Genomic DNA, 56,617 nt, shown 5'->3' on the forward strand with positions numbered 1-56,617 from the left:
CTTCTGCGATCCGCAGTCACCTTGGCAACGCGGTAGTAACGAAAACACCAACCGGTTGCTTCGCCAATACTTCCCGAAAGGCATTGATATATCGGGCTTTAGTCAAGCCAAACTCAGCGCCGTCGCTGGTCAACTCAACGAGCGACCTCGAAAGACCTTGCAATACCAAACGCCAGCAGAGAAATTTGAAGCATGTGTTGCGGCGATCAGTTGAAACCACAGTTCAAAGGAGACATCCGTATCAAGCGCACCGAATGGCTGGTTCGAGCCCGAGGCGGTCATTAAGCCATGCTATGCAATGTCCTTCGCCAGCCTCTCAGCTTAGCAAGAACTCGAAAAGTGAACATCCGTTACGTTTTCTAGGTCTGTTGCGACTCTCGAAAGTGATTGCTACTTAGTATTAACGGGAGCGCCACTCGTGTCTCGGTTCTATGCTGAGTTAGGACTTCTTGGCGTGGCGAGCAGTTTTACGAAACGCCCGTCAATCATTAGTAGCCCAGTCAGAATAACTCCCATACCAGCAACATGCGATTGCGTCAGCGTTTCACCGAGAAATGCTATCCCTAACATCACTGCGGAAATAGGCGCGATGAATGTTACTGTGGATACTGTGGTTGCCCCTGTTTTAGGCAACAGCCAGAATATTGCGATAAAGCAAATGCTTGTCATAACAAACCCAAGGATAGCTAAGGAAACCCAAGTTTCGATTTTGGTTATGACCGGCACTCCCTCGATGGCCAGAGCGGTTGGCACAAGCAGGATAGTGGCACAGGATAGTGCCCAGGCTGTCATAACCGTCGGATCAATGCCGCGCAAACGGCGCACGTAATTCAGCGCGACTGAATAGCTGACGGGCGCAAGAAATGCGACCAGTATCGCCCAGAATTCAGACCCACTTGCCTGCAATGCAGGCCACGCCAAAATTACGATACCTGAAAATCCAATGACAACACCGACTGATTTGGCCGGGGATATCTTCTCGCCGCCAACCCAGAAATGTGAAACCAACACGACCATCACAGGTGTCATTCCGTTTACGGTGCCTGCCATGCCGCTGGAAACATATTTCTGCGCCAACGGCAACAAGGCAAATGGGGCCGCATATTGAAACAGCCCCAAGATCATCAATTGACAAAGCACTGCCCAGCTTACGAAAGGGTTCTTGCCTTTCGCAGAGACCCAAACCCAACATCCCAGGGCGCCTAGAAACACCCGCCCCATGGATATCGTCATAGGCCCTAACTCTTTCAGCAATATGGCATTAAAAAAGAACGAGCCACCAAATGCGATGCCAAGTGTGATAATCAATATCCAATAACGTGCGGGCATGGTTTCATTCCTGCTAAAATTTCTACCCAAATTAGGTCAGAACACAGGTCGAGGATCAAAACATTCCGGGTATCATTGGTATCAGTTTTGTTTCAGCAACCACTGTCTGATTGCAGTCGTGTTTCAGTTGCTGGAATCGTCAGATCAAACATCCGTCAATTTCCGTTAAACCCTTCAAAGCTTTGACGAGACAATACCAGTATTGAAGGCATTGTGGTTTTTGGATAACGACCAGGCACAGATTTAATTGGCCGCCGCAATATCCGATATTCCAGCAAACCGGGCATCGGTACATCGTGCAGAGAAAGACCGCTCCGAGCCCCAAATGGCCGATGCTGCAAAGTGTTCGAATGTCCGCTTCTCAGCTGAGCGAGAGAGCGCAAACGGCAAGGCGCACAGCCCAACAGAAGATTGGGAACAAACTTAGCTTTCGGAATTTTGGCCAGTAATTTTAGGCCTCGGACGCGGCCACGGCTGCAGTGCGGGCTGCCGCAGCGATCTCGTTCGCGATATCGGGGTTTGCAACGGCGCGTGTAAGTGTCAGCCCGCCGATCAGGGTGCTTAGCATCGCCCAGGCCCGGGCGTGCCGGGCCTCTTTTGAGCTCCCGCCCAAACCATCGGCAATCAGACTCACAATTCGGTTCATTTTCGCTTCATAAGCCGTGTGCATATCGGGATCTGCTCGTGCAACTTCGGGTGACAGTGTTGTCATCGCGCATCCGCAGGCAAGATCATTACGATGCGCCTCACCCAGATAATAATCGGCAAAGGCCTCAATCCAATTAGGTCCAAACTCTCTTTGAAAATCAGGAATGCTCTCAATCACCTCGTCCATCCCAGCCGCCAGCGCTGCTTCAAACGCACCATCCTTCGATCCGAAATGAGCATAAAATGCGCCTGAGGTGACACCGGCGGCCTTTGCAATACCGTCAACTCCGGTTCCCGCATAACCACTACTTCTGAAGCTTTGGCTTGCAGCTTCCAGAATGCGCGCCCGGGTTTGCTCTTTCTTCGTTGGTAACTGTGCCATCAACTGTCCTTTCAGATTTTTTATAGCGATCGTTATTTTTATGTTGACGATATAGTGGTCGTTATATAATAGAAATATAGGGACCGTTATATATTGAATCCCGCCACGACGCAACCGATCGAACCCGGCGCTGCGTTCACCAAGGAGAGCCAGATGACGCACCAGACAAAGCCGCAGGACCAGAAACGGATCAGCCAACGAAAAAAAATCGGGGACACAGTTGCTGCTGTGACAACGGCCAACCTCACGCTCGGCGGCAAACTGGTAATGGCCAGCACCGCACCTAAAAATGGAGAAAACCAAATGACCCCCGAGGCATTCGTTTACACCGAGCTGCAAATCTCTGTGCCGTTCGCAGACGTGCCGTGGCAGGATCTCAACGACCAGATCGACAATGAGCCGGGTTTCCTGAACAAAACGTGGTTTTCTGGGGTAGGAAATAATTCGGTCGGTGGCATCTACAGCTTCGATAGCGTTGAGGCAGCCCAGCATTACTGCACCACTTTCTTCCCCGCAGCCGCCAAAGCATTCGGCGTCGCCCAGACGACCCGCGTGTTTGACGCCGCCGTAGTTTCGGATGCAAGTCGCGACATGGGCTCGCCGCATTTCGGGGCTGCCCCAACGCAGGCCCCCGGTGCCTTTGTCTACACCGAAGTGCAAATCAACGTCCCGTTTGAAAAAGCCCCGTGGCAAGCGCGCAACCCGGTCTTGAAACAGCAAAAAGGGTTGATCTCCAAACTTTGGCTCAGCGGGTTGAACACCAATACGCTCGGCGGGGTCGATGCGTTCGATACGGTAGAAAACGCGCGTGCTTTCGCGGTTGATGACTTCCCGAACACAGCCGCGAAACTCAATGCGGCCTTCTACACGCGTGTGTTCGACGCAAGCATCGCCGAGGCCGCCAGCCGTGGCCTCCACTCTCCTTATTACACCTAACGTAACCCAAGAAGATAAAAGGAAATATCCGTGCCACTCATTCAAGTAGGCGCCCCACAGGGTGATCTGGATAAATCACAGCAAGACATGCTGATGTCGCAACTCTCGAATGCCGTCCTCAGAGCCGAAGGTGCCCCAATGGAAAGCGCAGGCGCACAGTCTTTGGTCTGGGCCCATTTCATTGAAAAGCCTCAAGGCACGTTCTATGTCGGCGGTGCGCCATTGGAAAAACCCCCATTTCGCATCGCTGTGACGACGCCGCAGGGAGCATTGAACGACGAAACTAGAACGAGTCTGGTCGCTGAAATCGGTCGTATCGTTGATGATATTGTCGGCCCCTACGAAGGCAGGCTCAACCACTGGGCCATGCTTTATGAGGTGACTGACGGCGGCTGGGCTGGGGCAGGACAGGTTTTCCGCCTTGGTGACATCCAACACGCGATGGATATCAAGGTCGCATAAGACACAAAGAAACTACAATATCGCAGTTAGAACAGGCTGTTGCCCCAGAAATTTGGGCCAACGCGCGGTTGCTTGCACCCAAACGAAACTCTTACGACTCAACCCAACTAATCCTAAGGAATATAGCATGATTAGACTATCTCTTGTCGCACTGGCACTTGCTTCCGGTATCTCCCTTTCAGGCACCTCAAGCGCGTCCGCCGATCCCGGCATCTGTTCACCTATCGGTGGCGTCGCAATCCCTAATTTCTTTGCCGAAGGCGAAGGCAACCCGATCATCATCTCTGCTACATTGATCGGCAGCGTGCAAAACGCCGCAGGCAAAATCACCGGTCAGCGCGAAACGCCCACAGGCCTCGAAATGGATATGGAACATTACTTTGGCCGTGCCGATGGTGGCGCGTTCCAAACCAAAGATCTTGGAATTTTGACAGCTGTGCCGGGCAAACCCGGACGTTTCATGATTGAGGTCACCTATGACATCCAAGAAGGTACTGGACGCGGCACGATGAAGGGTGCCAACGGTTCTTTCAACAGCTATGGTCTGGTTGACTTGCGGGACGGTAACAACCTTGAAGGACTGGTCCGCTACAGCGGCGAAGTCTGCCAATAAGCCAAGGTAACTTTCTTTAGCCGACAAGCCGCGCGTCGCGGCTTGTCGGCACCTTATCGCTCGCAAGGACAATTCAAATGACTGTACAAACCAGCCTTCCCACATGCATTCTTTACACGATGGTACGCGTGGGCGATCTTGATCGCTCTATAGCTTTTTACCAGGACGCTTTGGGTATGCGTGAGATCCGGCGCGAGACATTCCCCGAAGGTCGTTTCACACTCGCCTTTATGGGATACGGCAAAAGCCCATCGGCCCCGACGGTTGAATTGACATGGAACTGGGACGAAACCAGCTATCAGCACGGCACCGGCTACGGACATATCGCGCTTGAAGTGCCGGATATCTATGCGGCCTCTCAGCGTCTGACGGAAATGGGAGTTAAGGTAACGAGGCCAGCTGGCCCCATGAAATTCGCACCCTCTGAAACCGGAGAAAAGGAAGTCATCGCGTTTCTCGAGGATCCCGATGGATACAGCATCGAGTTGATCGAAGCGGCCAAGTAGCAGGCGAAGTTGCGGGCTTGCGTCTGGCCGCGCCTGATCTCGCCAGAGCGCTCTGCCCGCGGTCGTGTTTCGGCTGGTATCTGGCGAAAACTTGCGGCGTGATGCAATACGAAAGGTAAAACTAATGACCCCACAAAACGCACCCTCACTCCGGAGGGTCGTAGGCGGTTGCCTTTGCGGAGCAGTTTCATTCGAGGTGGTCAACGCGTTCGAGAAACTATTTCTGTGTAGCTGTGACCAGTGCCGCCAGATCACCGGTTCGGCTTTTGCATCGAACCTGTTCGTGGGCATTGAGGGGTTCGACTGGCTGGGCGGCGTGGGCGATATCGTCAATTACCAGGTGCCGGAGCGAGATATCTCCAAGTCGTTCTGCCGGGTCTGCGGGTCTGGCGTTCCTTGGGCAAATGGTAACGGCACAAAGATGATCGTTCCGGCCGGATCACTGAACAGACCCGTTAGCGTTGCCGAACGGGTCAGAATATTCGCCTCGGAGCAACCTGCGTGGGCGTCGGATCTGGAGCAAGTCGCGGCGCACGCGACATTCCCAGAACCTCTGGGATCAGAGCCTATGGGTCCAAATTCCCTGTCGACCGACAACAGCACAATAATCAAATTGGAAAAACCATGATAACCTGTCATGTAACTTACAAAATTGACCCTGCCAAAACCACGGACTTTGAGGTCTATGCAAAAGCATGGATCCCGCTCGTCGAGCGATTTGGTGGCACGCATCATGGATACTTTCTCCCACACGAAGGGCCGAATGATTTAGCGTTTGCGGCTTTTTCATTCCCGTCTCTGGCTGCTTACGAAACCTATCGGACAGAAAGCGCATCCGATTCAGACTGTAATGCGGCATACGATTTTGCCGTCTGTACCAACTGTATCCTGCGATACGATAGACATTTCCTCCGGCCTGTTCTGGACGGGGATTTATCAGGTGTTCTTGATCAGCAAGTGTAGCGCGGCTTCTACAGGCCACGGAGCGAGCTGTGGTATCTGCATCAATTGCAGTCGAGCTCACAAATCAATGCGTCAGTTTTTATGCAGGACCATTCTGCGGCGCAGCAAAGGCGCAGGAAAACAGCAAAAAATGACGCCCCCACGAATTGGCGTGCCGCTTCGATAAATCGACCTACGCAAATTTGACAACATATCAATGAGGATCCCAACATGTTGAACACCATAACCCGCTCTCAAAGGCGTTTCACCACTGCGATAATATCGGTTGTGCTGCTAAGCGCTGCCACAGTTTCCAACGCCGAAACCGCAGAGGCCAAAATTGCACGCGCCATCACCGCAGCCCCATCGGATATCACGAACGACGCCACGATTATGGACGTCGATGGAACCATTTTGCGCGCTGGAACAAATGGGTGGATTTGTTTGCCAGGTGTTGGACTGATCCCAGATGATCAGCACCCAATGTGCAATGATGCTGTTTGGATGAAGTGGATGGCGGCCGCCGCATCGGGAACTGCTTTCACAACCGACGTTATTGGTGTTGCGTACATGATGGCCGGTGATCCGATGATGAACAACGACAACCCGATGGCAACCGACCCAAACGATGACGGAGTGTGGAGGCAAGAAGGGCCTCATATCATGATACTTTTTCCTGACATGGACGTTGTTGCGGACCTTCCGCGCAACCCCTTTGTAGGTGGTCCCTATGTTACGTGGGATGAAACCCCGCTAGCTCACGTTATGCTACCGATGGCAGCGAAAGTACCGCCCAAGTAGTTCTTTGTGGACATGATTCCATCTGATGCTTGCGCCACCTGAACCGTGGCCAACGGGGGCACCGGGACCCAAGAATACGAAACGGATTGAATCATGGGTCCCAAAGGATGCGAAGGAGCAATTCTTGAAAAGGCTTGAAGAGCTGAGGTTGGGTTAAGGGTAGTGGGGTGCCTTTTGACGTAAGGCTGCTTGTTGTCGCAAAGCGGACTGCCGCCGTGATCAGGTTTGATGACTGCAGTCCGCAGGACCGTTCCATGCGAGGGAATTCAGAAAACTCTAGGCCGTCGTGACGTTGTGTCTGATACTTCCTGGCGTTTCGTTGGCTTGCTCACAGAGCCAATTGACGATTAGTTTCAGGGCAGTTCGTGGTGGATGATACTTTTCAGGGTAAACTACAAAATATGGCCAATCAGAAAGCTGTCTGTTTGAGAAAGGTGTGATCAAAGTGCCTCGTGCGATTTCCTCGTTGATCAAAACGCTTCTACCAAGCATGAACCCTTCACCATTGATCGCGGCCTGAATTGTTAGGTTGCTGTCTGTAAACAATTGACTTGGCTCTAGGTTACCAGTCGGCTGGACGTTCTCGCGGTACATCCACGTACCCCAATCCAGATTAGTCTTTTCTGTCCCGACAGTGTGATCTGCAAGAAGCGTCCGATTCCCTATGTCCTCCAAGGCGACGGCGTGTTTTTTCCAATAATCAGGGCTGCAAGCTGGAGCCACATATTCGTCGAATAGCTTTGTTGCATGGCATCCGGGGTACAAACCCGTTCCCGATCTTATTGCAAGTGTCAGTTCGCGCGGATTGAAGTCTGCCTGATCAAAAGAGGCCTCAACCATCACTCGATAGCGCGGATGCAAGGCGCGGAACTGCGGCAGTCGGTGTATCAGCCATCGGGACGCCAAAGACGGTAATACACTTAGCCTGATTTCCTCATCATTTCTGATCTCATGTATCTGCGATACATCCTCCTCAAGGTTATCAAAAGTATCTTTTATCTGCTTGGAAAACTGGTGGCCATTCTGGCTTAAACTGGTTTTGTTAGAAGACCGATCCAGCAACCGTACACCCAACCAGTTTTCTAGGTTAGAGATTTGCTGGCTGACGGCAGATGGACTTACACAGAGCTCTGAAGCTGCCTTTGACAGACTACCATTCCGCGCCACAGCATCAAAAACCCGTAGTGAATTCAAAGGTGGCAGTTTTCTCATTTATGAATCTCCTAAACCAAAAAGATAATTGTTGAATTCGCGATGCATCACAATGTCAGTAACAGCAGGGCGGGGGGTGGTTCACCAACCGTGCCGATGTTGGTCTGCTGATATCGCAGACCTTAACGAGTCATTATTTGGCGACGATTGCAGTGTCGTCATAGGCCCCACCCAATACTTCCCTACCGATAAACCAATCACTTTGTATAACCTATACCATTAGAAATTCTAACCCCTCAGTTAGTTTTTCAAATGAACAGAATTTCCGGGTTTGCGCTAGACAAACTTAAACGTCGCGTTGGTTGTGGCCATATATTGGAAAGCAAGAAATGAAAGCTGTTGGTGTCCTTGAAAATCTTCCCACAAGCGATGAAGCTAGCTTCGTTGATTTTGAACTGGCAACCCCTGTTGCCAAAGGCAAAGATCTACTTGTGCGTATTAACGGAATTTCCCTTAACCCTGTGGATTTCAAAGAAAGGCACGATATTGTCGGCAGGTTGGCCGACCCGCTTATCTTGGGGTGGGATGCCTGTGGCGAGGTTTTGGCCGTCGGTGATGACGTCAAAACATACAAAGTAGGCGACATGGTCATGTATGCTGGTGAGATTAATCGTCCAGGTTGCTACGCGGAACTGCAGCTCGTTGACGAGCGTATTGTCGGTCCAAAACCTGAGAGCCTGACACCAGAGGAGGCCGCCTGCATTCCGCTAACCACACTTGCGGCATGGGAGGCGCTGTTTGACCGTCTGGAGATTGACCGCATAACAGACGAGAATACCGCACTTCTGATAATTGGCGGTGCTGGAGGGCTTGGGTCAATGGCCATTCAATTTGCTCGCCAGCTCTCCAAGTGCAAAATCATTGCGACAGCATCGCGCAAAGAGAGCAAAGATTGGTGCCTCAAAATGGGCGCGCATCACGTCATCGACCATTCAAAAAACATAAAGAACCAACTGGTCGACTTGGGCCATGATACTGTTCCTTTGATTTTGAACCTCAGCAACAACATTCCGTATTGGGAAGTCATGGCTGATATAGTCTCTCCCGAAGGTGCAATTTGTTTGGTCGCCAGCACCAAGGCGAAACTGGATCTTGACCTGTTCATGGGAAAAAGTGTGCGCATTAATTACGAGCTGATGTTTACCCGTTCGCTGTATTCAACAGACAAAATGCCTATCCAGGCTGACGTCTTGCGACAGGTCGCTGGCATGATTGATGCCGGAACGATCCTGCACTCTAGAACCGAAGATATGGGCGAAATTTCAGCTGCAAACATCAGAAAGGCTCACGCTCGCGTTGAGACAGGACGGATGATCGGGAAAGCAACGCTGTCGGGTGTTAACACCCAAACGGGGCCATAGATTTTGGAAAGGATCATTACGAATACTATTGCTGATCTCAGCGGCCCCTGCTCAAAGAAGGCACAATGTCAGTGCGCGTTCGCACCGAGCCGCGTAGCTGCCTGCGGTGCTCAACGTCGAAGAAGTCACGGGTCTTCTGGCGGTCACCCCCAGTCCGGGGCCCAGAAATCACGCGGCGCTCTGCATTTCGTATGGCGTGGGGCTAGTAGATGTCGCCCAACGCCCCCTGATTAAGAATACCTGATAAATCCCCGTCCAAAACAGGCCGGAGGAAATGTCTATCGTATCGCAGGATACAGTTGGTATAGACGGCAAAATCATATGCCGCAGGCCACCGAGCTTTGGGATCACATTTCGCTTCGTTTCCGACCAACTCTTTTCAGCTAATTGGGGAGGCAACGCAAAAAAGCGAGCGCCGGACCATATCCTGCTGAGCAGCTGTTTTAGTTTGCTCACTCCATCTTTCCTAAAAGATTAAAGTGTTGCATTGGCCAGTTGAAACCGCAACCCGAAGCGCTCCCACCCTTGGTTTCCACCCACGAGTGCTGACCTCAGACACCAAATTCCCCAAAGTAATATGGGAATTGAATCAGCGGTAGCGCCTTCGATCGACAAGAACTTTTCAACAAAATTCGCCAATGCTCAAAAATTGACTGTTTCAACAGTATCCGCCCAAATTTGCCGAATGCTCCGATGCATCCAATGTCCGTCCTGCTCAGAACCTACGGAACAGCTGCACCACTTTGTTCAAAGGCACTCTTGATCAGACCGCTGCCGAAACGCGAGAGATTTTCCTGCCATGCGTCAGTTCACTGACGGACCGCACCAACGCAGCGGCATCAATACGGAAATGACGGTAAAGGTCCGCGATTGTCCCGGTTTGCCCAAAATGCTCAACCCCATGTGGGACGGTTTGATGTCCTTGAACTGCACCAAGCCATGACAACGTGGCTGGATGACCGTCGATTACTGTCACGAGAACACAGTTGCGTGGCAGGTCGCTTAGCAGTTTTTCGATATGTGACTGAGCCCCATCTGTGCCATTGGATCTTGCGCGTTGCGCCGCTGTCCAGCCTGCATTCAGGCGATCTGCGGATGTAACGGCCAGAACCCCAACATCACGTCGTCCTTCGGCGATCATCCCAGCAGCTTTGATTGCCTCCGGCGCAACCGCACCCTGATAGGCGATCACGACTTCACAGGACGGGCCCGGTTTGCGTAGCCAGTAGGCCCCATCAATTGCACCTTGGCGAAAATCATCATCCACTCGCTTACCCGGCTGTTCAATCGGATTGGTGGTCAGGCGCAAATAGACAGAACCACCCGTTTCATCCCGCAACCATGTACGTTCGTCCGGATCACCTTCACCGTCTTTTTGCAGATAGGCAAAGGCCCATTCCATGATGGTGGCCAGTTCGTCTACAAAGGCTGGCTCAAATGCCGCCAAGCCGTCCTGCGACATGCCGATAAGCGGTGACGCGATGGATTGGTGGGCGCCGCCTTCAGGCGCGAGCGTAACACCAGACGGAGTACCAACGATCATGAACCGCGCATCCTGGTAGCAGGCATAGTTCAGCGCATCGAGGCCGCGAGAAACGAAAGGATCGTAAACCGTCCCAATCGGGATCAGGCGTTTGCCAAACACCGAATGCGACAGGCCCGCAGCGGCCAGCAACAAGAACAAGTTCATCTCGGCAATGCCAAGTTCTATGTGCTGGCCGTCTGGTGTGAATTCCCATTTCGCGGTGGAGGGGATATTCTCGGCCTTGAAGGTATCGACCTGATGCGACCGTGCGAACAGCTTGCGGCGATTGACCCATGGCCCGAGGTTTGTGGTTCCCGTCACATCGGGTGAAGTTGTCACAATCCGTTCGGCCAACAGGCTGTCGCCTTTGGACAGGTCATCAAGGATTTTACCAAATGCCATCTGGGTCGAGATTTCGCGATCCGATGAGATTCCAATTGAAGGCACATCGATGATATCGTCTCGATACCGGCGGCGGCCTTTTGCAAAGAATGGTGTTTGGGCCAATCGATCTTCAAAGGCCTTCGGATTTGAAATGGTGGCGAATTTTTCCCATTCCTCCCCGTCTGCCACGCCCATGAACTTCTGCCACTCGGCCATCTGTGTCTTGTTCATAAGGCCGCCGTGGTTGTCTTTATGACCAGCGATAGGCGTGCCCCAGCCTTTGATCGTATAGGCGAGGAAGCACACAGGTCGATCATGGTCAATGGCCGCAAAAATATCTGCCATGGTCGACACGCAGTTACCGCCAAGGTTTTCCATCAATGCAGCCAGTTCTTCATCACTGCGCCGCTCAAAAAGCGCGGTTACGTCGCCCTGATCGCCCAATGCATCCAGCAACCTTTCCCGCCAAATAGCGCCGCCCATATAGGTCAGGGCCGAGTAAAGCTGGTTCGGGCACTCATCGATCCACTGGCGTAATTTCTCTCCGCCCGGTTCCTCAAAAGCTGCGCGTTGCAGGTGACCATATTTGACGCGCACGACATCCCAGCCGAAGGCATCAAATATCTGTTCAACTCGCTGGAACAACCCTTCACGCACAACCCCGTCCAAAGATTGGCGGTTGTAATCGATGATCCACCAACAGTTGCGCAGATCGTTTTTCCAACCTTCCTGCAGAGCCTCATAAATGTTGCCCTCATCCAGTTCAGCGTCACCAACCAACGCGATCATACGGCCAAGTTTCTGGTCCCTGCCCCATGATTTAGCCTGAATGTAGTCTTGGATAATGGATGCAAATGACGTGACGGCGACACCAAGGCCGACGGATCCGGTTGAGAAATCCACGTCATCAATGTCTTTGGTGCGACTTGGATAACTCTGCACACCGCCGTAGCCGCGGAAATTTTTCATTTTTTCGCGAGTCTGATTGCCCATCAAATATTGGATTGCGTGGAACACAGGTGATGCGTGTGGCTTTACCGCCACCCGATCCTCTGGCCGCAGTGCCGAGAAATAGAGTGCTGTCATAATTGACACCATCGAAGCAGAACTTGCCTGATGCCCACCGACCTTAATTCCGTCGACCTTGGGGCGAATATGGTTGGCGTTGTGGATCATCCAGTGAGACAACCACAAAAGCCGCTGTTCGATAGTCTTAAGGTGTTGCTGTTGGGTGGTTTTATCTTCGGCACTCATTGTCGGTCCTTTGGGTTTTCTCCACCGTGTCTCAACAACGTCTGGTGAAATTCGCGCAGAGACTAGTCGATTTACCTTGCAGCTTCCCGGCTTTATCGCGTTCTATTTCGGAAATTCAAACCATTATCCGCCACGAAAGTTAAATTTAATGTCCGATTCCGCTACAGTTGACGCATTTGATGTTCAAATACTCAGAGCACTCTGCGCTGACGGGCGCATTTCCGTGCAGGATCTGAGTGACCGCATTGGCCTGAGCACCACACCGACCTCGCGCCGCATCCGAAGGCTGGAAGAAAGTGGGATCATCACCGGATACTCCTCATTGATTGATGAAGACGCGCTTGGGTTTAGCGTATCCGTGTTTGTCTCAGTTCAGCTCGACAAACAGGTCGATGATGCGCTGGCAAGTTTTGAGGCCGCCGTGCAGAAGTTTCCTGAAGTGGTGGATTGTTGGCTGATGACCGGCAATCGCGACTACCTGATGCGCATTGCCACGACCGGCCTGAAAGAGTTCGAGCAATTCCTGGTCGGGCGGTTGACCAAAGTGCCGGGCGTGGCTTCCATCGAATCCTCTATTCCGCTGCGGCGTGTAAAATCAGGAGGCGCGCGTATTCCTTGACACCCGCTTTCGAGCAGCTCGGTCTCGCGTTTATTTGTCGCGGCGGTGTCAGATGAATTCGATCCAGTCTCAGTTTCGCCGCCAAATGGCGGAAACCATGCTGAACAAAGCGGATACTACTCTATCATAGCAACAGCGCGGTTCAGTTCAAAGTTCTCGCACGAATTAAGACGGCGCTCGTGTTAGAGATAAGCTGACCTGAATTCTTCAGAACAAAGGCGTCACGGGGCCGATTGCTTCGCGGCCGTAAGCATAGAATTCCGTGGAGATGCCAATTGGGCAAGATGATAAGAACCTGTCAGGCACGTGTCGCTGACCGGTGCAATCTTTCAGTCAAACAGCACACAGGCCGCACACGCCACTTCTGAACACAAAAACGGGTCAAATTGCCCCTACGTAATAAGCACGTCGGCGATGTTTTGGTGGTGGGCGAGAACAAGTCTTCTGGAACGAAGATATGCAGACCCGCATGGAAGAGATTGACCAATGATGATGTCTCTTTTCACGCTGGTGGCGGTTAATAGATATCAGCGATGGAGAAATGCGTGCCGCTTACAGACACCAAAGTAGGGTTTATCGGCCTTGGGCTCATGGGTAGCCCGATGGCTGCCAACCTTCTCGCAGCAAATGCCACCCTGACGATTTACAATCGAACGGCCTCAAAATGTGCTGGATTGGCCGAAAAGGGCGCCTCGGTTGCTGCCACACCGAAGGAAATTGCACAATGCACAGGCACGGGTTTCATAATTCTTTGTGTGAGCGATACACCGTCCCTCAAGGCGGCAATTTGCGACACAAACGGCGTGCTGCCAGGGCTGGTTCACGGCGCAACTGTAATCGACATGGGTTCTTCGTCCGTCACCGCAACCCGGCAATTGGCAAATATTGTTGAGGAAGCGGGCGGACGATACGTTGATGCGCCGGTGTCGGGCGGCGAGGCTGGAGCAAAGGCTGGCTCCTTGTCCATTATGGCGGGTGGTAAACCTACGGATATCGAACGCGTAAAATCGGTGTTTGACGTTTTGGGCGACTCGCTTACCCACATTGGCCCTGTCGGTACAGGCCAGGCCGCGAAGGTTGCCAACCAAGCTATCGTCGGGGCGACGGTCGGAATAATCGCAGAATCTCTTTCCCTTGCGAAGGCTGCAGGGGCCGACTTGGACCGGGTCCGCGAGGCTTTGATGGGCGGCTTTGCGGCAAGCCGCATCCTGGAACTACATGGGCAAAGAATGATTGATGGCGCCTTCACCCCTGGTGCCCGCGCGACAACCCAGAAAAAGGACATGCGCCAAGCCATTGAACTGGCCGAGGAGGTCGACCTTTCGTTACCACTTATGCGCCAAAGCCGTGATCTCTGGATCAAAATGGTCGATGAAGGTCTGGGCGATCTGGATCAATCCGGCTACTTCCAATTCGTGGAATCGGACCAGGAACCCAAAACTTGAACAGACAAATTATGCCCTTTTCAAATTTCTCAGATGAGCACTAAGGACAAAAAATGGCTCTAAACTTCGCGGCGAATCTTAGCTTTATGTTTACCGAGCTGCCTTTTCCAAAGCGGTTTATGTCCGCGGCAAAAGCGGGCTTTAGGGGCGTGGAGTTTCTGTTTCCTTATCAATATTCTCCGAGCGAAATCTCTGAGTTTGTACAGCGCGCTGGAGTAACCCTTGCCCTCCACAACCTCCCACCCGGAGACTGGCGCGCTGGCGACCGTGGCCTCGCTGCGATCGCCGGGCGGCAGGGCGAATTCAGAGAAACCGTCGAAACCGCATTGATCTATGCACAGGCGACCGGCCTGAAACAAATGCACGTCATGGCCGGATGCGTCGGCGAAGCCGAGCTCTCTGATGCTGGGGATGTTTATCTGGAGAACCTTAGTCATGCTGCGAGTCGCTTTGCTGACGCCGGGATTACTGCCTTAATTGAACCGATCAACACAAATGATATGCCCAGGTATTTCCTGAGCAATACCGATGCCGCCCGACGCGTTATTGAACAGGTTGGCGCCCGCAATCTGCGCCTTCAGTTTGATTGTTACCACGCGCAGATTACGAACGGCGATGCGCTTGGCGCGCTTAAAGAGAGCTTTACTGACATCGCTCACATTCAGATTGCAAGCGTCCCGGATCGGCGTGAACCGGATCACGGCGACTGCGACTACACAATCATTTTTTCTAACTTGGAAAGGCTTGGATACGACGGCTGGATCGGTTGTGAATACCACCCCCGGGGCGCTACTGAGGACGGTTTGAACTGGCGTCCTCAGTAGGGACATCGCCCGTTGTTTCCGTGGTGCGTGCTGATCTTCAACAAGAAGGAAATCGAATAAACCGAGCCCTTCGCTTTAAACTTGTACGATGCATAGCTCGACCAATCGCCACAGATTTGGGTTAACATGATTTATTTTGAATACGATCAAACATTGTTAAATCGAATGGCGAAAGAAAAACCGCTTGGGGTACTCGTGGCTATAATTTGCGTAATACTCAGTACGATCGCGATTTGGATATATTTCTCAAAACAAGAACTCCCAAATGATGCCCAAGTTTCCTTTCCTACGACTAGTCAGCCAGACCAATAATTTTGGTCGGCCCTACCTAAGTGACCCAGTTTGAATGCTGGTGCATGATTGGCCTGGATGGTTCCAAGTAATACTTGTTATCTCATCCCATATTCGCGATTCTTTGTGTATTCGGTTCTTGTTTTAAAAAAGGTGGATGTGCGAATGGGTAATGATGCAAGCCGGTTTGTCGGTGATATTCCCAAACATTATGACTCAGGGCTCGGCCCTAACATCTTCGAGTATTTTGCTGCGCAAGTTGCCAAACGAAGCGCGGCGTTTTCTCCGCAAATGGTGCTCGAGATAGCAGCTGGTACAGGATTTGTGAGCAGATTTTTACGCGACGCCTTGCCAGATGATGTTCCGCTGCTCGTGACTGATCTGAATGCACCCATGCTAGAAATTGCAGCGAAGAAATTTCATGCAGACGAAAAGGTTATGTTCAAGCCAGTCGATGCAATGTCGTTGCCATTCGAAGATGATCAGATAAATCAGATCGTTTGTCAGTTCGGAGTGATGTTCTTTCCGGACATTGTCGCATCGTACCGCGAAGTCGCGCGCGTGCTCAGGCCAGGGGGGCAATATATCTTTTCTGCCTGGTGCAAAAACGCTGACAATCCATTCTCTGAAGTGGCACACGAGGCTATCGCCGAGTTTTTCCCTGAAAACCCTCCCGGATTTTACAAGATTCCATTCTTTTACAATGATCCGGATGTTGTGCTGAGCGACCTTGCCGAGGCGGGGCTTACAAACGCTTCACACGAAGAAATGAATCACGAGAGAGAAGTCACCGACCTAGAAGCCTTCGCGCGCGGACTTGTTCTCGGAAATCCAGTGTTTGATGAAATCAAAGACAGGGGTGGCGTGGACCCCATTGATGTGGTGCAACGCGTTCTTACCCGTCTAAGAGAGCGGTTTGGAGCGGAACCCGCGAAAATGCCCTTGAGAATAGGTGTTTACACCGCGCATAAATGACTATCAGTCCGCGCATCAAAAGGCCGTCCGGCACTAGAGATCGTTCGCCAAACCTTAGAGGAGCCGTGTATTATCAAGGCACGCTCTGCCCCGGAAAACGAGATGGCAAATTGTAGAAATCGCTTTCTCTAAGCAATTTGCAAAGGCTGTCAAAACAGTGATCCAAATGTTGATTGCACCAACATCTCCAAGCATTCAAACAAGGTGTCTCGTTCATTTTAAAGCGAACGAACTGCCATGTCATTTTCAAATAGACGGCACCGGCCCGGAGTTCGTCCAGCATTTGCTGCAACCGCTTCAACTTCGTTTTTTCGCGTTTGGCGCTGTCTATCCTGCCAACATAATCATTGCGTTGGTACCAAGGGCGTCGATCGTAAAAGTCCCACAGCACTTCCACCTTGAGAGCCAGCGCTATGTAGTCGGGCATGGGGTTCGCGGATCGTTTCACAATCGTGGCCTTTTGGGGCGTTGAGTTTCAGTTCGGAGCTCGAAGCAATAACCGTTCAGGATGTCCTCGCGACCCCAACGACGTAGTTCTTGCCGTAAGCTTTCGCGCATTTAGGGCAGGTCGTGTAGAAGAAATATACTTCGTCACTTTCGAATCCGGCTTCTTTTGTTATCTGCTGCATTTCCTGATGCCAGTTTTGCGTTTTTATATGGGCCCTCAAAGACCTTCGTCACGAAGTTTCCAGTTATCGTCGTCGCTTCTTCTTCTGGCACAGGCGCAGATATCGCGAAGAGGTGTTCAGCCTTCCACGGGAAATATCCCGGCTAAGGACAATGTAGTTGTCTGTGTCATATGCACCTGCGGATTCAATATTCTTTTGAACCCGTTCAAACACTTTGCCCATATTGACCGCGATGTGCAAAACCGAGTTCGTCATCGCACGCACGAAGCTCTTGTCCTCGAAATGCAGCTCGGCCCCGTCTCAACCGTCCGGATTGAATAAGGGGCAACAGCCGGTTGTATTGACCGTGTCGTCGAAGCGGGGAAGTGCATTGGATTCCATTTTGACCTCGCTCATTCTGACAAAAGGACCTTATGCAGATTCCCCAGATTAAACCTTGAGCGTGATCAACGAACGCGACGAAACCCGGCTGATTAACTGCTAATTGAGATGTGGCGTGAAGAGGGTTCTCGGGAATGGCCCAAGGTCTGCGTCGATCCGTTGAAACCGCCGGACGAAGCGAACTTTTTTATCTCAATTTGGTTACTTTGGGGTTGCAGCTTCGATGATGGGTAAGTCGAAGTAGGGCAAACCGTCGTCCAGTATTTCAATTTCGATTTCTTGCCGGAAGCGCGTGGCCGACAACTGATCGCGCAAGCATCCCTCAGCGATTTGCTCGTCGATGTTCATGTCGAGATCGAAGTCGTCGCTTACCGCCCGCTCTCTTAGCAACGACAACACCCATAAAAGTGATGCAAAGCGGCTACACCTATCAGGCTTGACCACCGTGGAACCGCTCATAAAGGAACGTATCTTCCCAGCGGTTGTGCAACCAATACCATTGCTCTGGTTTCTCTATAATACGCGCGCTTATTCTGTCGTTTACTTCGCGCGTCATAGTCAGGGCATCCGACGGTGGAATTGGTTCTTCGAATTCAACGTGAATATTTTTCCCATTTTCATCTCGCGTTCCGAAAGCAGGAACCAAAGGCAGGTCATAGCGCAAGGCCATTACCGCAGCTGCAGTAGGTGTCAATGCGTCAATGCCCAGAAACGGGATCAGATGACCTTGCTGATACTTCTGGTCGACAAGCAGTGCAAAAAAACCCCCGTTGCGCAGATGCTTAACCATCCTCATGTTTCCTGCCGCACTTTTAGCGACGATTGGTTCACCACCCTTTTTAATTCCGGCAAGAAAATGCGGTTCGTACCATGGATTGCTGTTTTCACGATAAACAGCCCCCGTTTCCATTCCGGCGGATTTCAAAAAATGACGAACTGCTTCCCATTGACCAAAGTGGCCTGAAACGATGATCGCGCCTTTTCCGGATTCTTTCGCTTTTTGCAATACATCCAAACCCGGGCCAGTCGCATCAAACAGATCCAGACGTTTGCTGTAACTAGCGCTAAAAAGTATTTCGGAAAGCGTACGTCCAGTATTTTCCCCTATCTTTTTACAAAGAACCCGAACTTCGTTTTCGGGCATGTCCGGAAAAACGCGTTTCAAGCCATTCCAAACCCGTCGACGCGAACCAGGTATTATCGGAATCAGAAACCCGCAAACACCTGCGAAAAATGCACTGCGCAAACGAAACGACATCAACCTTCCCAGTTTAAGGCCGATCCAGATCGGGATGTACTGCAAAAACTTTGCAAAGGTTTTCTTATGAATCGGTTGCATCACCGTTCTCTAAGTGGATTGCCAAAAAACAACAATAGCTTGAATGCTTTTGCTTTTCCAAACAAACAAACTTCAAAGTCATGAGCAAAACAAAGGCTGGAGGCACCAGTGATTTTGCTTTAGCAGTTTCAGAGGATTAAAGGCGATTGGGGTTCAGCGAATGGCGGCATATAAAACCTTCATAGTGCATCTTCAACGCGCGACAGGGCGCAAGGCGCAGGTGCAGGATCTGGTTTCAAAAGCGCCTTATGACGCTCAGATAATAGATGCTGTGGATGGCGCAAAATTACCCCAAACAGTTCTTACAAATTATTATTCAGGTAAGACACTGTTCAAGCCGGCCTATCCTTTTAAACTTAACGTTGGCGAAATTGGCTGTTTTCTGAGCCACCGAAAGGTCTGGAACGCCATTGTTGAGCAAAATTTAGATGCAGGGCTTATCTTTGAAGATGACGTTCAGATCTTACCGGGCCAGTTTGGTCCGGCTGTCGCAATTGCGGAACGCAACATCGAAAAACTGGGCTACATTCAGTTTCAGGTACGCATCGTGCCAGACCAGAATCAAGTCTTGGCGGAAACTCTAAATGCTAAGATCGTCCAGCCCATTGTAACGCCGCTACGCACGTCTGCCCAGTTTGTAAGCCGCGCTGCGGCTGAAAGACTATTAAACCTGACACAAAAAATAGACCGGCCTATAGATGGTTTTTTGCAATTACATTGGGAAACAGGCGTTCATTTAAGCTGCGTTGTACCTTCAGGTGTATCCGATCGTACAGCAGAGACAGGCGGAAGCACGCTTTCAGCCAAGCAGCCGCTGATCAAAAAACTTGCGCGGGAACTAAAACGCAATCGTTACAAAACGCAGATACGAAAGTACTCTGCTCGCTCGACCGATGTTATAGGTTGAAATGCGTAACACTAACTCATTGGATTTCTGGCGCGTATTAGTTAGTGAGTAACTAAATTTGTAAGGAAAAGAATTAATGTCTGGAACTTGGCGTTCGCTGACGAGCGACGAACTGACCGGCGGTACAAATCACGAAACTGCGCCCTTTGGTACATTTGCACCGAACTATCTGCAACGAATCTTGATTGGCATTGGTAAGAAAACGATCTTAAAACGAGGCCTTTTTCGCGGTAAATACACGCAAATTATATTGGCGCTTTCCAAAGGACCTCTAGATATTTTTTTCCGGGATTGTGCGTACCGCATTTGGGGTGAAAACAATCTGATTGAATATGGGCTGTTACTAAACCCTGACTATAACAGAGCGGATTTGGATTTTCTGCTGACAGATGCCTCGCCTGACGCGAACTTTATCGATTTGGGCTCTAATATTGGCTTGTACTCGCAACCGATGGCAAAAACTGCTCCGATCGGCAAAACAATATCCATTGATGCCAATCCGTTAATGGCTAAAAGGTTGGCATTTAACGCAAACGCGACAGGCCTAAACAATTTGAAAATAGTTTCAGCGGCAGTTAGCGACGCGGATGGGCAGGGTTCGCTAATTATTCGCAAAGACGATGTGGCAATTGTTGCGGTGGAAGAAACCTCAGGAGGCGAAATTCCAATCCGCACCTTGGGTGCAATCTTAAATGAACAGAAAATAAAAACCATTTACGGTCTAAAAATTGATATAGAAGGCCACGAAGACAAGGCCCTCGCGCCATTCTTGATGAATGCACCGAAAGCACAATTGCCGAAAAAGATCGTGATCGAACATCCCGAACCAGATTCTGATTATCCAGAGTGTACTAAAGTGTTCGCCAAGTTGAGTTATGTTCTCGTGGGGCGAAGCAGAAATAACTCTTTTTATGAATTAATGCCATGACTCAAATTGATGATGCGCCTGCGATAGCTGTCGTGCCCTATGGTAAATGGCCGACATCTAATCTTGCGAACCTTTCTCTGGACGTCCTGGCCTGGCCCATCGGCAGACCGAAGAGGTTGCTGAGCGGTCGCGTCAGAAATTTACGCCGTGATGATCATCTTTTGACTTTTCCGAGAAAACCGGTGTTCTTGTTCCCCCGATTTGGTGTGAAAGCAAAAATTTCAGTTATGATTGTTGAGCCTGACGCCGTACACCAACGATACGTAAATTGGGCTAAATGGCTTCACTGGCGATTCTACAAAGTTCTGACAAAAAATGCGTCACTACTTAAAAAAATAGAAAACGGTGAATTTTACTATTTAGGTTCGACATTTATAAATGAAGAATCCCAGATTGACCTTACAAAATCAAAGATGGCATCACTAATCGCTTCTGCAAGGCGCGATCTGGAGGGTCATAAACTTCGGCATCAAACGGTAGACCACATCCGATCTGAAGGCCTTGATGTTGATATTATGGGGCGGGGCTACAGACCTTTTAAAGAAAAGGCAGATGGATTGGCGCCTTACCGCTACTCAGTGGTAATTGAAAATGTACGTGAACAGAGTTATTTCACAGAGAAACTTGTAGACGCTTGCCTGTGTAAAACAGTGCCAATTTACTGGGGTGCACCAAACATCAGCGATTATTTCGACGTGCGTGGTATGATAATATGCAACAACGCTGCTGAAATTAATACAGCTTTGAAAAACATGAGCGTTTCGGACTACGAAGCACGGTTAAAATGGATCGAAAAGAACGAACAAGCTGCTCGACATCACGCGAACAACATTGAACGGGCTGCCTTGCTAATCCGGAAAACAATCGACAAAAAACAGGAAAGACTATGAACGCAAAAAAGGCATTGATTACGGGTGTAACGGGTCAGGATGGTGCCTATCTTGCCGAATTCCTGCTTGAAAAGGGTTACGAAGTCCACGGCATCAAGCGGCGGACATCGTTATTCAACACTGACCGCATCGACCACCTGTTTGAAGGTCCTGAAGGTAAGGAAGGGCGCTTTGTTCTGCATCATGGCGACATGACAGACAGCACCAGCCTCACCCATATCCTGCAAAAGGTGAAACCAGACGAAGTCTACAACCTGGCTGCACAAAGCCACGTTGCGGTTTCGTTTGAAGAACCGGAATACACAGCAAACTCTGATGCGCTTGGTGCGCTTCGTATGCTGGAAGCTATCCGTATTCTGGAACTTGGTGAAAAGACGCGATATTATCAGGCCTCAACATCCGAGCTTTACGGCTTGGTTCAGGAAACCCCGCAAACTGAAAAAACGCCATTTTACCCCCGCAGCCCCTATGCGGTTGCCAAGCTTTACGCCTTTTGGATTACAGTCAACTATCGTGAGGCTTACGGGTTGTACGCCTGTAACGGCACCCTGTTTAACCACGAAAGCCCAAAACGTGGCGAAACCTTCGTAACCCGGAAAATCACAATGGCACTCGCCCGGATCAAACTGGGCATGCAAAAAACGCTGAAGCTTGGCAATTTAGATGCGAAACGCGACTGGGGTCATGCGCGCGACTATGTCGAAGTGATGTGGCTGATGCTCCAGCAAGAGGTGCCAGAAGACTTTGTCATCGCAACAGGCGTGCAATATTCAGTCCGCGATTTTGTTCTGGCGGCAGCCAAAGAACTGGACATGGAGATCACATTTGAGGGTGAAGGAACGGACGAAGTCGGGCGTGACGCCAACGGCAAGGTGATTGTCGCGATTGATCCGCGCTACTTCCGCCCTACCGAGGTTGAGACCCTGTTGGGCGATGCAACGAAGGCCAAGGAAAAACTGGGCTGGGTACCGCAAACGTCCTTTGACGAACTCGTTGCTGAAATGGTCGCCGAAGATTTCAAGGCCGAGAAACGCAAAGCCCAAGCCTGATGAAAATTCTCATTACAGGTGGCAGTGGAATGGTCGGGAAAAACCTGATCGAACACGCTGCAGCGAAGCAACACGAACTGGTCGTCCCGTCCCGCGAAGAGTTGGATCTGTTGTCTTATGAAAAAACGTCGGATTTGGTCAAAGCCCACACACCCGACCTGATTATTCATTGTGCGGGGCAAGTCGGCGGCATTCATGCCAACATCGCTGATCCAGCTGGGTTTCTTGTCAACAACCTTGATATGGGCCGCAATATTGTTCTTTCAGCGCAGGCAGCCGGCGTTTCAAAGCTGCTAAATCTTGGCAGTTCCTGTATGTACCCCCGCCTTGCAGAAAACCCGCTTCGCGAAGAACAGGTTTTGACCGGAGAGCTGGAGCCGACCAATGAAGGCTATGCCTTGGCAAAAATCACCGTCGCCAGGCTATGTAGCTATCTTTCAGCGACAAAACCAAATCTCCATTATAAAACACTGATGCCCTGCAACCTTTTTGGCAAGCACGATAAGTTCGACCCCAAGGTGTCGCATCTACTGCCCGCAATTGTGAAAAAGATGCATGACGCCAAAACACAAGGTTTGGACAGCGTCGAAATCTGGGGCGACGGAACGGTACGACGAGAGTTTATGTTCGCGTCCGATATGGCGGATGGCACATGGTACATGGTAGATCGATTCGAAAGACTACCCGACATGATGAACCTTGGCGTCGGCCATGATTATTCGATCAACGAGTATTATGAGGCGGCAGCAAAGGTGATTGGCTGGAAAGGTAAATTTACCCATGACCTCAGCAAACCCGTTGGTATGAAACAAAAATTGTTGTCCGTCAGCCGCCAGACAGAGTTGGGTTGGGCCCCGAAAACATCGCTTGAAGAAGGCATCCAGCAGACATACCAGTTTTTTCTGGATAGCCAGAGCTAAGGAGTTCATCCCAATGACAGATCCCGTATTTACACTTGCGACAAGTTCCTGGGATGAAAACGAAATTGAGGCGATAAACCGGGTCGTTGCCTCTGGCTTTTTTTCTATGGGGAAGGAAGTCGCAACATTTGAAAAACAGTTCGCGACATTTGCCGACACGCCCTATGCGGTGATGGTCAATTCCGGCTCTTCTGCCAATCTGTTGATGGTTGCCGCGTTGCGATACCATTCCAAAGCAAATCTTCAGCCCGGGGATGAAGTGATCGTGCCTGCTGTGTCGTGGAGCACGACCTATTCGCCACTTTATCAATACGGTTTGAAACTGAAGTTCGTGGATATTGACCTTGAAACTCTAAACTTCGACCTTGATGCACTGGAAAAGGCCATTGGCCCGAAAACCCGACTGATCATGGCGGTAAATCTGCTGGGTAACCCAAATGATTATAACAAGATCAATGCGATGATTGCGGGGCGCGACATCTATTTGATCGAAGACAATTGTGAATCTTTAGGGGCCACTCTGGGTGGCCAGCAAACGGGTACTTTTGGCATTGCCGGAAGTTACAGTTGCTTTTTCTCGCACCATATTTCCACCATGGAAGGGGGTATGGTCACAACAAATGACGAAGAACTATACCATATCATGCTATCTGTTCGCGCCCACGGTTGGACGCGTAATTTGCCTGAAACCAATCTGGTGACAGGGCAGAAAAGCACGGATGCGTTTGAAGAATCTTTCCGTTTCGTCCTTCCGGGTTACAACCTGCGACCTCTGGAAATGAGCGGTGCCATTGGGCAAGAACAACTTTTAAAATTGCCGATGATTGTGGGAAATCGGCGCAAGAATGCCGTTCTTTTCAAGGACCTCACCAAAGAATTCGGTGACGTGATTTCGCAAAAAGAAATTGGTGAAAGCAGTTGGTTCGGATTTTCGATGGTGGTAAATCCGGAATGCAACATTGACCGTTCCGTTCTACTAAACAGTTTGCAAAAATCAGGTGTCGAATGCAGGCCGATCGTTGCTGGCAACTTTGCAAAGAACAAAGTTGTTGAAAAGTACTTTGACTATGAGATTTCAGGAAACCTGAAAAACGCTGAATACATCGATGGCGCTGGATTATTCATTGGAAACCACCACTACCCGCTGGAAAAGGAAATGGAAGCTCTGCGTACCGCATTAAAGGGTGCTTTCTGCTAAAGACGTATCCAGCTTTCGGGTGCAATGTCCGGATTCTGCATCTTTTGTTTTCCGAACCAGTCTTTCGGCGCAACCACAATTTTATCAGGGTTCCGGTTTAACCAGCTGCCCCACCAGGAAAACGTTGAATTCGCAACAATGTTGTGTTTACAACAACTTATGAGACGCATGTCTTCGTAATGTTTTGCGCTCTCGTTATGATCTGAAAAATGCGTTTTGACTCCAAACCTCATATTTTGCTTCGCCCAAACCGGATCATCCGAAAACACAAAAACTTCAGGTTCCGAAGCGGTTTTCTCTGCTATGATTTCAAGTGCGCGATCATAGTAATTCTTGTCACACACCGCATACGTGCTTCCTGCGGCTGCGTAGTCGCCTCTGCGAACGTGCAACGAAACTGAATTGCAGGCGTCAATTTGCTGTAGCCATCGTTCGTTTTCTTTGGTGGGTGCCGTTTTTATCGCCAGTTCGCGATGCAGGACCTCTGCGTAGTCAGTAAAATATTTCTCAGACTGAAAATACCCATGCAGGTATGTGTTAGCGGACAGTTGGTTGATGTTTTCGTTAAACCCTAAATGCTTCTCGCGAATAAATTCCGGGTTCTTGCTTAGATAGCGCCAAAAATAGTAACGCAAAGTGTCAGAGCGCGCAGGTGGCAGGTTGCTGTCATCACCGATCGTTGCATTGACGTTAAAATGTGACAAAGCATATTTCCAGTGCCCGCCTTTTTCATCCGTCTCGCGCGTATCAAGTAAAAGCCCACATTTGTTACGCTCTGCAACGGCCCTGCCCACCGCATATTGAAACAACTGGTTGCCAAGGCCACCAAACAAACGCGCGATGACGACATCCATCTTTCTCTCCAAAACACCATAAATACCTAAGTATTCTTATGCACTCGCGTTAACATGTGTGGGCAAGCTCTCAAAGCATTTAACGACTTTGCATAACTAAGTACTTAAAATAACTCGGGTTCAGCATTCCGCTGATAGATATGAAAGTAAAAGGCAGCAATCGCTCCAAAAGATGTAGAAAAATGTCAATACTACGGCAAGTTTGAACTTTCTCCTAAAACCTACCACAATCAGTCTTTAGTCTTGGGTCGTCAGCTTGCTTTTTGGGACAAGATAAACGAAGGAAAAGCTGAATACTCGCGATACGGTCACAAACTGTAAAAAAAACCGATACTGAAAGCGTAAGAGTTATGAGAATTTCCCTAAAACATTGGCTTAGACGAAAACGCTCGCCGTGGCTCAAGATTTTTTACGACTCTTTCAAGCGTTACAAGACAGATCGGCGTGAGGCGATCCGGCAAGATTTTGATGGGTTGGGTGAAAAATCTGTTGTGCTGGATTTCGGGGGATTCGAAGGGAACTGGGCACACGACATTCATGAACGCTATAAATGCTCTGTACATGTGTTTGAACCTCACCCCAGATTTGCAGAAGAATTGCGCAACCGGTTTTCAGGTAATGACAAAATATTCATCCACGAATTTGCACTTGGTTCAGAAGAAGGTGTTTTGAAACTTTCTGACGACGGAGACGCTTCTTCAGCGCTACATGAAAACAAGAACGCGGTGGAAGGAAAGATTCAGCCTGTTTCTGTATTTTTCAACGAACACCCAGACACCGACTTTTCTCTGGCAAAGATCAACATTGAAGGTGGTGAATACGATCTATTACCGGCATTGCTCGACACCGGGTTTATTAACAAAATAGGTATTTTGCAGGTGCAGTTTCATCTCTACTCTGAAAGTTTGATTGCAGTTCGCACTGGCATTGTAAGCAGAATTGAAGAAAATTTCCGCTCTGATTGGAGCTATCCGTTTGTTTGGGAGCAGTGGACAAAAAAATGATCACACCAGTTATTCTTTGCGGTGGTTCGGGAACGCGTCTTTGGCCTTTGTCGCGAAAGAGCTATCCAAAGCAGTTTTCAAAACTAATTGGCGACCAGAGCCTGTTTCAGATGTCAGCATCGCGCGTAAAGGGCGACGGATATACTGCTCCTTTGGTTCTGACCAATTCTGATTTCAGGTTTATTGTCGCGGAACAGCTTACAGAAATCGGGATCGACCCAGGTGCTGTTCTGATCGAACCCGAAGGGCGCAACACTGCCCCGGCGATTCTGGCGGCCGCTCTCTATTTGCTTGAAAAAGACAAAGACGCAATGATACTGGTCTTGCCGTCAGACCACAATGTACCGGATGCTGACCATTTTTCTAAAACGGTCCAAACGGGTAAAGATGCGGCACTTGCAGGCAATCTGGTAGCTTTTGGCATCGGTCCAACACGACCGGAATCCGGATACGGTTACTTAGAACTGGAAAGCCCTTCAGCGAATGGCGAAGCCGTAAAACTGCGCCGTTTTGTGGAGAAACCAGATGTAGCCACAGCACAAAAGATGTTGGATGCTGGGAATTTCCTCTGGAATGCGGGAATATTTTTGTTCAAAGCCCAGACAATTGTAGACGCCTTCAAAGAAAATAAATCAGATCTGATGACACCGGTCAAACGCGCGATTGACGAAGCTGAGACTGATTTGGGTTTTTTGCGTCTCGCGCCCGAGCCCTGGTCAGAAGCTGAGGATATATCGATTGACTATGCGGTCATGGAAAAAGCTAAAAATCTGTCGGCTGTGCCATTTAGTGGAGGCTGGTCCGATCTTGGAGACTGGGACAGTGTCTGGCGCGAAACGAAAGGCGATGATGATGGTCTTGTAACCTCTGGCGCCGCAATCGGAATAGATTGCAAGAACACGCTTTTGCGTTCGGAAGCCAAGGGTACGGAAATAGTCGGGATTGGCTTAGAAAACATTGTCGCGATTGCAATGCCAGATGCAGTACTGGTCGCAGACAAGTCCCGCGCGCAAGACGTCAAACTCGCAGTAGACGCGCTAAAACAGAAGAAATCCAACCAGGCCGTTCAATTCCCCCGCGATCATCGCCCTTGGGGAAGTTTCGAGAGTCTATACATGGGCTCCCGGTTTCAGGTGAAACGCATTGTTGTAAAGCCCGGCGGAATTCTTAGCCTTCAAAGCCATGTGCATCGTTCCGAACATTGGGTTGTCGTCGAAGGAACTGCAAAAGTCACGATCGGTGACGTAGTTAAGCTCGTAAGTGACAACGAGTCAGTTTACATTCCTTTGGGGGAAAAACACCGAATGGAGAACCCGGGCAAAGTACCCATGGTACTGATTGAAGTTCAAACAGGCAGCTATCTGGGTGAAGATGACATTGTGCGCTATGAAGATGTATACGCCCGCGATTGAGGCCCATCTTTCATGCCCCCACCTGAGCTTTATGTAACAAATTTCAACAAGAATTTCACTGGAGTCTCTGCGACTACGGCAGGGGTGGTTGCTGTTCAGCAAGACCAGTTTGATATGCGCCTTGTTGGGCAACCGCTTCCGCATTGTCCGGTACCAATTTCAAAGCAGCTCGCATATAAACTTAGTCGTAAAAAACCGCCCGACCGGCCATTTTCCATTTGGCATGTACGGCGCAATCCCGAAATGCGGGCAGCCTTGTGGGCGCGCGATGTTTTGCGGCTGCCTATAAAAATTGTTTTCACCTCGGCGGCGCAAAGGTTACATTCGGCATATCCACGCTGGCTGATCTCCAATATGGACGCGGTGATTGCAACAACGCCCGAAGCCGCCAGTTTTGTTTCGAATGTGCATGCGGTCGTGTCACATGGTGTTGACACCAATCAGTTCAGACCTGCGCAAAACCGCTCTAGCGCCTGGCGGATGCTAGGGTACGGTGGCACGTTTGGCCTTGCCGCAGTAGGGCGAATCAGACCCGAAAAAGGGACCGATATTTTTGTAGAGGCAATGCTGGAGGTTTTGCCAAAGCACCCTGACCTTGTCGCCCTGATCGTTGGCAAGACCGCAAAGGAACATTTGAGTTTCAAGCGAAAACTTGAATCTCGCATCGAAAGCGCTGGCCTTTCAAACCGATTAGTTTTTACGGGCGAAGTGAAGCCTGACAAGATGCCCGCACTGATGCGTGCGCTTACACTACTCGTCGCGCTGCCTCGGTATGAAGGTTACGGAATGACACCTTTGGAAGCTTTGGCAAGCGGAGCGCCTTTTATCGGCACAGAAACAGGGTACTTTCAGGAATTTTCGAATGACGGCCAACTGGGAACCGTGGTTGGGACAGAAAACTCTGCCAAAGCTGCGGCGGCGGTTGAGGCATGGTTTGCAAATCCCGGGCGTCTGTCTAAAGCGTCAGAAATTGCACCGGGCTTTGTCAAACAGCAGCACAGCATTGAAAGGGAAGTCGCAGGAATCAACGCAGTTTACGAAGGGCTTTGGGCGCAATAAACTGATGAAACTAAACGTTATAAAAGCTACTCCAAGTACCATTTGAGGCTTTGAAAGGTCTCGCTTCACTTGTTTAACGCAACTAATCTATAATGATATCTTAATAGCGAAGGACAGCAGCGTGTTTAAATACCGCATTATTCTTGTGCTGGCATGGCTGGTTCTTCCGTTTGTTTTTGTCCACCGGTTTTTTTCCGGAAGAGACACTGCAGCAACATTCCTTGCCCGCCTTGGATATAGCAAAGAGAAATGTACAAATCCCAGATTGATTTGGCTACATGCAGCGAGTCTGGGCGAGTTTAATACGCTGGAACTTTTGCTGCCCGTATTTAGCAGGAAGTTTCAAAACTATGATTTTCTCGTGACGGTTTCGAACCGGCTCACATTCGAAAAAGTAAAGCGTTTGCGTTTACGCTCGCCTTCCCTGCACGCCGATATAGCTCCATTAGATTTCAACTGTGTGTTGAACAGGTTTTTCAAACGCTGGAAGCCAACATGCCTGATCACGATTGAAAACGAAGTTTATCCAAACCGAAACCTAAAATGTTCAGAAGAAAACATACCGATTGTCTTCGTCAATGCCCGGATGTCTGCGAAAAGTTTTAGCTCTTGGCAAAAAGACGAGACCTTTGCCAGAAAAGTTTTCCAATGTATCGATTTCTGTTTTCCTCAGGATCAAAGCTCCGCTGTTCGTTTTTCTGAGCTGGGTGTAGCACCTGACCGGATAAAGTTGTTAGGAAATCTCAAACGATTTCAAGAGTCTACTGAAATCACGCATCCAGACGTCGACAAGCTTCGGTCTGTTTTTGATCCACTTTTTACACTGTGTGCAGCGTCTACCCACAAGGGAGAAGACCAGATTATCCTTGATGCCTTCAGGACGGCCCGCAAAACCCAACCCAATCTGAAACTTATTCTGGTTCCACGCCACCCACGACGGTCGCATGAGATAAGAGGTTTGGTTGATCAGGCAGGGTTCTCCTGTGCAGTCCGTTCGCAAGATACGCTTCCAAAAGCATCAGATGATATCTATCTCGCTGATACTATGGGGGAAATGCCACTATGGTATTCTTCTGCCGCAACGACATTTGTTGCAGGTTCTCTGGTTCCCGTTGGTGGGCACACGCCGTTTGAGCCAGCCGTATATGGATCTGCTATTATCCACGGATCGCAATATTCAAACTTCAAAGCAATTTACGAGCAACTCGTTTGTAACAACGGCTCAATACAGGCTGACACCGCCGATGAAATTGCAACTGCCTGGATAAAACTTCTTGATGAAAACTCACGAAACACTCAGATAGCGGCGAGTAAAAAATCCCTTTTCAAAAACGGTGCAAAAGGCAAAATGTTGGACGAAATCACTTTTAAAGTCGCTTCACTGCTTTAAAAACCACCCTGAAAATAGGCAACAGATTCGCTTGATAAGAAAAAAGGCTGTTCATTCACCCTTTTCGGACAACTTTTGCTTTGCTATGCTTCCACAAAATGAACAATAAGTTGCGAAATCAGCATACGACAGGCAAGCGCGGCGGCTCTAAAGTGACGATAGTGAATACAAAACAACAGCCGATACAGCTGAACGCGTCGCAAAAACACGGCGTACGAACCCAATTCGGAGCACTTTGCTATCGTGTAAATAACGATAAGGTTCAGGTCTTGCTGGTTACCAGCCGCGGTGCCGGACGCTGGATCATCCCAAAGGGATGGCCCATGGATCAGCAAACACCGGCGAGCGCTGCGGCACAGGAAGCCTTTGAGGAGGCGGGTGTTGAAGGCAAAATCGAAAATATCTGCCTTGGTATCTTTTCATATGTGAAAAGCAGGAATGTAGAAGACGAACTTCCCTGCGTCGTCGCAGTCTTTCCGATGAAGGTGAAACGGCTGCTAAGAAAATTTCCCGAGGCGAAAGAAAGAAACCGCCGGTGGTTCAGTGTCAAAAAAGCAGCTTCCATGGTCAGCGAACCCGAACTTGCGCAGATCATTCGCGCATTTGAACCTGCGTTGCTTCCGCGCTAAGTGCCTATCTCGTCATTGTTAAAACAATAACAAACGACTATCTTTGCAGCGATGCTAAGGAAGGCTCAATGATCCGGTATACTCTCAAATGCGCCAATGATCACCAGTTTGAAAGCTGGTTTCAGTCGGCTGACGCTTTTGACAAGGTCAAGGCTGCCAATTTGGTGGCCTGCCCGGATTGTGGTGATACCGCTGTTACAAAGGCAATAATGGCCCCGAAAGTACGCACAGCGCGCGGTGCAGCGCAAACTCCCGTCGAGGAAATTAAGAAACCCCTTTCCACACCGACGACCGAGCAGGAAACAATACTTGCAAAGCTGAAGTCGGAAATTGAAGCCAATTCAGATTACGTCGGTATGAATTTTGCCAAGGAAGCACGGGCAATTCACGATGGTGATGCGCCGGCACGCGCAATTTATGGCGAAGCAAAGCTTGAAGAGGCCAAATCGCTTATAGAGGATGGGGTGCCAGTAGCCCCCCTACCCTTCACACCGAACAGAAAAACAAACTAAGGGGTTAGCCAATGACTGTACTTATTACCGGGGCAAACCGGGGAATTGGCCGTGCTCTCTTTGAACTTTATAAGACTCATGGCACTGAAGTTATTGGAACCACAAGAGGCGCAATTCCTGACGAGAGTTGGGTTACCCTAGATGTGGCAGATCCCGTTTCGCAACAAGACGTGGCGCGAAGGCTTGAGAATAAACCTGTTGAACTGCTGGTTTGCAACGCTGGGGTATATCTCGATAAAGGCCATAGCCTTGCAGACGGTTATGACGCCGAAACATGGGCCGAAAGCTTTGCGGTAAACGTGACGGGTGTTTTTCTTACCGTGCAGGCAATGCTTGCAAATCTGCAGCTTGCAAACACTCCGCGAATTGCGATTATTTCGTCTCAGATGGGCTCTGACACAAGAGCCCCTGGCGGCTCATACGCTTATCGAGCATCAAAAGCTGCTGCGCTGAATCTAGGCCGGAACTTAGCGGCAGATCTAAAAGGACTTGGGATCGCGGTCGGTATCTATCATCCTGGCTGGGTTCAAACCGATATGGGCGGTGCAAGTGCTGAAATTACTGAAACCGAATCTGTCTCAGGTTTGAAAAGCCGGTTTGCAGAGCTTTCGCTTGAAACCACTGGGTCCTTTCTGACCTGGGACGGCCGGACACATCCCTTTTAAGGTTCGCAGAGACAACGCACCGCACTTGCTCTTGGAGCGTATCCCCCCTAAGAAAACCTCGGTTTATAGAAAGCTAGGGCTAAGGGATATTCCATGCCGCTTTTGGTAGTTAAATTCGGGGGTACCTCTGTTGGCTCTCTGGACAAAATCCGCCGCGCTGCAAAACGCGTCGGCGTTGAAGTCGCACGGGGCTATGACGTCATAGTCATCGTTTCAGCGATGTCCGGAAAGACCAACGAACTGGTCAACTGGGTTGGCGAAACGTCACCGTTGTTCGATGCGCGCGAATATGACGCCGTGGTCAGTTCTGGCGAGAACGTAACCGCTGGTTTAATGGCGCTTACACTTCAGGAAATGGATGTCCCGGCGCGAAGCTGGCAGGGCTGGCAAGTGCCGGTGATGACAACCTCTGCCCATTCCGCAGCACGGATAGAGGATATTCCAACAGAAAACCTGAATGCCAAGTTTGACGAAGGCATGCGCGTTGCTGTGGTTGCTGGTTTTCAGGGGATCAGCCCGGAAGGGCGCATCACCACACTTGGCCGGGGCGGATCGGATACGACAGCCGTCGCCTTCGCCGCTGCCTTTGGCGCTGAACGCTGCGACATCTACACCGATGTTGACGGCGTCTATACGACCGATCCGCGGATCAGCGAAAAAGCCCGCAAACTCGACAAGATCGCATTCGAAGAGATGCTGGAGCTCGCTTCATTGGGCGCCAAGGTTCTTCAGACGCGTTCGGTAGAACTTGCAATGCGCTACAAGGTTAAGCTGCGCGTCCTGTCCAGTTTTGATGAACAAACAGAAACATCCGGCACATATGTCTGTGACGAGGAGGAAATTATGGAATCAAATGCAGTTTCCGGCGTCGCCTATTCGCGTGATGAAGCGAAAATGACCCTGATCTCGGTCGCTGACCGGCCCGGTATTGCGGCTGCCATCTTTGGACCGCTGGCGGATGCTGGCGTTAACGTTGACATGATCGTGCAAAACATATCCGAAGAAGGTCGTACCGATATGACCTTCTCTTGCCCGACAGATCAGGTTTTGCGTGCCGAGAAAGCCCTGCAGGGGGCCAAGGCGGAAGGCAGCATAAATTACCACGATCTTGTTGCTGATCAGGATGTTGCCAAAGTGTCGGTTGTAGGTATCGGAATGCGCTCGCACGCTGGTGTTGCCGCGCAAATGTTTCATGCGCTTCATGCTGAAGGAATAAACATTAAGGTCATCACAACCTCTGAAATCAAGATTTCCGTACTAATAGATCGGAAATATATGGAACTTGCCGTCCAAGCCCTGCATGATGCTTTTGAACTGGAAAAAAGCGCTTAAAGGGGCCCATGGCCGAACAAACAGAAAGTGAAAGCCGCAAACTTCTCAGACGTTTGCGCGATACATTGGCGGAAGACAGTGCTGGTCAGACCCGTCTGGACCGGATCATGCATCTGACTGCGGATTCGATGCAGACGGAAGTTTGCTCAATATATCTGTTCCGTGACGCTGAGACGCTGGAACTTTGTGCGACAGAAGGTTTGAACCCTGAATCTGTTCACCAGACTCGGCTTAAACTTGGAGAAGGTCTGGTTGGGCGCGTCGCGAAATTCACAAAATTGATCAACACGGCGAACGCCCCTCAGGAAAAGGGCTTTCGTTTTATGCCCGAAACTGGCGAAGAAATTTATTCTTCTTTTCTGGGTGTACCCGTCCAGCGGCTGGGCGAACGCCTTGGCGTATTGGTCGTACAATCCAAAGAAGCCCGACAGTTTTCTGAAGACGAAGTCTACGCGCTGGAAGTGGTCGCAATGGTTCTGGCTGAAATGACCGAACTTGGTGCTTTCATTGGCGAAGGCGCAGCATTGTCCGCGCGGCATCAGCAACCCGTCATGCTCAAAGGTGGGGTTGGACAGGAAGGAACGGCTGAAGGTCATGTATTTCTGCACGAACCCCGCGTCGTCGTAACAAACCCTATCGCTGACGATCCACATGCCGAATTGCAACGCCTGCAGGAAGCAATTGATCAGTTGCGCGTTTCCGTGGATCAAATGCTGACGAGTGCAGGGACAGGTGACAAAGAGCAGATGCAGGTGCTTGAAGCCTACAGGATGTTTGCCAATTCCAAAGGCTGGATGCGCCGCATGGAGGAGGATATCGCGCGCGGCCTATCTGCAGAGGCCGCGGTTGAAAAAGAACAATCAACGGCCCGCGCGCGCCTGTCTCAGGTTCCTGACGCTTACCTGCGTGACCGGTTGCATGACCTTGACGATCTGTCGAACCGTCTGTTGCGCATCCTGACCGGGCAAGGCAAGGACACTGGTGCCGAAATGCCGGATAACCCAATTCTGGTTGCGCGCAACATCGGCCCCGGAGAGCTTTTGGAATATGGTCGATCGCTGAAAGGTATCATTCTTGAAGAGGGGTCCGTTGGCTCGCACGCCACGATCGTTGCGCGCGCGCTTGCTATTCCACTAATTATTCACGCAGAACGTATCACCAACGAAGCGCTGAATGGCGACCACGTGATGGTTGATGGCGAACAAGGTATTGTGCATCTGAGGCCTGACGATACTGTCGTCAGCGCGTTTCGTGACAAGATGGCAATGCAAGCTCAGGCACAGGAACGCTATACCTCTATCCGGGACAAACCAGCCGAAACTCTTTGTGGAACAAATATCAGCCTGACAATGAATGCTGGCCTGATGGCGGATTTGCCGTCACTGGACAATTCAGGTGCAGATGGCGTCGGGTTATTCCGTACCGAACTCCAATTTCTTGTCCGAAACAAGGTGCCGCGCCGTGGGGAACTTGCTGCACTTTACGGGCGCGTCATGGATGCAGCGCACGGCAAGCGCGTTATTTTTCGCACGCTTGACATAGGGTCTGACAAGGTACTGCCCTATATGAAACCGCAGGACGAGCCAAACCCCGCGCTTGGCTGGCGCGCCATCCGGGTCGGGCTTGATAAACCCGGTGTGATGCGGATGCAGCTTCAGGCGCTTCTGCGCGCCGCAAATGGCCGCCCAATGTATATTATGTTTCCAATGGTTGCGCAGTTTGAAGAGTTTAAAGAAGCTCGGTCCTTTGTGTACAAAGAAGTGGAGAGAGAGCGCCAGCTTGGGCACGTCTTGCCAGAATCTTTGGAAGTGGGAGCGATGCTTGAGACACCTTCGCTTGCCTTTGCGCCGCGCCAATTCTTCGAAATGGCAGACTTTATTTCCATCGGGGGCAATGATCTTAAACAGTTTTTCTTTGCCGCTGACCGCGAAAATGAACGCGTGCGAAGACGCTATGACACATTGAACGTTAGTTTCCTGACGTTTCTTGAGCAAATCGTTCAACGCTGCAACGAGACAGACACACCTCTCTCATTTTGCGGAGAGGATGCAGGACGGCCTGTTGAAGCCCTGTGTTTTGCAGCGATAGGCCTTCGCGCGCTTTCGATGCGACCGGCTTCAATTGGGCCAGTAAAATCAATTCTGCGTCGTTCAAACCTTGCTGAAGTTAAAGAAGTGATCGAAACCGCACGTGCACGTGGCGATCAATCCGTCCGCCCGGCGATCTTGGATTGGTTGACAAAAGAGAGCTGAGGGCGTCGCGCACAATGCAGATACGATCTGCAGGCTGGTGAACCTCGTATTCTACTCGGCGTCCGCTTTCTGGACCATCCCTGTAACACCTACCCAGCTTCCCTCAACCAACTCTTGCCCTAGAACCCGCTCTGGATTGGTGGGCGGCGGCATCTCAACACCTTCGAGTTTGTTAAACCCGAAACGGCCGTAATAGGACGCATCCCCCACAAGCATAACGCGTTTCCAATCATTTTCGCGTGCAGTTTCAAGGCTTTCCTGAATGAGATATCCCCCAAGTCCTTCGCCCTGTCGGGTCGGGTGGACAGCGACAGGCCCTAGCAGCAAGGCGGGGCGTTTCCCGATACGAACTGGCCAAAACCGAATTGCCCCTGCCAGAATTCCATCTTCGTCCCGAGCAACAAGAGATAGCTCACGCACCGCCGAAATCCCGTCACGTAAACGATAGGACGAAAGCGCCTCACGCCCCGGTGCAAAGCAAAGGTCATAGATCGCTTCTACTTCCCACCAATCCGTTGCTGTTTCTTCAGTTAGCCGATACACCGCTAGCGCTTTCCTAAAGTCACCAAACTTTTCTCTGGAAACGCCCCTAACACGACGTTACCAGTTGGGCAAACATTGGGAGCAAAGATGTTCTACAGACCTGAAGATGGCCACAACCTTCCCCACAATCCATTTAACGCCATTGTTACCCCAAGACCCATTGGCTGGATATCAACACGGGACAGTGCCGGGGTCGATAACCTTGCGCCTTATTCCTTTTTCAACGCGGTCGCCTATGACCCGCCGCAAGTCATGTTCGCGTCTTCCAGCGCAAAGGCGGATCGTGGAGATACGAAAGACAGTGTTGCAAATATCCGGGATACCGGGGTTTTCTGCGTGAACATCGTTGAATATGCGGCGCGCGATGCAATGAACATAAGCTCAGGGGAACATCCCGCTGGCAAAGACGAGTTTCTGCTTGCCGGAGTCGAAAAATCCGAATGCGAGACAATTAAATGCAGCCGCGTTGCGAATGCGCCCGCAAATCTGGAGTGCAAACTGACCCAGATTGTAAGATTGCCCGGTGCCGCAAATATCGTTGTGTTCGGAGAGGTCACAGGCATTCATATGCGTGACGATTGCATGAAGGATGGCCGGTTTGACATCACCAGCTTTCACCCTCTCGCACGTCTTGGTTATCGTGACTATGCACGCGTTACAGAGCTCTTTAGCCTTAACAGGCCGGACGACTGAGGATTCTTCATGGCAAAGACAATAATTGGCATAATTGGCGGCTCGGGCATCTATGATATAGATGGCCTCAAAGACGCTGAGTGGCAGGCAGTAGAAAGCCCCTGGGGCACCCCTTCAGACGAAATTTTGACGGGTTCTCTTGATGGGGTGGAAATGGCTTTTTTACCGCGGCATGGCCGGGGTCATGTCCACAGCCCGACAACAGTGCCGTACCGCGCCAACATTGATGCGCTGAAGCGTATTGGCGTCACAGACGTGATTTCTGTTTCTGCCTGCGGATCTTTCCGCGAAGAAATGGCGCCTGGTGATTTTGTCGTCATTGACCAGTTTATCGACCGCACCTTTGGCCGTGAGAAAAGCTTTTTTGGAACCGGGTTTGTAGCACACGTAAGTGTTGCGCACCCAACCTGTCCGCGCCTGTCAGACGCCTGTGAAACTGCTGCAAAAGACGCGGGTATCAATGTACACCGGGGCGGCACTTATCTGGCGATGGAAGGGCCACAGTTTTCAACGCTTGCTGAATCCAAGGTGTACCGGGAAAGCTGGGGGTGTGATGTGATTGGGATGACCAATATGCCCGAAGCAAAACTCGCCCGCGAGGCAGAACTTTGCTATGCCTCAGTCGCAATGGTTACAGACTACGATAGCTGGCACCCGGATCACGGCGAAGTGGACGTAAGTGAGATTATCAAAACACTTATGGGTAACGCCGATAAAGGCCGGGAAATGGTTCGTCGTCTACCCGCGCTTTTGGGCGCTCAACGGCCCCCCTGCCCGCATGGCTGTGATCGGGCGCTTGAATATGCCATCCTGACCCATCCCGATGCGCGCGATCCGGCGCTGGTTGCCAAACTGGATGCCGTTGCTGCTCGGGTTCTCGTTTAGCTCATGCTTGGTTGGTTAGATCAGATGACTCAACCTGACAGACGCTACAAGTTTGGCCGTCACCTGGAAGCGCTGACAGACGAGGTGTTTCACGTTTTTCGCTGGACGTTGATGGTTGGCTTTGCCCGGTTTCTTGCGACAGAGTTTCCTTCGCCCCTGCTAGATTTGCTTTACTGGGCGCTTACGATGCTGCTGTTCGGATACTTGTCCTCTCGCTTCCTTCTCCGTCCGGAGTTGCGAATTTTCTAAACACGGGATCAGCTTTGGAAGCGGCTTTTGCAAAGCTTTGTGAACTTTTTGCTGTGTATCGTGATATTTATGCTTGTCCTTTGGACAGTTCAGGAATTAAGCGCAACTATCGCCCAATACCGCACAATTGTTAACTAGGGATCAGGATGAACAACAACAAAACTGTCAAAGACTACATCCGCACGATTGTCGACTTTCCTCATGAAGGGATCATGTTCCGCGATGTCACAACGCTTTTCGCTGACCCGCGCGGGTTTCGCATGGCAATTGACCAGATGTTGCACCCCTACGCGGGAATGCGGATCGACAAGGTTGTTGGTCTTGAAGCACGTGGTTTTATCTTGGGTGGTGCGATTGCCCACCAGCTTTCAGTAGGTTTCGTCCCTATCCGCAAGAAAGGTAAACTGCCGGGAACCACGATTTCAGAGGAATATAAGCTGGAATATGGCGAAGCGATTGTCGAAATTCATGATGACGCACTGTTGCCCGGCGAAACGGTTTTGGTTGTGGATGATCTGCTTGCAACTGGCGGTACAGCGGAAGCCGGTATCAAACTGATCGAGCGTCTTGGCGCAGAGATTGTTGGTTGCGCCTTTATAATTGATTTGCCAGATCTGGGTGGCCGCAAAAAGCTTGAAGCAATGGGAATGGACGTCTATGCCCTTTGTGAATTCTCGGGGCTGTAAACCGTAAATTAACTAAACCCACCTAAAGCTGATCTTGCCTGACAGTAACAGGCGCTGCTTGTACACACGTAAGACATTGATCGCCCTGTTGGTTTCGCCATCAGGGCGATCATTTTTATTGCTAATCGTTCTTCGAAAAAATCACACCGGGATTCATTATTCCATGGGGATCAAGCGATGTTTTAATCATGCGCATCAGTGCAATTTTCGCAGGTGACCCATAGCGCAACAGATCGTCCGTTTTTAGGCGCCCAATCCCGTGCTCTGCACTAAATGAACCCTCGAATTCGTGCACAAGATCATGCACCAACCCTTTGATTTCGTCCCGACGCTCAGAGTACGCTTCTTTCTTCTGCCCCTCTGGCGGAAACACATTGTAGTGCAGGTTTCCGTCGCCAAGATGTCCGAAACTGTTGATGCGGAACTTGCCCAAGGCAGAGACAGCCTGCCCCGCCACCTCCAAAAACTCGGATATCGCGCCAAGCGGCAGTGAAATATCATGGCTGGATATTGCGCCCACCCGTGAATTTGCCTGCGGAATATGTTCACGTACAGACCAGAATTCCTGCCTTTGTGTCTCTGATTGCGCGACAAGCCCGTCGGTGACAAGACCAGCATCCAGACCCTGTTCAAAGATATTTTCAAGAGTTCCGGCCGCGCCCATAGCGGCTGGCAAACCCAGGTCAACAAGAACCGACCATTCTGGCATCTGGTCAAATGGAACACGAACATCCGGCATATGTTTCGCCAAAAAATCGAGTCCCGTGCGATGGATCAATTCAAATGCGCTGACGCCACCACCCGAAATATCCTGCGCGATTGCGAGCAGTTTCAGTGCATCGGACGGGTTGGTGACGACAAAAAGTGCAGTTCCCTGCTCTGCAGGCCTTGGAAAAAGTTTCAATGTCGCAGCGGTGATAACGCCTAACGTGCCCTCAGCCCCGATCAGCAAATTCCGAACGTCATAACCAGTGTTATCCTTGCGAAGCCGCGTGAGCCCATTCCAGATATCACCATCTGGAAGAACCGCTTCAAGCCCTAGGCATAAATCCCGCATATTTCCGTAGCGCAGCACATTTACACCCCCCGCATTCGTCGCGAGATTACCACCAATACGGCAACTTCCTTCTGACGCCAGTGAAAGAGGGAACAGACGCCCAGCCTCTTCGGCGGCTGCCTGCACGTTTTGCAAAATCGCACCCGCTTCGGCGATAAGCACGTTCTCTTCCGGATACACCGCACGGATTTGCGTCATACGCTCGAGCGACAAAATAACGGGTGCCGGACCTTCGGGCAGGACCTGCCCCCCGACCAGCCCTGTGCCGCCGCCATAGGGTACAATCCCGACCTTCGCAGCCGCACAGGCCCGGATGATTATCGAAACCTGTTCCACATCACGTGGCGCAATCAGTAAGCCCCCTTGACCTGAAAACCTTCCTCGGGGTTCTTCCAGATAAGCGGGGGTCAGCGGGCGGAACGATGACTCGGGGAGCTGAGCGCGAAGCAATGTTTCAAAGGCGTCATTTGCGGGGGTCAGCATCCTACACTCCTGCCTCTCAAAGCTTACATCCGATGCTGGACCCCTTATCCAGCTTCGGTCTTGCCACGCCGGTCAATACGCAGGTTCGCATAGAGAACATGCGTTCGCCAGCGCCCATTGATCTGTAAATAACTTTGCGCAACGCCTTCATATTTGAAACCGGTCTTTTCCAGAACACCACGCGACGCGATGTTTTCAGGCAAACATGCAGCTTCCACTCGGCTAAGGTCAAGTTCGTGAAAGGCGTAAAACGTAACAGCCTCTATCGCTTCGCGCATGAAACCCTGACGCGCCCATGGGGCGCCAATCCAATACCCAAGCGTTGCCGCCTGCGCAGGGCCCCGTCGAATGGTGTCTAAGGTGACAGCGCCGATCAATCTGTTCTCTGCGCGGTGAATAAGAAACAACGGAACCGCCGAGCCGTTCGCGATTGATCTTTGCGCCCAGTAGACCCGATTGGTAAACCCCTTGCGGCTTAGGTGGTCAGTGGACCACGTCGGCTCCCACGGCTTTAAAAACTCAGCACTTTCACGACGCAAGGAAGCCCAACTGCGATGGTCGCTATGAACGGGCGGACGCAATGTCATCCGTTCCGTCTCGATACGAACCTTGCGCCGCAATCCAAGCATCAGGCAGCAAGCCTGTTCTGTAGTTCTTCAAGCGTTGGTGCATGATCAACCGGGCCATAAAGGGCAAGGGTCGGTTTGATGCCGGTCGCCAGTGCGCCAGCAAACTCCCGAACCGCGCGCGTCGTAACTGCATCTACCTTTTCAACCGTTTCCGAAACAAGCGGCACCCGGCCCCAGATAGCGACCATCCGCGCAAGGCGCTCTGCACGCGATGACGGGCTTTCCAGCCCCATCAGCAGCCCTGCTTTCATCTGTGCACGGGCGCGGGCGACTTCTGCTTCGGACATATCATCCGCAGAGCGTTTCAGTTCGTCCATGGTCAATCCGGACAGTTCACCGATCTGCTCAGCACTCGTGCCCGCATAGATGGTCATCAGGCCCGAGTCAGCGTAGGCACCAGCCTGTGCGAAGATCGTGTAGCAAAGCCCGCGCTTCTCGCGGATCTCCTGAAACAGACGTGATGACATCCCACCACCGAGCGCAGCCGCATAAATTTGCGCAGTATAAATATCGTCGTCCCTGTAGCCCGGGCTTTCAAGCGCCATCGCCATGTGAACTTGCTCAAGGTCTTTTACGACACGCTTTTCGCCACCCGTGTAAAGTGCGGGTTGCGATTTAGGTGACTGACTGCCCTGAAGGTGGCCAAACAATGCCTCAGCCCGTCTAACAAGGTCTGCATGGTCCACTGCCCCTGCTGCCGCCAGAATCATCTGATCGGGCCCGTATTGTTCCCCTACAAACCCGGAAAGATCGTTACGCGAAAAAGCACTGACCCGTTCTGCGGGGCCAAGAATTGTCCGTCCCAGAGGCTGGTCTGGATAGGCCTCTTCCTGCAGCCAGTCAAAGACCACGTCATCGGGCGTATCAAGCGCCTGGCCGATTTCCTGAAGGATCACGCCGCGCTCGACCTCTATTTCGTCATGGTCGTAGACGGGGTTGAGCAAAATATCCGAGATCACATCGAGCGCCAAAGGCACATCTGACTTCAGTATCCGCGCATAATAGGCCGTCATCTCGCGGCTGGTGTAAGCGTTTATATATCCGCCAACATCTTCGATGGCCTCGGCAATCTGTAGTGCGCTTCGGGTTTTGGTGCCTTTAAAGGCCATATGTTCCAGAAAATGCGCAATGCCGTTTTGTTCGGGCCGCTCATCACGGCCACCCGCCATGACCCAGATACCGAGAGAAGCCGATTGAAGCCCCGGCATGTTCTCTGTGACAATGCGGAAACCATTAGACAGTGTATGAAGTTCTACGCTCAAAGGGCCAAACGCTCCCATATCAAAGTTTCTAACGCACCAAGGTCATTCGCAACCTCGGTCACGCGTTCATCTCGTTCAAATAGATCAGCCATTCGCGGCGGAAGCGAAATATCCTGTCCGCACGCCGCTTTCACTGCGGCTGGGAATTTTGCCGGGTGCGCCGTTGCAAGCGTTATCATTGGCGTCACACCCAAATGGTCAGCAGCGACTTTCACACCAACCGCAGAATGGGGGCAAAGTACTTCGCCAGTGTGTTTAAAGGCGGATTTTATCATTGCCGAGGTTTCCTCTTCGGAGACCCGACCAGAAACAAAAAGTCCGCGCAGTCGCTCCAATGCACCTTGAGAAACATTGAAGCTACCACCAGATTTCAATTCATCCATCAACTGTGCAACTGCCGAGCCTTCGCAATCATATATATCAAACAGTGCGCGCTCAAAATTCGAGCTCACCTGAATATCCATTGAAGGGCTAATTGACGGTGTAACACCCATAGTGGTGTAAGCCCCGCTGGTCAGTGTGCGGTGCAGAATGTCGTTCTGATTGGTCGCAATCACCAGCTTGTCGATAGGCAGGCCCATCTTCTTGGCAATGTAGCCTGCAAAAATATCGCCAAAGTTGCCGGTTGGGACAGTGAAGCTGACTTTGCGATGCGGCGCACCCAAAGACACGGCCGAGCTAAAATAGTAAACCACCTGCGCCAGTACACGACCCCAGTTGATCGAATTCACGCCGGCAAGGCGTACGCCATCACGAAACTCAAAATCATTGAACATGTCTTTGAGACGCGCCTGACAGTCGTCAAAATCGCCGTGGACCGCAAGGGCATGAACGTTGCCTTCTACCGGAGTTGTCATCTGACGCCGTTGTACTTCGCTGACGCGGCCATGGGGGAACATGACAAATACATCAACCGCCTCAAGACCACGAAACGCTTCTATCGCTGCAGAACCGGTATCGCCCGATGTCGCCCCGACGATCGTGATACGTTCTCCCCGACGCGCCAAAGCCTTTTGAAACATCTGGCCAATAAGCTGCATTGCGAAATCTTTGAACGCCAGTGTCGGGCCGTGAAACAGTTCAAGCAGGAAATGGTTTGGCGCGAGCTGCACCAGCGGTGCACGAGCGTCATGCCCAAAACCTGCATAGGCTTTCTCAATAATCTCGCCAAATTCTGAATCCGAAAAGGTATCACCGATAAACGGACGCATGACGCGATAGGCGACCTCTTCATACGACAATCCGGCAAGCGCCGCGATTTCGCTCTTGGGCATCGTCGGTACGGATTCGGGCACATATAGCCCGCCGTCACGCGCCAGCCCTGTCAACATCGCTTCTTCAAAACTTAAGCTCGGGGCGCTGCCCCGGGTCGAGATATATCGCATCCTGAATGGTGCCTTTACTTCGTTCGTTGCCTGATACGCCACAGAATGGCGCCTGTCATCCCCAACCACACAAAAGCCAGTGAAAACCATGTGATCGCGTAGCCTAAGTGATCATTTGGTATGCCTGAAATGTCGACAGGCAAGGGCGTCACGGATGGGTCCGATTCCGACGTTTCACGTACCACAAGAAAAATTGGCTCCGTTCTCAGGGCTTGAGCCATAGAGTCGACATCGCGCGCAAACCAAATGTTTTCTGCTAAGTCAGGCGCAGGGGTGTATCCGTCTACCTCATCCGGCCAATGTAAATTTCCCTTTACCTCAACGTCCAGTGCCTGACGTGGGGCGTCTTTTTGTTCGACGCCGACAAAACCTCTGTCCAGTAGTATGCGCCGCCCATCCGTCTCAAACGCTGAAACGATGCGATAGCCTGCGCCAACTTGTTTCAGGCTGACCAAAATATGCAGCTCGTCCTGCGCAATAGTTCCAGTTGCCCGAACCGGCAGGTACTTGTCACGCTCCGGATCTGGCTCGGACGGTATGGCAATCGGGGTGTCTTTGATTCGGGTTATAATCTCGTTCAGAATTCCGTTTTTCCAGGCCAAACGCTGCACCTGCCAGGTTCCAAGCCCCAACAAAATCGCCACGCCAATCACTCCAAAAAGAAAAGGCAGAATCATTGGTCTGGACAAACGGAAGCTCCCAAATTGAAAAACGCGGAACCGATGGCTCCGCGTTTTGCATTATCTGTTTTAGTGCAGGTTTTTCAACCTCTGACCTTGCTCAGGCGCCCCAGATATAAACGGCAGCGAACAGAAACAGCCAGACCACATCAACGAAGTGCCAGTACCAGGCTGCAGCCTCGAACCCTACGTGATGATCCGGTGTAAAGTGACCTTTCAATGCGCGCATCAAGCAGACGAACAAGAAGACGGTACCAAGCAAAACGTGAAATCCATGAAAGCCAGTCGCCATGTAGAAGGTCGATGGGTAGATACCATCGGTGAACCCAAATGCCGCATGGCTGTACTCGTAGGCCTGAAAGAACGTGAACAATGCCCCAAGAATAATCGCCAGGATAAGGCCATTGATCAGGTCTTTGCGGTTGTTTTCATGAGCCAGTGCGTGGTGTGCCCATGTGCAAGCCGCACCGGAACACAGCAGGATCAGCGTGTTGATCAATGGCAGGTGAAACGGGTCAAACGTCTCAATCCCGGCAGGTGGCCAAATTCCATCAATAGCTGGCGAACCTTCGGTCATCGGGTACATTGCATGTTTAAAGAACGTCCAGAACCATGCCGAGAAGAACATGACTTCTGACATGATGAACATGATGAACCCAAGACGCAGGCCGATCCGCACTACAGGTGTGTGATCACCGGTCTGGCCTTCGGTGACCATTTTGGACCACCATGCGAACATGACATAAAGCACTAGCGCAAGGCCGATAAAGAAGAGATAGGGAATGCCTTCTGCCATCCACATAACTGCGCCAAAGAGCATGACAAACGCGCCAAGTGCCCCAAGCAGTGGCTCAATCGCCGGTGGTAGAATGTGATAGTCGTGGTTTTTTTCGTGTGCCATGCGTGTTCCCTCGTTGGAGGCTTAGTTAACAGGGGCCGAAGCCGCAGTCGAGAGGCTTGCCGTCTCTTCGGGTAATTCGGTTTCGTAGAATGTGTAAGACAGCGTGATGTGCTGCACATATTTTGCTTCGCGGTCGTCTACCATTTCTGGATCAACGTAAAAACTTACGGGCATCATGACCCGTTCGCCGGGCTGTAAAACCTGCAATTCAAAGCAAAAACAGTCGATCTTGGTGAAAAAAGAACCTGCGGCGTAGGGTGCAACATTGTACGACGCCGTACCGGCGATAACACGGTTCGTGGGATTATACGCTTCGTAAAAGGCCAACCCAGTTTCGCCGATTTTCAATTCCATTTCGCGCGCAACAGGTTTGAATTCCCACGCCATATTCCGGTCGACGGAGGCATCAAACCGGATAGAGATTGTTCGATCGAGAATCGTGTCTGATGAGGTCGTCGCAGTATTTGTCGTGCCGCCGTAACCCGTTACTTTGCAAAACCAGTTGTAAAGCGGGACCGACGCCCAGGCGAGCGCACCCATGACAAGAACGACTCCGACCAACAACGAAACGGTTTTCTGAATGCTTGTCAGTTTACTCATTCGCTTGCCCCAGATGTTGCAGCCCCTAGCCCGGTGTTCTGCTCATAGGCAGAAGGCACATCAATAACCTTGACTTTAACCACCGTCAGACCAAAGACAATTGCGACAAATCCGGCAAGTGCCAGCCCGACGCCCATATTGCGACCCATCCGGCGTTTGTGCAATTCGTGCTCGCGTCCAATCGCCATCACCAACCCCCTAAACCAAAGGGTTTCAAAGCGCCTTCAACCAAAAGCGCTCCGAAATGCAGGAACAAATAGAGAAGCGAAAGTTTGAAAAACGCTTTTTCGACGCGGTATTGATCAGCCTCGGCGGCGGTTTCGTCACGACGCCAGATACCATATGCACCTTTGATGAAAAGCAGGTTCAGGACAATAGCCGTCGCCATGTAAATCGGACCACCGATAGATGTAAATCCGGCGCCCAGCGCAACAGGCGCAAGAAGCAGCGTGTAAACGAGGATATGCGTGCGCGTCACTTTGCGACCATGCGTGACAGTCAACATTGGGACACCTGCCTTCGAATAGTCGCCCTTCATGAACAGCGCCAACGCCCAGAAATGAGGTGGCGTCCACATGAAAGTAATCGCAAACATCAGGACGCTTTCAATTGAAACACCGCCCGTGGCAACGGCCCACCCGATCATCGGAGGGAAAGCCCCGGCAGCGCCGCCGATAACAATGTTCTGCGGCGTCCAGCGCTTCAGCCACATGGTATAAATCACCACGTAGAAAAATATTGTGAAAGCCAACAAGGCCCCCGCCACAATGTTCGAGGCAAGCGCCAGCATCACAACAGACATAGCAGAAAGTGTGATCCCTATTGCGAACGCATCACCTTCGGTCACTTTGCCGGAAGGTATGGGGCGTGACTGCGTGCGTTTCATCACGCGATCAATGTCAGCATCCCACCACATGTTCAGAGCGCCGGATGCGCCCCCGCCAATTGCGATAAACAGGATAGAAGCAAAACCAACCATCGGATGCACGGATACCGGCGCAACCAGCAGACCGACAAAAGCAGTAAAAACAACCAAAGACATCACGCGCGGTTTCAGCAACGCGAAATAATCGCCAAACCCGGCTTCCACCGGGTCAGAGCCTGCCTGCATGTTGATGCTTGTATCGCTCATGGCGTTCCTCTTCCTAGAGGCGGGGCGTTGTTATACGCCCCGTCTGATAGGTGTCAGTCGTTCGATGCAACGTTGACGTTCTGTGGCACGCCCGCGAATTCGCTTTTTGCGCGCTGTAGCCAGGCATCATAGGCAGCCTGGCTTACCACTTTAACTGTGATCGGCATGTAAGAGTGGTCTTTTCCGCACAATTCAGAACACTGGCCAAAGTAGATACCCTCGCGCTCTGCAGCAAACCAAAGTTCTGCCAAACGGCCCGGAACGCCGTCTTGTTTCACACCAAAGGCAGGCATAGCCCAGCTGTGGATCACGTCCGCTCCGGTGACCTGCATCACGATCGTTTTTCCGATCGGCACAACCACCGCGTTGTCAGTTGCAAGAAGCCACTCATCGCGCGAGTATCCGTCACGTTCCAGACGCGCTTCCATTGCAGCGTTCAGCACGTAAGGCTCCACATCGCCGTCTTCGTCACCCAATGTTGCAGGGTGGCCAAGCAGATAACTGTCAAAGCCAAACCCTTCGTCGACATATTCGTAACCCCAGTACCACTGATAGCCGGTGACCTTGATGGTGATGTCAGCTTCTGGAATTTCCTGCTGCTTGAACAATACAGGAAGCGAAAACGCCCCAATGAAAACCAGAATCACAATTGGAATCAGTGTCCACGCAACTTCCAGAGGGGAGTTATGGGTAAACCGCGCTGGGGTGCCGTTCATACGGGCGTTGTAACGAACGATAATGTACGCCAGCAAAGCTGTGACAAAAACAACAATCGCAGTGATGATCACGAGGACCATACCATCGAGCCATTGTTGATCGCGGGCCAGTTCAGTCGCCGCAGGTTGAAACCCAAGAGCACCGTCAATTGGTGCCCCAACGATTTCCAGCCCATCGATTCCATCTTGGGCAAACGCTGCAAAGCTGGTGAAAACTGCGAGTGTGGCGGCCATAAGGCCAGAAAAATAGCTCAGAAGTCGCATATCTGTATCCTGTTCGCGTCCCGACGGAACAACCCGCCCGGAGGCCCGGCTCAAATATAAGCCGGATTCCCATTGTGTCCGGTGCGCTTGAAACCATATTAAGCGAGATGGAACAAGCAAATCATGCGCGGCAAACAGCCGCTTTTGCGTTTTTGCAACGAATTCAGCCGGAGTGCCCGTATGTCTTATACCCCCTTTCGCCCTTTTGACACCTCTTTGGATCAATCAGTGGCACTGGCTTTACTTCGCCAAGCAACCGGAGGGGCGGATGATGGTGAACTGTTTCTGGAACGCCGCCGCTCCGAAGCACTGGTATTTGACGATGGGCGCGTAAAAAACGCAAGCTACGATGCGTCAGAAGGGTTTGGTTTGCGTGCGGTTTGTGGTGAAACTGCCGGATACGCTCATTCGACCGATATCAGCGAAGCGGCGCTTAAACGCGCTGTCGAAACGGCCCGGCTCGCGGTTGGTACAGGCGGCGGAGCGCTCGCAGATGCGCCAGCTCTCACAAACAAGCGGCTCTATACCGATCTAGACCCGATTGAACAGGCGGAATTTACAGTAAAACTGGATGTGCTGCGTGAGATTGATGAGTTCACACGTGCGCTCGACCCGCGCGTTGTACAAGTCTCGGCAACGATTGCGGCGTCTTTGCAGGAAGTAGAGATTTTACGCCCTGAGGGCGCTTTGCTTCGGGACGTACGCCCAATGGCCAGGCTGAACATCTCGGTCATTGTGGAAGAAAACGGGCGACGCGAATCTGGGTCCACCGGCGGCGGCGGGCGTACCGGCCTTTCAGACCTCATGGTTCGCGACAACTGGCAGACCACCGCTCGTGAAGCGTTGCGTATCGCAGCGGTGAACCTGTCTGCCGTCCCTGCCCCGGCTGGTGTCATGGATGTCGTGCTCGGTGCGGGCTGGCCGGGCATATTGTTGCACGAGGCGGTCGGGCACGGCCTTGAAGGGGATTTCAATCGCAAGGGAACATCAGCCTTCGCCGGCCTGATGGGACAGCAAGTTGCCGCCAAGGGCGTGACAGTGCTGGATGATGGAACGATTCCCGACAGGCGTGGATCCATCACCTTTGACGACGAAGGCACCCCCAGCGGCAAAAATACCCTAATTGAAGACGGGGTCTTGGTCGGCTTCATGCAAGACCGTCAGAACGCCCGGCTAATGGGCGTTAAGGCAACGGGCAACGGAAGGCGCGAATCTTACGCGCATGCCCCAATGCCACGCATGACGAATACCTACATGCTGGGTGGCGATGCAAATCCCACCGACATTTTGGCCGATCTGAAAGATGGCATTTATGCTGTTGGTTTTGGTGGAGGCCAGGTCGATATCACGAATGGCAAGTTTGTGTTTTCCTGCACAGAAGCCTACCGCGTTCAGAACGGAAGAGTTGGCGCACCTGTGAAAGGTGCAACACTGATAGGCGACGGTGCCACAGCGATGAAACAAATTCGCGCCATCGGCAACGACATGGCGCTTGATCCCGGCATAGGAAACTGTGGGAAAGCGGGGCAATGGGTGCCAGTCGGGGTTGGCCAACCAACCTTGATGATTGGCGGTCTAACTGTTGGTGGTTCTGCGGCCTGATCAGCCACCCGCATCGCTGTAACAGAGTCTCGCGGTATTGGTGGCTAAACTGATCATTCCTGATGTTTACGCGGTGTTAACCGAGCGTGCGCATAGTGAGTCCACTAGCAGACGGAGTCACGATGGCAGAGGATCTTTTTTCTTCTAACCACACCCTACATCCCCCTCAGACGGACGAAGATTTGTTATCGTGGCTTCGCCTTATCCGTTCGCGTCGGGTAGGTGTAACCACTTTCTTCAAGCTGCTGCGGGAACATAAAACAGCCGATGATGCGCTTGTCGCATTGCCCGAAGTTGCCCGCAGTGCAGGCGTTAAAGACTACGAGGTTTGCCCGGAAAACGTGGCGATAGCAGAGATGTCACTGGCACAAAAACTGGGCGTCCGGATGATCTGTTACGGCACGCCGGATTATCCGGCCGCGCTTATGGATATTACGGATGTGCCACCAATTGTTTGGGTGCGGGGCGACACGACGCTGTTAAGCAGCCCTATGATCGCCCTTGTTGGTGCAAGAAATGCCTCTAGCCTCGGGACGCGCATGGCCCGAAAACTGGCCGAAGAACTAGGAGAAGCCGGGTTTGTTGTGGTTTCAGGCCTCGCCCGGGGTATTGACACGGCCTCTCATCTCGCGGCCCTGCCAAGCGGAACCGTTGCTGTGTTCGGCGGTGGCGTCGATGTAATTTACCCACAGGAAAACGCAGCATTAGCCGACGAGATTTTCAAAACAGGACTTTGCCTGTCCGAGCAACCCATGGGGATGCGGCCACAGGCGCGGCATTTTCCTACGCGCAATCGCATTATTTCTGGTCTGTCCCACGCAGTTGTCGTGGTTGAGGCAGCTCTCAAGTCCGGCAGCCTGATTACGGCGCGCAACGCATTGGACCAAGGTCGTGAAGTTCTCGCAGTTCCCGGACATCCGATTGACGCACGCGCGTCTGGTTGCAACGCGCTCATCCGCGAAGGCGCAACACTCGTCCGCTCAGCGGAAGATGTGATAGAAGCGATTTCCCAGTCGCACACTGTAAACAACCAACCGCCGGAACCTCAGCCAGTGGCAAAAAAGAAACTGCCAAAGCGCAGTCTCAGGGAAATTTCGAAGCTACACACAGAAATTTTATCGCGGCTCGGCCCGAGCCCGATTGCCGAAGATCAGCTCATCCGAGACCTCGCTTTACCTGCAAAAGCTATTAATCCAGAGATAACAACACTGGAGCTGGAAGGCCGCATCGAACGTCGTGCCGGAGGGTTATTATCCATCGTTCGATAATCAGCTCGCTAGATACCATTGACATTCAACAGCAACACACCACATCTTGCGCCGCCATAAGCTCACCCTCGAGTCGCGTTGATTTCTGAGTGGATTGTTGAGAGGAATTTCATGCCCGTCGTTGTTGTTGAATCCCCGGCGAAAGCCAAAACTATCAATAAATATCTGGGCGATGATTACACCGTTCTGGCATCTTACGGTCACGTGCGTGACTTGCCGCCAAAGGATGGGTCCGTCGATACCGACAACGGATTTGAAATGATCTGGGAGATCGGCGCAGATTCCCGCAAACACGTGAAAGCCATCGCTGATGCGCTGAAAGATGACAACGATCTGATCCTCGCAACCGACCCTGATCGCGAAGGCGAGGCGATCAGCTGGCATTTGCAGGAAGCCCTGACAAAACGCAAAGCAATAAAGAAAACCACGCCTGTGAAACGAGTGGTTTTCAACGCCATTACAAAATCAGCCGTAACAGAGGCTATGGCGCACCCACGTGAGATCGACGCCCCCTTGGTCGAGGCCTATCTTGCACGGCGCGCGCTTGACTATCTTGTTGGTTTCAACCTATCACCGGTGTTGTGGCGCAAATTGCCCGGTTCCAAGTCAGCCGGACGTGTTCAATCTGTCTGCCTGCGCTTGATCGTTGAGCGTGAGATGGAAATCGAGGTCTTTAACGCCCGCGAATACTGGTCTGTAAAAGCACAGCTTTCCACGCCGCGCGGTCAGGATTACGAAGTCCGGCTAACCGTTCTGGGAGGCCAGAAACTCGATAAGCATGACATCGCAACCTCCGAAGCCGCCGAGCTTGCCGTACATGCCGTCCAGTCACGCGATTTGACGGTTAAATCGGTTGAGGCAAAGCCCGCCAGCCGCAACCCGTCACCTCCTTTCATGACCTCGACCCTGCAACAGGAAGCAAGCCGCAAATTTGGCTTTGGCGCGCGTCAAACCATGTCCACTGCGCAACGCCTGTATGAAGCCGGGTACATTACTTATATGCGGACCGATGGAATCGATATGGCCCCGGAAGCCGCGTCCGCCGCCCGCGATGAAATCAAAAGCCGTTATGGCGACAGCTACGTTCCTGCGAATCCGCGCATGTACAAGAACAAAGCCAAAAACGCGCAGGAAGCGCATGAATGTATCCGCCCGACAGATATGTCTGTTGATGCTGCAAAACTCGCCCGTCTGGAAGCGGATCAACGCAAGCTTTATGATTTGATCTGGAAGCGCACACTTGCGAGCCAGATGGAATCAGCCCGGATGGAACGCACCACGGTGGATGTCGCCAGTGCGGACGGCCAGGTTGAATTGCGGGCAACTGGTCAGGTCGTGATGTTCGATGGCTTTATGAAAGTCTATGAAGAAGGTCGTGATGACACTGTCGTAGATGATGACGACAAGCGCCTGCCCCAAATCATGCAGGGCGAAGCCGCTGACAAAAAATCTGTCACACCTGAACAACACTTCACCCAGCCCCCACCCCGATACACCGAAGCAACACTGGTTAAACGGATGGAAGAGCTTGGTATCGGGCGGCCGTCAACCTACGCGTCGGTCGTGACGACGATTCAGGACCGTGAATATGTTCGAAAAGAAAAAAATCGCCTGATTCCAGAAGACAAAGGCCGATTGGTCACTGTCTTTCTTACAAACTACTTCAGAAAATATGTTGGATACGATTTCACCGCAGACCTTGAAGAACAGCTAGACGATGTTTCTGCGGGGAATGCTGACTATAAAGAAGTGCTTGCTCGGTTTTGGCGCGATTTTTCAGCCGCTATTGCAGAAACATCCGAACTTCGCATCACGGATGTTCTGGAAAAAATCAATGAGGTGTTAGAGCCGCACCTGTTCCCCCCAACCGAAGGCGGCGGTGACCCACGTCTTTGTCCAAACTGCGGGATTGGCCGCTTATCGATGCGGACGGCGCGTTCCGGTGGTGCATTTATCGGCTGCTCAAATTATCCAGAGTGCCGTTTTACCCGCCCCTTCGGCCCCCCCGGCATTGAAGGCAGCGAAGTTGGACCAGATGGCAAATACCTGGGCGAAGATGCAGGCGATAAGATCACATTGCGAAAAGGGCGATTTGGCCCCTATGTTCAACGCGGCGACGCGACAGATGAGGTGCCAAAGCCACCACGTTCATCGCTTCCAAAAGGCTGGACGCAGGAAGACATCGATCTTGAGAAAGCATTGCAGTTGCTAAGCCTGCCGCGCGAACTTGGTCCGCACCCGGATGACAGCGAAATGGTTGAGGCCGGACTTGGCCGCTATGGCCCCTTTGTCAAACACGGCAAGGTTTATGCGAACTTACCAAACATCGACGAGGTTTTCGAAATAGGTATGAACCGGGCTGTTGAGGTATTGGCGCAGAAAGTTGCAAAAGGCGGCGCACGCAAAGCGGCGAAACCCCTTGTTGAACTTGGAGAACACCCCGAAGGCGGACCAGTTAATGTCATGGAGGGCCGCTATGGCCCTTATGTAAAATGGCAGAAAGTCAACGCAACATTGCCCAAAGATGTGGAACCCACATCAGTAACAATGGAGCTTGCACTGCAACTGATCACCGAAAAAGCGGGTAAAAAGCCAACACGTAAAAAGGCTGCTCCGAAGAAAAAACCAGCGGCAAAGAAGGCGCCCGCTAAAAAGGCTGCTGCAAAATAAACCCGGACGGATAGCAGCAACTATTTAGAGCGCAGCAAACTGACGCTGCGGTGCGGCAATTCATTGACTCTCGCTCACGCTGTCGCCACAAATCCATCCAACGCAAAATTTGCAAAGGAGACAAAGATGAAAAAAGTCTACGGCTCGGCGGCCGAAGCACTTGGAGGTATCCTTCACGATGGCATGTTTATTGCAGCTGGTGGTTTTGGCCTCTGCGGCATTCCGGAACTTTTGCTTGAAGCGATCAAGGAAGCCGGCACCAAGGATCTGACCTTTGCTTCTAACAACGCAGGTGTTGACGATTTTGGGATTGGCATTTTGCTGCAAACCAAACAGGTCAGGAAAATGATCTCCTCCTACGTTGGTGAAAATGCAGAGTTCATGCGTCAATATCTGTCCGGTGAACTTGAGCTGGAGTTCAACCCACAAGGCACACTCGCTGAACGGATGCGTGCCGGTGGCGCCGGTATCCCGGGATTCTACACAAAAACGGGCGTTGGAACAGTTATTGCTGACGGCAAAGAGCACAAGGATTTCAACGGTGAAACCTACATTTTAGAACGCGGCATCTTTGCTGATCTTTCGATTGTGAAGGCCTGGAAGGCGGATGCGACCGGTAACCTTGTGTTTCGCAAGACAGCACGCAACTTCAACCCACCCGCCGCAACCTGTGGCAAAATCTGCGTGGCAGAGGTCGAAGAGATTGTGCCAACCGGCTCACTCGACCCGGACAGCATTCACCTGCCCGGAATTTACGTGCACCGCCTGATTCAGGGTGAGCATGAGAAACGTATCGAACAACGCACCATCAGCGCAGCTTAAGGGGAGGACAGACCATGTGGGATCGAAATCAAATGGCCGCCCGTGCGGCGCAAGAGCTTCAGGATGGTTGGTATGTGAACCTTGGCATCGGTATTCCGACGCTGGTTTCAAACTATATTCCAAAAGGTGTAACAGTAACGCTGCAATCAGAAAACGGAATGTTGGGCATGGGCCCGTTTCCGACCGAAGAAAACATTGACGCTGATCTGATCAATGCCGGAAAACAAACTATTACCGAACTTCCGCAAACCTCGTATTTTGACTCGGCGCAAAGCTTTGGCATGATCCGCGGCGGGAAAATCGCGATGGCCATTCTGGGTGCGATGGAGGTTGCCGAAAACGGCGATCTTGCGAACTGGATGATCCCGGGCAAGCTGGTCAAGGGAATGGGTGGTGCAATGGATCTGGTGGCTGGTGTCGGTCGTGTTGTCGTTGTGATGGATCACACCTCAAAACACGGCGAGTCCAAGCTGCTTAAGGAATGCACGCTTCCGCTGACCGGCCAAGGCGTTGTTGATCGGATCATAACTAACCTGGGTGTTTTTGATGTTGTCGAAGGTGGACTGAAGTTGGTTGAGCTTGCAGACGGCGTCAGCGAGGAAGAAGCGCGCGCAGCAACAGAAGCGACGCTCGTGAACTGATTTAGTGATATCATCGCGAATACTTGAACCGGGGGCCAATCGCTCCCGGTTTTTTATTCAGTGCATTAATAATGCCCGAACCTTCATTCGATCTGCACTTTAAACGCCTGCACCTGTTGTTTTTTAAGGTTCTGGTCCATATTCTCGCCCCAATCAGCTACATAATCTCGCCCTATTGTGTCGCTAGTTCGCAGGCAATGACATTGAGCAACGCAAATACAGGCCCTTCCCTACCGCGTGCCGCACGGCTATGGCGCGATACTCTGCTGTTTGGCAGATTACTTGCGTTGGTTCTGACCGGCCTTGTCGCGCTTGCAACGACAACTGAATGGGAAGAGATCAAAGCGCAGATTTTGCGCCTGTCTTTCATACTGTTTCTGGCGCTGTTCGGATTATCGGTTATCAACTATCTGTTGCGTGGTTTGCGTTGGGCTTCTCATTTTTCCACTGGCGGAACGCCATTCATTAAAGGTTAAGTATGCTCTGGAAAACAACTGAATACGCTGGCTGGGGCCGGGTCCACACTGCAACTGGCCAGGTTGCACGACCGGAGCGCGTCTCCAATCTAGTTGCTGCGTTAAAGGAGACGCCCGCACCTGCAATAGGCATGTGCAGGTCTTATGGCGACGCTTCTTTGAATGATGGTGGGGCCGCAATAGATATGACCCGGTTGGACCGTATCATCGGCTTTGATCCTGATTCAGGCACTCTAGAGGTCGAAGGGGGATGCCAGATTGGTGAACTTGCACGCCTCTTTGCACCACGTGGCTGGCTGCCTGCCGTTATGCCAGGCACTGGATTTGCCACCGTTGCTGGTTGTATCGCAAATGACGTGCACGGTAAAAACCATCATGGCAACGGTTCATTCGGGCAACATGTGATTAGTCTTGTTCTGATGACACCTTCTGGCAAGAAAGTCATTGGGCCGAAGAAATCTGCAAAGCTGTTTCAGGCCACAGTCGGTGGTCTTGGACAAACCGGCATTATTGTATCGGTCAAGTTACAGATGCTGCCCTGCAAGGGTGATGTCATGATGGTGACAGAGCGTCGTGCGGAATCTTACGAGGACTTCCTGACGCTTCTCGACAATTCAACAGCGACATATTCAGTCGGCTGGATTGATGCAACGGCCAAAGGGAATAACCTTGGGCGTGGTATACTTGAAGAGGCTGAAACAGGCTCTGGCCTGATGCCCGCACAAAAGAAGCCCAAGTCCGTTCCATTCAATGCACCTGCTTTCGCGCTTTCAAAACCAATCGTAAAGGCATTTAACGCAGCCTACTATCGGCGTGTTCCTGAAAGCGGGCGCACTTCGGTCAAGCCGATAAACGACTTCTTCTTTCCGTTGGATGCAATTCATGACTGGAACAAGCTTTACGGAAAACGCGGCTTTCATCAGTTCCAATGTGTCGTTCCGATTGAGAAGGCAGCTGCCCTGCGAGAGATGCTTGAGCTGATCGCACGGTCCGGGCTTGCGTCACCCCTGGCTGTTTTAAAACGTATGGGCGCTGGCCGGGCTGGCAATATGTCCTTCCCGATGGAAGGGTATACGCTGGCCGTCGACTTTCCGAACCGTCCACAAGCCGAAAT

At 51.5% G+C, this 56,617-nt stretch carries 58 protein-coding genes and 1 pseudogene (1 of these 59 cut by a window edge); 39 read left to right on the forward strand and 20 right to left on the reverse strand.

Translation table 11 applies throughout. The features are described from left to right. Positions 1 to 214 (forward strand): IS30 family transposase (locus J4E70_RS16960; RefSeq protein WP_213890844.1); only part of this gene is annotated, 214 nt, incomplete at its 5' end. 215 nt (positions 215 to 429) lie between these two features. Here J4E70_RS16960 and J4E70_RS16965 read toward each other — a convergent pair. After that, positions 430 to 1,329, reverse strand: a complete 900-nt coding sequence (locus J4E70_RS16965; protein ID WP_213890845.1) for a DMT family transporter — start codon at positions 1,327 to 1,329, stop codon at positions 430 to 432. Positions 1,330 to 1,780: 451 nt separating this feature from the next. Continuing rightward, positions 1,781 to 2,359, reverse strand: coding sequence for a TetR/AcrR family transcriptional regulator (locus tag J4E70_RS16970; protein ID WP_213890846.1), 579 nt, complete (start codon positions 2,357 to 2,359; stop codon positions 1,781 to 1,783). 153 nt (positions 2,360 to 2,512) lie between these two features. Here J4E70_RS16970 and J4E70_RS16975 point away from each other — a divergent pair, with 153 nt between their 5' ends. The 7 genes from J4E70_RS16975 (at position 2,513) to J4E70_RS17005 (ending at position 6,619) form a co-directional block, all read left to right on the forward strand. Next, positions 2,513 to 3,295, forward strand: a complete 783-nt coding sequence (locus J4E70_RS16975; protein WP_213890847.1) for a YdhR family protein — start codon at positions 2,513 to 2,515, stop codon at positions 3,293 to 3,295. A 30-nt stretch (positions 3,296 to 3,325) separates the two neighbouring features. Continuing rightward, positions 3,326 to 3,757, forward strand: coding sequence for a tautomerase family protein (locus J4E70_RS16980; protein ID WP_213890848.1), 432 nt, complete (start codon positions 3,326 to 3,328; stop codon positions 3,755 to 3,757). A 127-nt stretch (positions 3,758 to 3,884) separates the two neighbouring features. Beyond that, a complete protein-coding gene (locus J4E70_RS16985; RefSeq protein WP_213890849.1) occupies positions 3,885 to 4,370 on the forward strand; it encodes a hypothetical protein in 486 nt (161 codons plus the stop codon). A gap of 77 nt (positions 4,371 to 4,447) precedes the next feature. Continuing rightward, the gene (gene gloA, locus J4E70_RS16990; protein WP_213890850.1) at positions 4,448 to 4,876 is read left to right on the forward strand and encodes a lactoylglutathione lyase; all 429 of its coding nucleotides are present in this window, start codon (positions 4,448 to 4,450) and stop codon (positions 4,874 to 4,876) included. Between the two features lie 124 nt (positions 4,877 to 5,000). Then, a complete protein-coding gene (locus tag J4E70_RS16995) occupies positions 5,001 to 5,504 on the forward strand; it encodes a GFA family protein (RefSeq protein ID WP_213890851.1) in 504 nt (167 codons plus the stop codon). Next, positions 5,501 to 5,839, forward strand: coding sequence for an NIPSNAP family protein (locus J4E70_RS17000; RefSeq protein ID WP_213890852.1), 339 nt, complete (start codon positions 5,501 to 5,503; stop codon positions 5,837 to 5,839). Before J4E70_RS16995 ends, J4E70_RS17000 begins: the two co-directional genes overlap by 4 nt. Before the next feature lie 210 nt (positions 5,840 to 6,049). Continuing rightward, the gene (locus tag J4E70_RS17005) at positions 6,050 to 6,619 is read left to right on the forward strand and encodes a hypothetical protein (protein ID WP_213890853.1); all 570 of its coding nucleotides are present in this window, start codon (positions 6,050 to 6,052) and stop codon (positions 6,617 to 6,619) included. A 276-nt stretch (positions 6,620 to 6,895) separates the two neighbouring features. Here J4E70_RS17005 and J4E70_RS17010 read toward each other — a convergent pair whose 3' ends face one another. Then, positions 6,896 to 7,831 (reverse strand): LysR substrate-binding domain-containing protein, encoded by a 936-nt coding sequence (locus J4E70_RS17010; protein ID WP_213890854.1) that lies wholly within the window; start codon positions 7,829 to 7,831, stop codon positions 6,896 to 6,898. A 329-nt stretch (positions 7,832 to 8,160) separates the two neighbouring features. Here J4E70_RS17010 and J4E70_RS17015 point away from each other — a divergent pair, with 329 nt between their 5' ends. Continuing rightward, positions 8,161 to 9,192, forward strand: coding sequence for a zinc-binding alcohol dehydrogenase family protein (locus J4E70_RS17015; protein WP_213890855.1), 1,032 nt, complete (start codon positions 8,161 to 8,163; stop codon positions 9,190 to 9,192). 763 nt (positions 9,193 to 9,955) lie between these two features. Here J4E70_RS17015 and J4E70_RS17020 read toward each other — a convergent pair. Beyond that, positions 9,956 to 12,355, reverse strand: a complete 2,400-nt coding sequence (locus J4E70_RS17020) for a 1-deoxy-D-xylulose-5-phosphate synthase N-terminal domain-containing protein (protein WP_213890856.1) — start codon at positions 12,353 to 12,355, stop codon at positions 9,956 to 9,958. 148 nt (positions 12,356 to 12,503) lie between these two features. On the opposite strand from J4E70_RS17020, the gene J4E70_RS17025 reads away from it, so the two are divergent. The 4 genes from J4E70_RS17025 (at position 12,504) to J4E70_RS17040 (ending at position 16,509) form a co-directional block, all read left to right on the forward strand. Further along, the gene (locus J4E70_RS17025; RefSeq protein ID WP_213890857.1) at positions 12,504 to 12,974 is read left to right on the forward strand and encodes an Lrp/AsnC family transcriptional regulator; all 471 of its coding nucleotides are present in this window, start codon (positions 12,504 to 12,506) and stop codon (positions 12,972 to 12,974) included. Between the two features lie 545 nt (positions 12,975 to 13,519). Next, a complete protein-coding gene (locus tag J4E70_RS17030; protein ID WP_213890858.1) occupies positions 13,520 to 14,419 on the forward strand; it encodes an NAD(P)-dependent oxidoreductase in 900 nt (299 codons plus the stop codon). Between the two features lie 53 nt (positions 14,420 to 14,472). Continuing rightward, on the forward strand, positions 14,473 to 15,243 hold the full coding sequence (gene otnI / locus J4E70_RS17035) for a 2-oxo-tetronate isomerase (RefSeq protein ID WP_213890859.1): 771 nt from the start codon (positions 14,473 to 14,475) through the stop codon (positions 15,241 to 15,243). A 456-nt stretch (positions 15,244 to 15,699) separates the two neighbouring features. Then, positions 15,700 to 16,509, forward strand: coding sequence for a class I SAM-dependent methyltransferase (locus J4E70_RS17040; RefSeq protein WP_213890860.1), 810 nt, complete (start codon positions 15,700 to 15,702; stop codon positions 16,507 to 16,509). Positions 16,510 to 16,582: 73 nt separating this feature from the next. Here the strand turns inward: J4E70_RS17040 and J4E70_RS17045 are convergent, their stop codons facing one another. The 4 genes and pseudogenes from J4E70_RS17045 to J4E70_RS17055 all read right to left on the reverse strand — a co-directional run bounded on the left by J4E70_RS17045 (position 16,583) and on the right by J4E70_RS17055 (position 18,858). Then, complete coding sequence (locus J4E70_RS17045) at positions 16,583 to 16,936, reverse strand: YdeI/OmpD-associated family protein (protein WP_213890861.1); 354 nt, start codon at positions 16,934 to 16,936, stop codon at positions 16,583 to 16,585. A 76-nt stretch (positions 16,937 to 17,012) separates the two neighbouring features. Then, a pseudogene (locus J4E70_RS19730) lies at positions 17,013 to 17,426 on the reverse strand (hydrolase). Between the two features lie 294 nt (positions 17,427 to 17,720). Further along, a complete protein-coding gene (locus J4E70_RS17050; protein ID WP_213890862.1) occupies positions 17,721 to 17,978 on the reverse strand; it encodes a hypothetical protein in 258 nt (85 codons plus the stop codon). Further along, complete coding sequence (locus J4E70_RS17055) at positions 17,950 to 18,858, reverse strand: lysophospholipid acyltransferase family protein (protein WP_213890863.1); 909 nt, start codon at positions 18,856 to 18,858, stop codon at positions 17,950 to 17,952. Before J4E70_RS17055 ends, J4E70_RS17050 begins: the two co-directional genes overlap by 29 nt. A 160-nt stretch (positions 18,859 to 19,018) precedes the next feature. Here J4E70_RS17055 and J4E70_RS17060 point away from each other — a divergent pair, with 160 nt between their 5' ends. The 6 genes from J4E70_RS17060 to J4E70_RS17085 all read left to right on the forward strand — a co-directional run bounded on the left by J4E70_RS17060 (position 19,019) and on the right by J4E70_RS17085 (position 24,750). After that, the gene (locus J4E70_RS17060) at positions 19,019 to 19,765 is read left to right on the forward strand and encodes a glycosyltransferase family 25 protein (RefSeq protein WP_213890864.1); all 747 of its coding nucleotides are present in this window, start codon (positions 19,019 to 19,021) and stop codon (positions 19,763 to 19,765) included. Positions 19,766 to 19,841: 76 nt separating this feature from the next. Beyond that, positions 19,842 to 20,693 carry an FkbM family methyltransferase gene (locus tag J4E70_RS17065; RefSeq protein WP_213890865.1) on the forward strand — a complete coding sequence of 284 codons (852 nt, stop codon included), beginning with the start codon at positions 19,842 to 19,844 and terminating at the stop codon, positions 20,691 to 20,693. Continuing rightward, positions 20,690 to 21,583 (forward strand): glycosyltransferase family 10 domain-containing protein, encoded by an 894-nt coding sequence (locus tag J4E70_RS17070; protein ID WP_213890866.1) that lies wholly within the window; start codon positions 20,690 to 20,692, stop codon positions 21,581 to 21,583. Before J4E70_RS17065 ends, J4E70_RS17070 begins: the two co-directional genes overlap by 4 nt. After that, positions 21,580 to 22,632 carry a GDP-mannose 4,6-dehydratase gene (gene gmd / locus J4E70_RS17075; RefSeq protein WP_213890867.1) on the forward strand — a complete coding sequence of 351 codons (1,053 nt, stop codon included), beginning with the start codon at positions 21,580 to 21,582 and terminating at the stop codon, positions 22,630 to 22,632. The genes J4E70_RS17070 and gmd overlap by 4 nt, the downstream gene beginning before the upstream one ends. Continuing rightward, complete coding sequence (locus tag J4E70_RS17080; RefSeq protein WP_213890868.1) at positions 22,632 to 23,552, forward strand: GDP-L-fucose synthase family protein; 921 nt, start codon at positions 22,632 to 22,634, stop codon at positions 23,550 to 23,552. Before gmd ends, J4E70_RS17080 begins: the two co-directional genes overlap by 1 nt. A 13-nt stretch (positions 23,553 to 23,565) precedes the next feature. After that, complete coding sequence (locus J4E70_RS17085) at positions 23,566 to 24,750, forward strand: DegT/DnrJ/EryC1/StrS family aminotransferase (RefSeq protein WP_213890869.1); 1,185 nt, start codon at positions 23,566 to 23,568, stop codon at positions 24,748 to 24,750. Here the strand turns inward: J4E70_RS17085 and J4E70_RS17090 are convergent. Further along, a complete protein-coding gene (locus J4E70_RS17090) occupies positions 24,747 to 25,604 on the reverse strand; it encodes an alpha-1,2-fucosyltransferase (protein ID WP_213890870.1) in 858 nt (285 codons plus the stop codon). The genes J4E70_RS17085 and J4E70_RS17090 overlap by 4 nt on opposite strands. Positions 25,605 to 26,077: 473 nt before the next feature. Here J4E70_RS17090 and J4E70_RS17095 point away from each other — a divergent pair, with 473 nt between their 5' ends. From J4E70_RS17095 to ptsP, 9 genes are all read left to right on the forward strand, one after another. Then, positions 26,078 to 26,608 (forward strand): FkbM family methyltransferase, encoded by a 531-nt coding sequence (locus J4E70_RS17095; RefSeq protein ID WP_213890871.1) that lies wholly within the window; start codon positions 26,078 to 26,080, stop codon positions 26,606 to 26,608. Then, on the forward strand, positions 26,605 to 28,020 hold the full coding sequence (locus J4E70_RS17100; RefSeq protein ID WP_213890872.1) for a mannose-1-phosphate guanylyltransferase/mannose-6-phosphate isomerase: 1,416 nt from the start codon (positions 26,605 to 26,607) through the stop codon (positions 28,018 to 28,020). The genes J4E70_RS17095 and J4E70_RS17100 overlap by 4 nt, the downstream gene beginning before the upstream one ends. Positions 28,021 to 28,032: 12 nt before the next feature. Continuing rightward, complete coding sequence (locus tag J4E70_RS17105; RefSeq protein WP_213890873.1) at positions 28,033 to 29,079, forward strand: glycosyltransferase family 4 protein; 1,047 nt, start codon at positions 28,033 to 28,035, stop codon at positions 29,077 to 29,079. A 145-nt stretch (positions 29,080 to 29,224) separates the two neighbouring features. Further along, entirely contained in the window at positions 29,225 to 30,469 is a 1,245-nt protein-coding gene (locus tag J4E70_RS17110) for a 3-deoxy-D-manno-octulosonic acid transferase (protein WP_343229480.1), read from the forward strand. A 161-nt stretch (positions 30,470 to 30,630) separates the two neighbouring features. After that, complete coding sequence (locus J4E70_RS17115; protein WP_343229479.1) at positions 30,631 to 31,098, forward strand: NUDIX hydrolase; 468 nt, start codon at positions 30,631 to 30,633, stop codon at positions 31,096 to 31,098. Between the two features lie 68 nt (positions 31,099 to 31,166). Further along, positions 31,167 to 31,610, forward strand: coding sequence for a DUF1178 family protein (locus J4E70_RS17120; protein ID WP_213890876.1), 444 nt, complete (start codon positions 31,167 to 31,169; stop codon positions 31,608 to 31,610). Between the two features lie 11 nt (positions 31,611 to 31,621). Next, the gene (locus tag J4E70_RS17125; protein WP_213890877.1) at positions 31,622 to 32,275 is read left to right on the forward strand and encodes an SDR family NAD(P)-dependent oxidoreductase; all 654 of its coding nucleotides are present in this window, start codon (positions 31,622 to 31,624) and stop codon (positions 32,273 to 32,275) included. A 93-nt stretch (positions 32,276 to 32,368) separates the two neighbouring features. Continuing rightward, entirely contained in the window at positions 32,369 to 33,607 is a 1,239-nt protein-coding gene (locus J4E70_RS17130; RefSeq protein ID WP_213890878.1) for an aspartate kinase, read from the forward strand. Positions 33,608 to 33,615: 8 nt separating this feature from the next. Beyond that, positions 33,616 to 35,859, forward strand: a complete 2,244-nt coding sequence (gene ptsP, locus J4E70_RS17135; RefSeq protein ID WP_213890879.1) for a phosphoenolpyruvate--protein phosphotransferase — start codon at positions 33,616 to 33,618, stop codon at positions 35,857 to 35,859. Positions 35,860 to 35,910: 51 nt separating this feature from the next. On the opposite strand, the gene J4E70_RS17140 is transcribed toward ptsP, so the two are convergent. Then, complete coding sequence (locus J4E70_RS17140) at positions 35,911 to 36,402, reverse strand: GNAT family N-acetyltransferase (protein ID WP_213890880.1); 492 nt, start codon at positions 36,400 to 36,402, stop codon at positions 35,911 to 35,913. 87 nt (positions 36,403 to 36,489) lie between these two features. On the opposite strand from J4E70_RS17140, the gene J4E70_RS17145 reads away from it, so the two are divergent. From J4E70_RS17145 to J4E70_RS17160, 4 genes are all read left to right on the forward strand, one after another. Then, a complete protein-coding gene (locus J4E70_RS17145; protein ID WP_213890881.1) occupies positions 36,490 to 37,095 on the forward strand; it encodes a flavin reductase family protein in 606 nt (201 codons plus the stop codon). Positions 37,096 to 37,104: 9 nt separating this feature from the next. Further along, the gene (locus J4E70_RS17150) at positions 37,105 to 37,980 is read left to right on the forward strand and encodes an S-methyl-5'-thioadenosine phosphorylase (RefSeq protein ID WP_213890882.1); all 876 of its coding nucleotides are present in this window, start codon (positions 37,105 to 37,107) and stop codon (positions 37,978 to 37,980) included. A gap of 24 nt (positions 37,981 to 38,004) precedes the next feature. Further along, positions 38,005 to 38,229, forward strand: coding sequence for a hypothetical protein (locus J4E70_RS17155; RefSeq protein WP_213890883.1), 225 nt, complete (start codon positions 38,005 to 38,007; stop codon positions 38,227 to 38,229). A gap of 146 nt (positions 38,230 to 38,375) precedes the next feature. Further along, complete coding sequence (locus J4E70_RS17160) at positions 38,376 to 38,915, forward strand: adenine phosphoribosyltransferase (protein ID WP_213890884.1); 540 nt, start codon at positions 38,376 to 38,378, stop codon at positions 38,913 to 38,915. Positions 38,916 to 39,036: 121 nt separating this feature from the next. On the opposite strand, the gene J4E70_RS17165 is transcribed toward J4E70_RS17160, so the two are convergent. From J4E70_RS17165 to coxB, 10 genes are all read right to left on the reverse strand, one after another. Continuing rightward, positions 39,037 to 40,455: an FAD-binding oxidoreductase gene (locus J4E70_RS17165; RefSeq protein WP_213890885.1), complete on the reverse strand. Its 1,419-nt coding sequence runs from the start codon at positions 40,453 to 40,455 to the stop codon at positions 39,037 to 39,039. A gap of 44 nt (positions 40,456 to 40,499) precedes the next feature. Next, entirely contained in the window at positions 40,500 to 41,084 is a 585-nt protein-coding gene (locus J4E70_RS17170) for a GNAT family N-acetyltransferase (RefSeq protein ID WP_213890886.1), read from the reverse strand. Beyond that, positions 41,084 to 42,346, reverse strand: a complete 1,263-nt coding sequence (locus J4E70_RS17175) for a M16 family metallopeptidase (RefSeq protein WP_213890887.1) — start codon at positions 42,344 to 42,346, stop codon at positions 41,084 to 41,086. Before J4E70_RS17175 ends, J4E70_RS17170 begins: the two co-directional genes overlap by 1 nt. Further along, positions 42,343 to 43,731 (reverse strand): threonine synthase, encoded by a 1,389-nt coding sequence (thrC, locus tag J4E70_RS17180; RefSeq protein WP_213890904.1) that lies wholly within the window; start codon positions 43,729 to 43,731, stop codon positions 42,343 to 42,345. The genes J4E70_RS17175 and thrC overlap by 4 nt, the downstream gene beginning before the upstream one ends. Positions 43,732 to 43,745: 14 nt before the next feature. Continuing rightward, positions 43,746 to 44,420 carry an SURF1 family protein gene (locus J4E70_RS17185; protein WP_246531832.1) on the reverse strand — a complete coding sequence of 225 codons (675 nt, stop codon included), beginning with the start codon at positions 44,418 to 44,420 and terminating at the stop codon, positions 43,746 to 43,748. A gap of 91 nt (positions 44,421 to 44,511) precedes the next feature. Then, positions 44,512 to 45,312 (reverse strand): cytochrome c oxidase subunit 3, encoded by an 801-nt coding sequence (locus tag J4E70_RS17190; RefSeq protein ID WP_213890888.1) that lies wholly within the window; start codon positions 45,310 to 45,312, stop codon positions 44,512 to 44,514. A 21-nt stretch (positions 45,313 to 45,333) separates the two neighbouring features. After that, positions 45,334 to 45,912 carry a cytochrome c oxidase assembly protein gene (locus tag J4E70_RS17195; RefSeq protein WP_213890889.1) on the reverse strand — a complete coding sequence of 193 codons (579 nt, stop codon included), beginning with the start codon at positions 45,910 to 45,912 and terminating at the stop codon, positions 45,334 to 45,336. After that, positions 45,909 to 46,100, reverse strand: coding sequence for a hypothetical protein (locus J4E70_RS17200; RefSeq protein WP_213890890.1), 192 nt, complete (start codon positions 46,098 to 46,100; stop codon positions 45,909 to 45,911). Before J4E70_RS17200 ends, J4E70_RS17195 begins: the two co-directional genes overlap by 4 nt. Then, a complete protein-coding gene (gene cyoE / locus J4E70_RS17205) occupies positions 46,100 to 47,044 on the reverse strand; it encodes a heme o synthase (RefSeq protein ID WP_213890891.1) in 945 nt (314 codons plus the stop codon). Before cyoE ends, J4E70_RS17200 begins: the two co-directional genes overlap by 1 nt. Before the next feature lie 53 nt (positions 47,045 to 47,097). Then, positions 47,098 to 48,024: a cytochrome c oxidase subunit II gene (gene coxB / locus J4E70_RS17210; protein WP_377608300.1), complete on the reverse strand. Its 927-nt coding sequence runs from the start codon at positions 48,022 to 48,024 to the stop codon at positions 47,098 to 47,100. A gap of 180 nt (positions 48,025 to 48,204) precedes the next feature. Here coxB and tldD point away from each other — a divergent pair, with 180 nt between their 5' ends. The 7 genes from tldD to J4E70_RS17245 all read left to right on the forward strand — a co-directional run. Further along, complete coding sequence (gene tldD, locus J4E70_RS17215) at positions 48,205 to 49,626, forward strand: metalloprotease TldD (protein ID WP_213890892.1); 1,422 nt, start codon at positions 48,205 to 48,207, stop codon at positions 49,624 to 49,626. Between the two features lie 122 nt (positions 49,627 to 49,748). Beyond that, positions 49,749 to 50,894, forward strand: coding sequence for a DNA-processing protein DprA (gene dprA, locus J4E70_RS17220; RefSeq protein ID WP_213890893.1), 1,146 nt, complete (start codon positions 49,749 to 49,751; stop codon positions 50,892 to 50,894). A 111-nt stretch (positions 50,895 to 51,005) separates the two neighbouring features. After that, the gene (topA, locus tag J4E70_RS17225) at positions 51,006 to 53,564 is read left to right on the forward strand and encodes a type I DNA topoisomerase (protein WP_213890894.1); all 2,559 of its coding nucleotides are present in this window, start codon (positions 51,006 to 51,008) and stop codon (positions 53,562 to 53,564) included. A gap of 126 nt (positions 53,565 to 53,690) precedes the next feature. Then, complete coding sequence (locus J4E70_RS17230) at positions 53,691 to 54,386, forward strand: CoA transferase subunit A (RefSeq protein ID WP_213890895.1); 696 nt, start codon at positions 53,691 to 53,693, stop codon at positions 54,384 to 54,386. Positions 54,387 to 54,400: 14 nt separating this feature from the next. After that, positions 54,401 to 55,027: a 3-oxoacid CoA-transferase subunit B gene (locus tag J4E70_RS17235; RefSeq protein WP_213890896.1), complete on the forward strand. Its 627-nt coding sequence runs from the start codon at positions 54,401 to 54,403 to the stop codon at positions 55,025 to 55,027. A gap of 71 nt (positions 55,028 to 55,098) precedes the next feature. Continuing rightward, entirely contained in the window at positions 55,099 to 55,503 is a 405-nt protein-coding gene (locus J4E70_RS17240; RefSeq protein ID WP_213890897.1) for a hypothetical protein, read from the forward strand. A 2-nt stretch (positions 55,504 to 55,505) separates the two neighbouring features. Beyond that, positions 55,506 to 56,617, forward strand: partial view of an FAD-binding oxidoreductase gene (locus tag J4E70_RS17245; protein WP_213890898.1) — the 5' portion only. The gene runs 202 nt beyond the window's last position; the window shows 1,112 of its 1,314 coding nt (coding positions 1-1,112); its start codon is at positions 55,506 to 55,508; the stop codon falls past the right edge of the window.

The sequence above is a fragment of the Pseudohalocynthiibacter aestuariivivens genome, assembly GCF_018457175.1.
Taxonomy (GTDB): domain Bacteria; phylum Pseudomonadota; class Alphaproteobacteria; order Rhodobacterales; family Rhodobacteraceae; genus Pseudohalocynthiibacter; species Pseudohalocynthiibacter aestuariivivens.

Bases quoted from the DNA above. Each gene is read 5' to 3' on its own strand.
- J4E70_RS16995 (WP_213890851.1), top strand. From the start codon at position 5,001: ATGACCCCACAAAACGCACCCTCACTCCGGAGGGTCGTAGGCGGTTGC.
- J4E70_RS17130 (WP_213890878.1), top strand. From the start codon at position 32,369: ATGCCGCTTTTGGTAGTTAAATTCGGGGGTACCTCTGTTGGCTCTCTG.
- J4E70_RS16970 (WP_213890846.1), bottom strand. From the start codon at position 2,359: ATGGCACAGTTACCAACGAAGAAAGAGCAAACCCGGGCGCGCATTCTG.
- J4E70_RS17235 (WP_213890896.1), top strand. From the start codon at position 54,401: ATGTGGGATCGAAATCAAATGGCCGCCCGTGCGGCGCAAGAGCTTCAG.
- gmd (WP_213890867.1), top strand. From the start codon at position 21,580: ATGAACGCAAAAAAGGCATTGATTACGGGTGTAACGGGTCAGGATGGT.
- J4E70_RS17100 (WP_213890872.1), top strand. From the start codon at position 26,605: ATGATCACACCAGTTATTCTTTGCGGTGGTTCGGGAACGCGTCTTTGG.
- J4E70_RS17065 (WP_213890865.1), top strand. From the start codon at position 19,842: ATGTCTGGAACTTGGCGTTCGCTGACGAGCGACGAACTGACCGGCGGT.
- J4E70_RS17020 (WP_213890856.1), bottom strand. From the start codon at position 12,355: ATGAGTGCCGAAGATAAAACCACCCAACAGCAACACCTTAAGACTATC.
- tldD (WP_213890892.1), top strand. From the start codon at position 48,205: ATGTCTTATACCCCCTTTCGCCCTTTTGACACCTCTTTGGATCAATCA.
- J4E70_RS17120 (WP_213890876.1), top strand. From the start codon at position 31,167: ATGATCCGGTATACTCTCAAATGCGCCAATGATCACCAGTTTGAAAGC.
- J4E70_RS17010 (WP_213890854.1), bottom strand. From the start codon at position 7,831: ATGAGAAAACTGCCACCTTTGAATTCACTACGGGTTTTTGATGCTGTG.
- J4E70_RS17015 (WP_213890855.1), top strand. From the start codon at position 8,161: ATGAAAGCTGTTGGTGTCCTTGAAAATCTTCCCACAAGCGATGAAGCT.
- J4E70_RS17240 (WP_213890897.1), top strand. From the start codon at position 55,099: ATGCCCGAACCTTCATTCGATCTGCACTTTAAACGCCTGCACCTGTTG.
- J4E70_RS17005 (WP_213890853.1), top strand. From the start codon at position 6,050: ATGTTGAACACCATAACCCGCTCTCAAAGGCGTTTCACCACTGCGATA.
- J4E70_RS17160 (WP_213890884.1), top strand. From the start codon at position 38,376: ATGAACAACAACAAAACTGTCAAAGACTACATCCGCACGATTGTCGAC.
- J4E70_RS17080 (WP_213890868.1), top strand. From the start codon at position 22,632: ATGAAAATTCTCATTACAGGTGGCAGTGGAATGGTCGGGAAAAACCTG.
- J4E70_RS16965 (WP_213890845.1), bottom strand. From the start codon at position 1,329: ATGCCCGCACGTTATTGGATATTGATTATCACACTTGGCATCGCATTT.
- otnI (WP_213890859.1), top strand. From the start codon at position 14,473: ATGGCTCTAAACTTCGCGGCGAATCTTAGCTTTATGTTTACCGAGCTG.
- J4E70_RS17040 (WP_213890860.1), top strand. From the start codon at position 15,700: ATGGGTAATGATGCAAGCCGGTTTGTCGGTGATATTCCCAAACATTAT.
- cyoE (WP_213890891.1), bottom strand. From the start codon at position 47,044: ATGAGCGATACAAGCATCAACATGCAGGCAGGCTCTGACCCGGTGGAA.
- J4E70_RS17000 (WP_213890852.1), top strand. From the start codon at position 5,501: ATGATAACCTGTCATGTAACTTACAAAATTGACCCTGCCAAAACCACG.
- J4E70_RS17070 (WP_213890866.1), top strand. From the start codon at position 20,690: ATGACTCAAATTGATGATGCGCCTGCGATAGCTGTCGTGCCCTATGGT.
- J4E70_RS17165 (WP_213890885.1), bottom strand. From the start codon at position 40,455: ATGCTGACCCCCGCAAATGACGCCTTTGAAACATTGCTTCGCGCTCAG.
- dprA (WP_213890893.1), top strand. From the start codon at position 49,749: ATGGCAGAGGATCTTTTTTCTTCTAACCACACCCTACATCCCCCTCAG.
- J4E70_RS17085 (WP_213890869.1), top strand. From the start codon at position 23,566: ATGACAGATCCCGTATTTACACTTGCGACAAGTTCCTGGGATGAAAAC.
- topA (WP_213890894.1), top strand. From the start codon at position 51,006: ATGCCCGTCGTTGTTGTTGAATCCCCGGCGAAAGCCAAAACTATCAAT.
- J4E70_RS17045 (WP_213890861.1), bottom strand. From the start codon at position 16,936: ATGCCCGACTACATAGCGCTGGCTCTCAAGGTGGAAGTGCTGTGGGAC.
- coxB (WP_377608300.1), bottom strand. From the start codon at position 48,024: ATGCGACTTCTGAGCTATTTTTCTGGCCTTATGGCCGCCACACTCGCA.
- J4E70_RS17190 (WP_213890888.1), bottom strand. From the start codon at position 45,312: ATGGCACACGAAAAAAACCACGACTATCACATTCTACCACCGGCGATT.
- J4E70_RS17125 (WP_213890877.1), top strand. From the start codon at position 31,622: ATGACTGTACTTATTACCGGGGCAAACCGGGGAATTGGCCGTGCTCTC.
- gloA (WP_213890850.1), top strand. From the start codon at position 4,448: ATGACTGTACAAACCAGCCTTCCCACATGCATTCTTTACACGATGGTA.
- J4E70_RS16985 (WP_213890849.1), top strand. From the start codon at position 3,885: ATGATTAGACTATCTCTTGTCGCACTGGCACTTGCTTCCGGTATCTCC.
- J4E70_RS17055 (WP_213890863.1), bottom strand. From the start codon at position 18,858: ATGCAACCGATTCATAAGAAAACCTTTGCAAAGTTTTTGCAGTACATC.
- J4E70_RS17105 (WP_213890873.1), top strand. From the start codon at position 28,033: ATGCCCCCACCTGAGCTTTATGTAACAAATTTCAACAAGAATTTCACT.
- J4E70_RS17195 (WP_213890889.1), bottom strand. From the start codon at position 45,912: ATGAGTAAACTGACAAGCATTCAGAAAACCGTTTCGTTGTTGGTCGGA.
- J4E70_RS17050 (WP_213890862.1), bottom strand. From the start codon at position 17,978: ATGAGCGGTTCCACGGTGGTCAAGCCTGATAGGTGTAGCCGCTTTGCA.
- thrC (WP_213890904.1), bottom strand. From the start codon at position 43,731: ATGCGATATATCTCGACCCGGGGCAGCGCCCCGAGCTTAAGTTTTGAA.
- J4E70_RS17145 (WP_213890881.1), top strand. From the start codon at position 36,490: ATGTTCTACAGACCTGAAGATGGCCACAACCTTCCCCACAATCCATTT.
- J4E70_RS17025 (WP_213890857.1), top strand. From the start codon at position 12,504: ATGTCCGATTCCGCTACAGTTGACGCATTTGATGTTCAAATACTCAGA.
- J4E70_RS17060 (WP_213890864.1), top strand. From the start codon at position 19,019: ATGGCGGCATATAAAACCTTCATAGTGCATCTTCAACGCGCGACAGGG.
- J4E70_RS16975 (WP_213890847.1), top strand. From the start codon at position 2,513: ATGACGCACCAGACAAAGCCGCAGGACCAGAAACGGATCAGCCAACGA.
- J4E70_RS17230 (WP_213890895.1), top strand. From the start codon at position 53,691: ATGAAAAAAGTCTACGGCTCGGCGGCCGAAGCACTTGGAGGTATCCTT.
- J4E70_RS17200 (WP_213890890.1), bottom strand. From the start codon at position 46,100: ATGGCGATTGGACGCGAGCACGAATTGCACAAACGCCGGATGGGTCGC.
- ptsP (WP_213890879.1), top strand. From the start codon at position 33,616: ATGGCCGAACAAACAGAAAGTGAAAGCCGCAAACTTCTCAGACGTTTG.
- J4E70_RS17090 (WP_213890870.1), bottom strand. From the start codon at position 25,604: ATGGATGTCGTCATCGCGCGTTTGTTTGGTGGCCTTGGCAACCAGTTG.
- J4E70_RS17170 (WP_213890886.1), bottom strand. From the start codon at position 41,084: ATGCTTGGATTGCGGCGCAAGGTTCGTATCGAGACGGAACGGATGACA.
- J4E70_RS17155 (WP_213890883.1), top strand. From the start codon at position 38,005: ATGACTCAACCTGACAGACGCTACAAGTTTGGCCGTCACCTGGAAGCG.
- J4E70_RS17150 (WP_213890882.1), top strand. From the start codon at position 37,105: ATGGCAAAGACAATAATTGGCATAATTGGCGGCTCGGGCATCTATGAT.